This is a genomic window from Cupriavidus numazuensis (genome assembly GCF_905397435.1).
Lineage (GTDB): Bacteria > Pseudomonadota > Gammaproteobacteria > Burkholderiales > Burkholderiaceae > Cupriavidus > Cupriavidus numazuensis.
The window spans coordinates 1-57,487 of record NZ_CAJPVI010000023.1; the positions used below are offsets into that span (position 1 = coordinate 1).

The following is a 57,487-nucleotide window of genomic DNA, read 5'->3' on the forward strand; positions in this document are numbered from 1 at the left end:
CCAGATCTACAACTGAATTGCCGGTGCCTTCTGCTTAGTGGGCCGGGGCGCGTTCATTCCATCTTTTTGTCGCTCGGACAAAAAGTGACTCGCCGGCTACGCCGGCGAAACAGCCGCGCCAGCCAAGCACGCCACCCCCGCAATTGGTCGAAGAACCTTCTTGCTTGGTGGCCCACTGTCGTCCGGCGTTCTCGGCCCAGTGACTCGAAATTCAAATTAATTGAACAACTCATCCTAAGCGCATCCCGGAACGACCTCAATCTCCGCTCTATAGTTGCTTACAAGAACGCTACGCCTGAAACGGAAGATGTTCTGAAAAATTCAACCATACCGGAGACCATCATGTCGAGCACCACCACCGTCCGCATCGTCGCTTCCGCCCTGCTGCTGTCGCTTGCCGCGGCAGTCGGTGTCGCCCGTGCCGCTACGCCACCGAGCACCCACGCTGGCGACCGCTATGGCTATGAATACCGCGTGCGCAATGCCGACCCGTACAGCGACGGCGCCCGCTTCGTGGCCGACACGCACGCCGGTGACCGCTATGGTTACAAGTTCCGAAGCTTCGACCCGTACAACGATGGCGCGCACGCCTGAAGGGCGCTGCGTCAATCAAGACGAAACTGGAGCAGCCATGACGCTTCGCGACAATGCACTGATCCTGGCCGGCTGGGTCACACTTTGCCTGGCCAGTGGCCTGCTGATGAAGCTGGCGGCTCAGGCATTCTCGGCCTGAGCCGGGATCAAGCCGAACGCTTCTGCTGCACAGCGCGCCGCAGCGCGGGAATCACTGAGCCTTCCAGTGCTGCCACGCCGTCGCCCTGCGCCCACACTTCCGTATCGACGATGCCGGCAAAGAACGGCGTACCGCGGTTTTGAAGCACGGCGGCGCCATCGCGTTGTTCGGTGGCAATCCACTTGAGGTGATCGGGCAACTGCGACGCCGATACTGTGGCCTTGCCGCTACCCATGCTGAGCTTCAGGTAGTCGACCTCACCGAATTCGGGAAACGACGTCGCCATGCGATGCATGCGCCCGAAGTACTCGGCTTCGTAACCCCGGCACGGGACGCAAGTGGCCTGGCCGAGATAGAGCAGCGTTATGCGGGAGTCGCGAGCAGCGTGATAGCGCTCCCCAGATGCCGGCTGTGCTTTCACGCGACCGGCGAAACCGAGGGCCGTTGCCAGCAGCAAGAAGGTTCTTCGATCCATGTTCAGGGCTCCCGACAACCGGTACTTCATGCAGTATGTGCTACCGGGCCGCAAGCGACATCATCAAATCCGAGTACGTGCGCAATCGTTGCGATTTGATTTGCGGCAAGTGATGGAGAGAGCGGCAGCGCCATACTGACAAGCGTCAACCTTCAACACCTCGTCACATCGGCGCAAAGTACCGCCCGCGTCACCATGGCAAAGAAATTCCCCCTGCATCCCAGCCACCCTGAGCGCATCTGCTGGGGCTGCGACAAGTATTGCCCGAAGGAATCTATGGGCTGCGGCAACGGATCCAGCCGCACGCAACATCCTGCTGAACTGCTCGGCGACGACTGGATGGAGTTCGGCGACTGGGGCCTCGAGCCCGATCGCGAAACGAGCTCATCCACGCACTGATCTGGCGATCGGCGTGCCACACGACAGCGCTGCCACTTCAGCGTGCCAGCGCTTCCGCGAGGCGAGCCAATATTTGCCCCGCCAATACACTGCCTGGCGCCGCCACAGCCTGCACGGCGCGATAGCCGCCCTGCGGGTCGGCGACATAGCGTACGGGCGTGCTGGCGCTGCGAGCCACGGCGGCAATGTCCACTGTCAGCGATGACAGGATTGCGCCATCGGTCAGACGCAGCGCGGATACCTGGAACACGGCGTCTGCGGCTGTCGGCGTACCACGAATGCGCTGCACCGTGAGCAGGCATTGCGCGTGCTCGCGAAGCGCCTGCATTTCCAGTTGCTGCGCGGTCAGTGCGCCGGCCTGCGCAACATCGCGCATCGACGGTGTCGCCACATTGCGCAGAATGACTTCACTGTCGACCAGCCGCATGCCCGCGTCGGCGAGCGCCTTGAGGAAGTCGCCGCGTACCAATGCGTCTGCGCGGTCAGCCGGCATGGCGCGCGAAGCCGGCGGTTGCAGGGATTCGGTCGTGACACGTGTCGCGCCAGCGTTGCCCTGGCGATGCGTGGAGTCGGCAGTTTCGATCGTTGTGCGCGTCGCACGTCCGCTGCTCAGTGTGTCGCCCAGCTCCTGATCCCACAGGACGACAAAGCGAGGGGATCCGGCGCGTGCATAGACATTGCGAAAGGCCGCCGCGCCACTATCGCGTTGTGCGCTCGGCGGCGTCGCTGGCTGCAGCACTGTCGTGCCGTCATTGCGGAATGCGCTTTCCGGAACCATCGTTTGCGCGCCCAGCGGAGCGGCGCTCGCGATCAGGCATCCACTCAGGACGCCGAACAAGACACCGTGCATGGCACTCACCGGTAGACGATGTCGTCGGTCGCCGCGCGGCTGAACTCGTACAGCCCGCTCCATACGAGTTCGCCGGATTCGAGGTCCGTGAGTTCAAAAGCGATCTGCGTGTAGCGCTGCATCATGCCGGTTTGCGCGCTGCGGCTGTCCAGGGAACCGATACGCCCCGATAGGCGGTAATCGGCCCCGAGGGTGGCCTTGGTCATGCCTGTGGTGCCGGTATCCGTGACGCCGGCGCGCTTGAGCGCACGTTCTTGTTCCACCATTGCGCTCTGCGCACGGTTGACGAATTGCATACGCGAGCGTGCAGCGCGATTCAGGTTGACGAGCAGCCGCTGCGTGATCAGGTTGCGGTTGATGGGCTGCGAACTCTCATTGACGAAGTACGCGCTGTCGATGATGACGCGTGGACGTTTCGCGCTATTGGCAAACGCCGGATCGGCGAGAATATCGCGCATCATCTGGTCAGTTACCGCCACGATATCCTGGCCCTCGATGCCCACGCCCGATACCGGCCCCTTGCGCGTGAGATCCACATCGATGGCCGGTACACCGGCACCTTGCATCGCACATCCGGCGACGAGAAGGGGCAGCGCAGCGGCGGCAAAAGCATGGCGAAGGCGTGGGCTCATGGTCTGTTTTTGTCTTGATATCAGAACGACGAGCGGATCTGCTCGCGGAACACGGTGTTGGCTTGGGCCCGGCCAGATTCGACCGGCTCGGCAGGCCATGGCGATGGATTGGCGACTCCGCCCTCCTCGGCTGCCAGTGCGGACAATTCGCGGCTCCACGCAAACGAGCACTTGCCCTGCTTGCCGCTGAGCATCGGCGCCCGCGCGGTGGCATTGCCCACCGTGGCAAAGCGGATATTGCCGTCCGGTACTGACTGCGCAAGTCCCTGCACGTAGATCTTCTTCGGCAGCGATGCCCAATAGCGCGTGTCGGCCTCGGCATTGGTGGCACGCGACAGCGAATCCGCGAACAGCCCGACCATGGATCCGGCGAGGCCGAGCGAGCCGAGGCTGCGTGCCACCGACGCGTTGTCCTTGCCCACATTGGACAAGGCAGCATAGACCGCGCCCTGCGAGAGCGCGCCGGCCACATCGGCGACTGCCGCGGTGTTCTGCTTGAACAGCGCCTTGCCGTCGAGAATGCCCTGGATGGGCCTGCCGCCGCGCGTCATGGCCACCCAGTCGATGTTGGCCGCCACGTCCGCGGCGACGGGTGCCGGCGAGGTGCCCTGATAGCTCACGCGCGGCTGCCCGCTGACATCGGGTTCCGGCAGAAAGCCCAGCACGCTCTTGGTCTCGCCCAGCGTGACCTTCTCGGGCCCGAGTCCGATCTCGTAGATGGTCAGGTGCGCTGGGAACTGCGTGCCGATGGTGCGGAAGAACGGATCCGGCGCGCCCTTCATGGCGCCTGCGGCCAGTTCCGTGGCCCTGCGGCTGTCGCCGTCGCAGTGAGATGCCCAGGCCGCCAGCCAGCGCATCAGCGCAAAACTGTTGGCGTCGTACTTCTCGTACTGCCCGAAGGCATTCTGTATATCCGCCTGCAGGAAGGCCGCACGGGCATTCTGGTAGTCTCCCGCGCGCAGGTACAGCAGCCCGCGGTAGTAGAAGCTCATCGCGCGTTCATAGGGCTCGCCCTTCCAGTCCTTCACGCTTTCGGAGGACCACAGCGACCGTGCCTTCTCTGCATTGGGGTCGTCGGCATAGATGCGCAGGATGCGTTCGTTCGCCATGTCCAGCGCGCGTTCGGCCAGGTCATAGCGCTTCACCTCGATGGCGGCCAGCGACAGCAGGTCGAGGTTCAGCACCGCATTCCACTCGCCTTCCATGTAAAGCGTATGCAGGAAGCGCCGGAGCGCTTCGGGCTTGTCCTGCACGAACTTGTCGGCTTCAGGCACCAGCCGCTTTTCGTCGTTGTCGAACCAGGCCGAGCCCGCGTTCGTCGACCAGGCCAGCGCTACACCCGCCACCAGCGGCAGCAGTCGTGCCAGCCTGCCCTTGCGGGAAGGATTGCATGGACGCATAACGGGCTCAGCGCTGACGGTATTGCAGCGGCGTGGCGGTCTCGCGCAGCTCGGCCAGTTCTTCGGCGGTCGGCGGAATGTACTTGACCTTCATCTCGAAGCCGACGGCCTGGCCCGGCTCCAGTACCAGGCGCTGCATCGTGTACTTGTGCAACTGGTCGAGCATGGCGTGGGTCATCGGCACCTTCTCGTCCGACTTGGCATAGTCGTCCATGGCGAACGTCACGTACTGCACGATGGGCACCACGGACAGGAAGGCCTTCACGCCCTTCTGGCTGACCAGTTTGGTCGCGTCGCTGGCGGACACGAACTGCAGCTCGGGCGGCATCAGGTCGTAGATGGTCAGGTCGCCTCGGAATGGCTTCTCGCCCCGGTTGATGGCGATCATGCGGATGGTTCGGTCGAACTTGTTCGGATCCGGGTCGTCCTGCTTGATGTAGATATTTGTACGGATCATGCCCTTCGACATCTCTGCCTTCAGCAGTTCAAGGTTGGGCATGTCCTTGCGGTTGACCGACAAGGTCTTCTCGCGCTTCTCCAGTTCGGCCGTGGTGGTGAAGGAGTCCTCGAACAGCGTGTAAGTCAGCGGCGTCGATGCGAACACTGCCTTCATATTGCCCGGCGACACCGCAACCGTGTCGCCGTAGCCGACCGCCTTGAGGTCTGGCTTGCCCGTAATGTCGGTGCGTACGGCCGGCGAAGCGTCGCCGCCGGTGCGGGTCTCGCGCAGCGCCATCGGCGTGCCGCAGCCCGCGAGCGTGCTGGCAACGAGCGTTGCCAGAAGCATGCGTTGGATCATGTAACCCTCTACCCGTTTTTTGTTGTGGTCTGATATCGGCGCACTAGCGCACTAGCGCACTAGACTGGCGTGTTCCGTGCTTGAACCATGCACGGGAACATTTTTCGGCGGGATTCTAGCGACCGCACCGGCTCGCCGCATCATCAGAATTGATAACGTCCTGCGGCGATCAACCAGGCATCGCCCGTGCATGCGCCGGGCATGTCACATCCGGCTCCCGTCGGGTTATTCGGTGGCGATTACAATGCTTTGATCGCGCCATCCCCTTTCCGGCAGTTTTTTCAATGGACGAACGACCATGCTGAAGCTCGAAGACTCCTCCCTGCTGCGCCAGCAGTGCTATATCGACGGACGCTGGATCGACGGCGAACGCCGCATCGACGTGACCAACCCGGCCACGGGCGAAGTTGTGGCCCAGGTGCCGCAGTTCGGCGCCGAGGAAACCCGCCACGCGATCGAGGCCGCCAACCGCGCGCTGCCGGCGTGGCGCGCACGGCTGGCCAAGGAACGCTCGGCGCTGCTGCGCAAGTGGTTCGATCTGATCCTGGCCAACCAGGACGACCTGGCCCGCATCATGACCGCCGAGCAGGGCAAGCCGTTTGCCGAGGCCAAGGGCGAGATTGCTTACGCGGCCTCATTCATCGAGTGGTTTGCCGAGGAAGGCAAGCGCGTCTACGGCGAAACGATCCCTGCGCCGGTCAGCAACCAGCGCATCGTCGTCACCAAGGAACCGGTAGGCGTTTGCGCAGCCATTACGCCGTGGAACTTCCCGGCGGCGATGATTACCCGCAAGGCCGGTCCGGCGCTGGCGGCGGGATGCACCATGGTGGTCAAGCCCGCCTCGCAAACGCCGCTGACGGCATTGGCATTGGCGGTTCTCGCGGAGCGCGCAGGTATCCCTGCCGGTGTGTTGTCGGTGGTGACGGGTTCGGCGGGTGCTATCGGTGGCGAACTCAGCAGCAATCCGCTGGTGCGCAAGCTGACGTTCACGGGCTCCACCGAAGTCGGCCGCGTGCTGATGGCCCAGACCGCATCGACGATCAAGAAGGTGTCGATGGAACTCGGCGGCAACGCGCCGTTCATCGTGTTCGACGATGCCGACCTTGACGCCGCGGTGGAAGGCGCGATCATCTCCAAGTACCGCAACGCGGGCCAGACCTGTGTCTGCGCGAACCGGATCTATGTGCAGGACAAGGTCTACGACGCGTTTGCGGAAAAGCTCGTGGCCGCCGTATCGCAGCTCAAAGTCGGCAACGGCATGGATGACGGCGTGCGCATTGGCCCGCTGATCGACGAGAAGGCCGTGGCCAAGGTCGAAGAGCATATTGCCGATGCGCTGGGCAAGGGAGCGCGCGTGCTCGAAGGCGGGCATAGGCACGGGCTTGGGCACACCTTCTTCCAGCCGACGGTGCTGGCCGATGTCGCGCCCGGCATGCTGGTCGCACGCGAGGAGACCTTCGGGCCTCTCGCGCCGCTGTTCCGTTTCAAGACCGAGGACGATGTCGTGGCCATGGCCAATGACACCGAATTCGGCCTGGCGAGCTACTTCTATGCGCGCGATCTCGGCCGTGTCTGGCGCGTGTCGGAACGGCTCGAGTACGGCATGGTGGGCGTGAACACCGGGCTGATCTCGAACGAGGTCGCGCCGTTCGGCGGCGTAAAGCAATCGGGCGTCGGCCGCGAAGGCTCGCACTACGGCATCGAGGACTACCTGGTGATCAAGTACACCTGCATGGCGGGCATCTGAGCGCAGCCCGCCTGCCGGTGTTCAGCGTTTGCCGTTTGCGTAGGCCGCGCGGCTGGTGAGGTCAGACCAGTCGCCGGCGTCGGTCCGGCAGGCCTTGCGGAATTGCTCGAGCTGGTCGTGGAAGCGGCGCATCAGCTCGAACTGGTAGCTCGCATTCGCAAAGCTGAAATGGGTACTGAACTCATAGAGCGCTCCCTCCGCCGCATGGGACAGCCGCTCCAGCCGCTGCGCGAGCGCCCGCCCTTCTACACTGCGGTGCCGCCGCAGCCGCCAGCTCAGCGCCTCCTGGCCGTCTTCGAGCAGGCTCTGGTCGAGATAGCCCAGGCGGCCGACTGCCGCGCGCGCCGCGTACATGGCGGACAGGTAAGCACAGACCGCCGACAAGCGCTGGTTCATCTCGCCGCCACGGTGCAGCATGTCCCGCGCGTACGCCCGGAAGCGGTCGGCAATGCCAGGGTCGGCCTCTGCCGTGGCCGGTTGCACATACTCGGCCAGCGGGCGGATGCCCAGCGACAGCCCCGGCGGCAACACGCTGGTGATGCGCTCGGCCAAGCCGTCCTGCAACGTGCCGTCCAGCTCGCAGCAGGTGCGGCAGTCCGCATCGATGTAGAAATCAAGGCTCGCCCAGCGTCCCGGCCCAATGGTCACCACTGCGCGCGCGGGCGGCTGCCCTGCGCCTTCGAGCACCTGCAGGCCGACACGCACGCAGCGCCCGCGTTCTTCGTCGCCGCCGAGCGCGTTGATGATGTCGCGCGGCTTCATGGCGCCAGTGAACTCGGTGCGCGCCAGGGGCCGCATCATCGGTCCGAGCCTGTCCCATGCACCGGCTCGCGTGGGCGAGAGCAGTGCGTCGGCGCAAGGGGTCGGGATTGGGGTTCCATTGACTGTCATAGAGCCTCCGGGGTCAGTTGTGCGGCCCGGGCTGCCGGGCGTGTATCGAGTGACTGCCTGGCACGCGGGAATCGCGATGGCACGACGGCCCTCATAGCGCAGGCACCATCCCGAACCCCGGCATGGCGACTGGCGCCCGGTTGGGGAGGATGGCCGCAGGCGTGTTGGCGGCGGCGTCCGGCGTCTCCCGGCGAACGCTGCGGCGCACCCGCGACGGTGGCTGGCATAGCGTGCAGATGAAGGAAGCCAGCGGCTCATGGGCATGCGTCACGAACCGTCCGCCACAGCAAGGGCATGTGGACAGCTGCAGCAGCCCGCCTTCACAGAAACGCACCAGGGTCCAGAAGCGCGTGAAGCTGATCAGGCATTCCTCGTTGTTGGTCTTCATGTGCTCGGCATAGACGCGGTAACTGTTCAGCACGGCGCGGATGCCCGGTAACCCGGCGCGTTGCTGCATGTATTCGTGCACGCTGAGCAGGTAGGACGCGTGCGCATTGGGCCGCCACGTCACGAACCAGTCGGCGGAGAACGGCAGCATGCCCTTGGGTGGGGACCCGCCCGTCAGTTCCCGGTACAGCCGGTACACGCGGCTGCGCGACAGCGCCACCTCGGCTTCCACGACCTGTGGGCGCGCGCCGAGGCCGATCAGCTCGATGGCAAGCTGGGTATCGCTGGCATCCTGCAGCGCGCTGCGTGCGGTCTGCGCGGTGGTTTTCATCGTCCTTCCTCCAGGGCTTGCGCGGCCAACACGATGGCCGTATGCATATTGCACAGCTCGTGCTGGGGCCGAATGCCCGCGAGCGCTTCGAGCAACGCACCGTTGTCGAGCCGGAACCGGCACAGCACCATGCTCGAGCGCGACAGCGCCAGCATCTGCGCCGGCGTGAGCGCCCGCAGCGCATGGCCGACTTCCTTGCCGATGCCGAGCCGGAACAGCGCCTCGGCCTCGTTCTGGCGCATCAGGCGCTGCACCAGCAGCAGATAGGCCAGATTCACGTCCTTGATCTCACGTACCAGGTCATTGCTGTCCATTGCCAGCCTCCCATGCAAACGGGTTTATCTTCGGGTTGTCTGCCTGCATTGCGACGGTTGCGGACTCGGGCTGGATCCGCGTCGCCCATGCCGGTGCCGACGCGCGCGCTGCCTGTGCCGGCCCGCGTGGCTCGCCACCTCGCCGGCGGTTGGTACCGGGCGGTATCGGGGAAATGGCGGGACGGTCGGCAATGGCGCGCAGCCCTGCCTTGTCGACCAGTGCCACGCTGCGGTGCTTCACACGGATCAGCCCGTATTCCGCCAGCCGCGAGAATTGCCGGCTGACCGTTTCCAGCGTCAGGCCGATATAGCTGCCGATTTCCTCGCGGCTCATGCGCAGGATGAACTCGCTGGACGAAAAGCCGCGCGCCGACAATCCCTCCGAGATCCATAGCAGGAAGGTGACCAGGCGTTCTTCCGCGGTCATCAGCGCCAGCAAGGTCTGCAGCGCCCGCGTGCGCTGCGCGTAGCCGTCCAGCGCCCGGAACACGCGGCTTGCGAGCGCCGGTGTGCTGGCCGCCAGCGGCCGCAGCACGTCCATCGGGATCATGCAGACCTTGGTGTCCTCAAGCGCCGTGGCATACGACGCGTATTGGCGCCGGCCGATGCTGTCCAGGCCCACCACCTCCCCCGGAAAATGAAAGCCGACCACCTGGGTGCGCCCGTCTTCGGTGGCGACGTGGGTCTTGACGGTACCCACGCGGATGGCGAACAGCGCCGCGAGCGGATCGCCCAGCAGGTAGAGCGGTTCGCCCTTGCGCAGGCGGATCACGCGATGGGCCAGCCCGTCGGCCGGTCCCGCGCCGTCGGCTTCGCACTCGCCCGCCAGGCAGAAACGCGCCATGGAGCATTCGGAGCAGCATGGGAACGAATCGGGCGATGGCGGGCGGGTTGTCAGCAACATGATGGGGAGCTCGGCAGAGAGTTTCACATGGGAAGGTTTATTCATTGGTTTCTCCAGATAATCAAATTAATCGCGGAAACCAAATCACAAAAACCTTGAATACGATTTTATTGACGTACGTCCACGGAACAAGCTGTAGTTTCCGAATCGACACTCGGAGTTTTCCGATGGCGGTGCAGCTATGCCTGCAAACCGTTGTCGGAAAAGGCCGGCCGGCTCGTTCGGTCAGGTTTATTGGCGCGGATCAAGGAAGTCCACAGGCGCCATTTCTATCATCGCGGCGCTTTCTTAATGGTTCCTGTTGCGCAAGATTGGATTCTTGATTTTGCGGCGCTGGCAGGAAATCGCCATCAGACGATTTCTGCGCATTTACTGCCTTAATCCGCATCAGGAACTTGCCGGACTTTTCCTGGAATTTTCCCATGCAGCACCCGATACATTCCCCGTCAGCCATACCCATGCCCGGCCTTCGCGATGTCGAAATGCTGCACTTCGGCCGCCAGCCCATTGTCGATGCCGCCGGCGCGCCGCAGGCCTACGAACTGCTGTACCGGGAAGCCGGGGGAAACTGGGCAAACCTCATCGACGACAGCGCCGCCACGGCCCATGTCATCGCGCGCACGCTTGGCGGCACGGGGCTGGACTGGGCGCTGCGCAAGCACGCAGGCTTCATCAATCTTGGCCGCCAGCTGCTGCTCGACGACCTGCTGCTGCTCGTACCGCCGGGGCACTTTGTGCTCGAAGTGCTGGAAAGCGTGCCGATGGATGCATGCGTGCTGCGCCGGCTGGCATGGCTGAGGATGGCCGGCTACCGCCTGGCACTCGATGATGTGGCCGCGCTGACCTCCGACGTCCGCAAGGCGTTGCCCGCGGTCGACTTCGTCAAGGTGGATTTCCGGCTGGCCAGCCGCGCCGAATTGCCACGCCTGGCCGATGCGGTACTGCGCGCGGACCGCCTGCTGATTGCAGAGAAGATCGAAGGCCCGGACGAGTTCGCGCTGGCCCAGCGGCTCGGCTTCCACCTGTTCCAGGGCTATCACTTTGCACGCCCGGAGCCGCTGACGGCTCCGCTGCCGCATCTCGACCGCGGCGCGCTCGCGCGGCTGCAGGCGCTGCTGCAGCATGGCGCGCCCACCGACGCGCTGCTGGCCGAACTTCATGCCAACCCGGGAATCATCGCCCAGCTGCTCCGGCTGTCCGTGGCGACTGGCGTGCAACCCTGCGGCGGCATTGCCAGCGTGCGCGCGCTGCTGCAGGCACTTGGGCCCGACAGCGTACAGCGCTGGGTGCGCTTGCTGCAGATGTCCGACGGTTTCCGCCTGCCGGGTGAGCCCAGCCTGCGCAGCCAGGCCGCGCAACGGCGCGCGTGCTTCATGGCGCAGGCCGCGCGCCACGTCCGGCCGCACGATGCTGCGCTGGCCGACGCGGCTTTCCTGACCGGCGTGCTATCGCTGGCGCCATTGCAGCCTGACGGCACGCGGCGCGATATCCAGGACACGTTTCCGGTCACCCAGGCCATCCGCGATGCGGTGCTTCATGGCCACGGCGAGCTTGGCGCGCTGCTGCAAGCGGCCGAAGTCTACGAACGCGGCGGCAATCCATTGACAATGCTCGGCATGCCCGCCGCCTGATGGCATCGCGCCGCAAAGACGGCCTTTGCCAAATCGAAACCCACGCGTTCACGCGCTGCGACACACTGCCGCTTTGCATCGCAAAACACGACAGAGGAGACAGCGATGACGGGTTGGATCAGGCGTGCGGCCGCAGGGCTGCTGATTTCGCTGGCCGCGGCCGGCAGTGCCCTTGCGGCGTATCCCGACAAGCCGGTGCGGCTTGTCGTGCCCTTCCCTCCGGGCGGCGCGACCGACCTGCTCGCGCGCGAGGTCGGCAATGCATTGTCGGTGCGACTCGGACAACCCGTGGTGATCGATAACCGCCCGGGCGCGGGCGGGAATATCGCTGCGATCGCCGTGGCCCGTGCCCCGGCCGATGGCTACACCCTGCTATTCGGCACATTCGGCTCGCTGGCGGTCAACAAGAGCCTCTATGACAAGCCTGGCTACGATCCGCTCAAGGATTTCGCGCCGGTAGCCTCCGTCGCCTACTTGCCCAATGTGCTGGTCGTGCATCCGTCCGTGCCTGCGCGCACCGTACCGGAACTGCTCGCACTCGCGCGCAAGGAGCCCGGCAAGCTGACCTACGGCTCGTTCGGTAACGGTTCGTCGTCGCATCTGGCCGGTGAACTGTTCACGCATATGGCGGGCGTCAACATCACGCATATCCCGTACAAGGGCAGCGCCGCATCCATGACCGACCTGATCGGCGGCCGGCTGACGATGATGTTCGACAGCGTCTCGACCGCGCTGCCGTACATCCGCGACGGCCGCGTGCGCGCGCTGGCGGTCACCACGCAGAAGCCTTCCGACCAACTGCCCGGTGTGCCCACGCTGGCGGCTGCCGGCGTTCCCGGCTATGAACTGACCGCGTGGTTCGGTGTCGTGGCGCCAACCGGCACCCCGAAGGCTGTGGTCGACCGGCTCAACAGCGAGATCGTCGCGTCGCTGAAGCAGCCCGAAATGGCCAGCAAGCTCGCCAGCCAGGGCACGGTGCCGTTCCCGTCCACGCCTGCGCAGTTCGGCAGCTATATCCGCGCGCAGTACGAGAAGTGGGATGGGCTGATCAAGTCAGCGAATATCCGCGTGGAACAGTAAGCGCCCCAACGAAAGAGAAGTTCAGCCCGGCGCCTGCATGGCGCCGAAGCGCCACGACAGCCGGTGCGCCGCCTGGCGCACCAGATCAGCGGTAGCCCCTTGCGTGCCGCTGTCGAAACTGCCCGTGGACCCCATCACCGCCACCACCAGTGCGAGGCTGCCCGTGTGATCAAACACGGGCGCCGCCAGCGTGTCGATGCCGGGCACGGGCCGGCTCAGCGCATTGTCGACCTGTCCGGCCCGAACGCGCGCTAGCCGGTCGGCGTAGTCGGGCACAAGGCCCCCGCTATCCAGCAGCACGTCGGCGCGCGGCACCCCGGCCATGCGCAGGTCGTCACGCTCCAGCAAGCCAGCCAGCACGTTCTCCGGCAAATAGGCCGCCATGGTGCGGCCGATCGCGGTATTGACCAGCGACAGCACCGTGCCAACGCGCAGGCTCACATGCTGTGGCCGTGCCGACTCCTCGAGCCGTACCACCGTCGGCCCCAGCGGCCCGAGCACCGCCATGGCCACACTCAGGCCCGTGGCCTCCGCCAGTTCGATGATCTCGGGCTCCGCCTCGCGCGTGGGTGACAGGCGCTGCAACGCGATCAGGCCGAGCTCCAGGCTGAGCGGCCCGCACAGGAAGTTGCCGGCGGCATCGCGCGCCAGCAGCCCCGTCTTCTGCAGGCTGACCAGATGCGGAAACGCCTTGGCCGGCGCCATGCCGGCGGCCTGCGCAAGGTCGCGCAACGGCAGCGGCCGGCCTGCCGCCACCAGCGCCGCCAGCAACTGGCCGGTACTGTCGAGCGACTGGATGCCGCGCTGGGGCTTGCCGCCGTCGGCGGCCTTGTCATCATCGTTCGGGGCGGCTTGCGTCGTCATGCTTGTCCAAGGTCTGCGCTGATGGCCCTGGCAGTGGCCTGCAGCGCCTTTGCCACCGGTCCCTGCCAGTCCACGTCGATGGTGCCCGTCGATCCCACCACGGTCAGCACCAGCCGCAACGTCCCATCCGTATCGAGCACCGGCACGCTGAGGCTGCTCACGGCCGGGCTTGGCGTGTCGATGCTGCGCTCCATGCCACGTGCGCGGATCGCCTGCAGCGTGTCGTCGAACCCTGCCGCAGCTGCCGCTGTGACGTGCGGCTGCTGCTGCCGCCAAATCGCGTCCCAGCGTGTACGCGGCTCGAATGCGCAATACACGCGACCGGTCGCCGTCGCGGCCAGCGCCATCACGGTGCCCACGTGCAGGTTGACATGGAGCGGCGCCGCGGCCGGCACATAGCGCACGATGGCGGGCCCGTGCGGGCCGGCGATGCTGATGGCCACGCTGAAGCCGGTCGCCTCCGCCAGTTCGTCCACGCGCGGCACAGCGGCGCGGTAGGCAGGGTCGGAATCAAGATGCAGCATGCCAAGCTGCAACGACAGCGGACCCGGCTCGTAGCGGCCGGAAAGGTGGTCACGCTTGATCAGCCCGAGCCGCGTCAGGCTGACCAGGTAGGCATGGGCCTGCGCGGGCGCCAGTTGCGCGGCGTCCGCGAGTTCGGCCAGCGTCATCGGTGCGCGCCCGGCTGCCAGCGCGCAAAGGAAACGGCCGGCTACCTCCACGCTCTGGATGCCGCGCTGCACCTTCTCCTCGCCCTCCGCCTGCGCCGTCTTGCGCCCCGCTGCCGCCATTGTCCTCTCCGGAAAGCCCAGATATTAATCGAACGTCACCGCCACTGGCTCCCGGCATCGGTGTTTACCCGCGCATTTCCCGTCTGCCCCATAAATTAACCATAGGCTAAGCGATTAGCTATTGATTAATTTCACTCGGTTTCCTAAGATGACAGTACCCCGTCGCACAGCGCGCCGACCGGCGCTGCGACAGAACCAAGATCCATGAAAACGGGGCGAGACAGCCGCAGTACCGCATACGGCTTATGCGGCTGCCTCGCCTGCCCCCACCAAAAGGACCGACAGCATGAGCAAGGCATTCGCATCCCAGGCTGACCTGGAAGCCAAGCAGATCACCTTCACCCAGTTGTCCGAGAACGCCTATGCCTACACGGCAGAGGGCGACCCCAACTCCGGCGTGATCATCGGCGACGACGGCGTGATGATCATCGACACCACCGCCACCCCGGCCATGGCGCAGGACCTGATCGCCAGGATCCGCGCGATCACCGACAAGCCGATCAAGTACGTGGTGCTGTCGCACTACCACGCGGTGCGCGTACTTGGCGCATCGGCGTACTTCGCCGAAGGCGCGCAGCAGGTCATTGCCAGCCGCGGCACCTACGAAATGATCGTCGAGCGTGGCGAGGCCGACATGAAGTCGGAAATCGAACGCTTCCCGCGCCTGTTCGCCGGCGTGGAGACCGTGCCGGGCCTGACCTGGCCGACGCTGGTGTTCGAGAAGGAAATCACGCTGTACCTCGGCAAGCTGGAAGTCCGCATCGCCCACCTGGGCTCCGGCCACACCAAGGGCGACACCGTGGTGTGGCTGCCGTCGCAGAAGGTGCTGTTCTCGGGCGACCTGGTCGAATACGACGCGGCTTGCTACTGCGGCGACGCCCAGCTCGCCGAGTGGCCCGCCACGCTCGATGCGCTGGCCGCGCTGCAGCCCGAAAAACTCGTGCCCGGCCGCGGCCCGGCGCTGACCACGCCCGAAGAGGTCAGCAAGGGCATCGCCTACACCAAGGACTTCGTCACCACGCTGTTCCAGGCCGGCAAGGAAGCCGTGGCCGACAAGCTCGACCTGAAGGCCGCCATGGCACATACGCGCCTGGCGATGGACCCGAAGTTCGGCCAGGTCTTCATCTACGAGCATTGCCTGCCGTTCGACGTCTCGCGCGCCTTTGACGAGGCCAGCGGCATCGGCCACCCGCGCATCTGGACGGCCCAGCGCGACAAGGACATGTGGGCCGCGCTGCAGGACTGACGCGCAGACGGCACCGTACAAAAGACTGAACGAGAGTGGACGGAGACATAGGCATGACCATCGATTACCAGCGCCTGTCATTTGAGTACCAGCCCTGCGCGGACCAGCGCGACGGGCAAGCGGGCGGCACGGTCCATCCTGTCGTCGTGGTCGGTGCCGGGCCCATCGGCCTGGCCACGGCCATCGACCTGGCGCAACGCGGCGTGCGCGTGGTGCTGGTCGACGACGACTGCACGCTGTCAACGGGATCGCGCGCGATCTGCTTCGCCAAGCGGACGCTGGATATCTTCGATCGCCTCGGCTGCGGCCAGCGCATGGTGGATACGGGCGTGAGCTGGAACGTCGGCCGGGTCTTCCTGCGCGACCAGCAGGTCTACAGCTTCGACCTGTTGCCCGAGGCGGGCCATCACCGCCCTGCTTTCATCAACCTGCAGCAGTATTACGTGGAAGGCTACCTGCTCGAACGCGCGCAGGAACTGCCCAATATCGAGATCCGCTGGCGCAGCAAGGTCGTCGGGCTCGAACAGCGCCAGCCCGGCACGCCCGAAGAGACGGTTGCCCTGACCATCGAAACGCCGGACGGCTGCTACACACTGGCTGCCCGCTACGTCGTGGCGGCCGATGGCTCGCGCAGCCCGGTACGCAAGCTGCTGGGCCTGGACAGCAAGGGCCGGACCTTCAAGGACCGCTTCCTGATTGCCGATGTGAAGATGGAAGCGGACTTCCCCACCGAACGCTGGTTCTGGTTCGACCCGCCGTTCCACCCGCATCAGTCGGTGCTGCTGCACCGCCAGCCCGACAACGTCTGGCGCATCGACTTCCAGCTTGGCTGGGACGCCGATCCTGTACTTGAAAAAGCGCCGGAACGCGTGATTCCGCGTGTGCAGGCCCTGCTCGGCCCGGACGCGAAATTCACGCTCGAGTGGGTCAGCGTCTACACGTTCTCGTGCCTGCGTATGGACAGCTTCCGGCATGGCAACGTGCTGTTTGCCGGCGATTCCGCGCACGGTGTCTCGCCGTTCGGTGCGCGCGGCGCCAACAGCGGCGTGCAGGATGCCGAGAACCTCGCGTGGAAGCTCGCTTACGTGCTCGAAGGCCGCGCCGCGGATAGCCTGCTCGATACCTACGCGAGCGAACGCGAGTACGCGGCCGACGAGAACATCCTGAACTCCACCCGCGCGACCGACTTCATCACGCCCAAGAGCGCGGTCAGCCGCGTGTTCCGCGATGCGGTGCTGGGCCTGGCGCGGCGCCATGCGTTTGCGCGCAAGCTCGTCAACAGCGGCCGCCTGTCAGTGCCCGCGGTGCTGCATGGTTCGCCGCTCAATACGCCAGATGTCGATGGCTTCGGCGGCACGATGGTGCCGGGCACTGCCTGCGTGGATGCGCCCGTTTCCGACGCGCATGGTGCGGGCTGGCTGCTCCAGCATCTCGGCGGCGAATTCACGGGGCTGGTGTTCGGCTCGACCGACAGCCTCGACGGCGATAGCCGCCTTGCGCTCGAACAGATCGAACAGTCTGGCCTGCCGCTGCGCATCGTGTACCTCGGCACATCGACGCAAGCCGTGTCCGGTACCACGATTCTGCGTGACGACGAAGGTCTTGCGGCTCAGCGTTACAACGCCGCGCCGGGCACCTTCTACCTGATCCGGCCGGACCAGCATGTCTGCGCACGCTGGCGCCGCATCGATGCGCAGCGTATCCGCGACGCACTGGCGCGCGCAAGCGGTGCGCAATTGCCCGCGAGCAAGGCCCATGAATCGGCCGCGATGGCGGCATAAGCCAACCCGCCGCCCTACAGATTTCGGAGACATCGCCATGCCGGCCCACGCCCAAGACACCCAGGCGCACACGCTCAATACCGAGCCCAACCTCGCACGTCCTGACGACTTCTATGAAGCGCTGATCGACATGCACCGCGATCTCGACGACGCGCAGAGCCAGGCGGCCAACGCGCAGCTCATCCTGTTGCTGGCCAACCATATCGGCGACCACGACGTATTGCTCGCCGCGATGCACGCCGCACGCGAAGGCATCGCGGGCGATATCACCACCGCGAGCTGACCCTGCGGGCACGCCGCGCGCGTGCCCCATCCCTTCCCGCACCGACCCGTTGCGAAGGCGTAGAAAACGCCGGCGCGGGCGGCGCTCACACCGGAGACAAAGCAAATGAGCAATCTGGCCTCAGGGGCGATTGCGGCCCCCGCTTACGCCGCGCACGAAGAAGACGCGCTGTACCGCAAGATCTGGCTGCGCCTGATCCCGTTCCTGTTCGTGTGTTACGTAGTGTCATTCCTGGACCGCATCAACATCGGCTTTGCGCAGTTGCAGATGAAGCAGGACCTTGGCTTCAGCGATGCCATGTACGGCCTCGGTGCGGCGGTCTTCTACATTGGCTACGTATTGTGCGAGGTGCCCAGCAACATGCTGCTCGCGCGTTTCGGCGCACGCCGGACCTTCACGCGCATCATGGTGCTGTGGGGCGCGGCATCGGTCGCCATGATGGCGGTGTCATCGCCGACGCAGTTCTATACGCTGCGCTTCCTACTTGGCGTATTCGAGGCCGGCTTCTTTCCCGGCATCGTGCTCTACCTGACGTACTGGTTTCCCGCAAAGCGCCGCGCCGCTGTGATGGCGATCTTCTTCGCGGGCGTGGCGATCGCCGGTGTATTGGGCGGACTGGTGTCAGGCTGGATCATGCGCGACATGGCCGGCGTCCTCGGCATGCAGGGCTGGAAATGGATGTTCGCGATCGAAGGCGCACCGGCCATCGTGCTCGGCTTGATCGCGGCGTTCTTCCTGGTCGACGAGCCGCACCAGGCAAGCTGGCTCAGCGACGGCGAAAAGGCGTTCCTGGAGCGTGCCCGCGCGCAGGATCACGGCATCAAGGCGCATTCGCTGCAAGCGTTGCTCCAGGTGCTGCGCAACCCGCGCGTCTACCTGTTCGCGTTCATCTATTTTTCGCTGACCTGTGGCTCGCTGGCGCTGAGCTTCTGGATGCCGCTGATGATCCGGGACTTCGGCATTACCGATGTCGTTTCCATCAGCCTCTATTCGGTCGTGCCCAATGCGGTCGGCGCGGTTGGCCTGATCCTGATCGCGCGGCACTCGGACCGCAGCGGTGAACGCCACCGGCATTTCCTGCTGTGCACGGTTGGCGGCGCACTGGCGCTGGCTGCGCTCACGCTGCATCTGCAAAGCCTGGCGGCGATGCTGGCGATCCTGTCCATGGCCGCGGTGCTGATCTTTGCCGCGCTGCCGGTGTTCTGGTCGCTGCCGCCATCGCATCTGCCCGCAAGCGGCGCCGCAGCCGGCATCGCCTTTATCAGCAGCGTCGGCATTACGAGCGGCATTGTCAGCCCATGGGTGATCGGCCAGATCAAGGTGCAGACCGGAAGCCTCGACAATGCGCTGTACCTGCTGGCCGCCCTGCTGGTGGCGAGCGGACTGTCGATGTGGCTTGGCGTGCCGCGCCAGGCCGAGCACGCCTGACGGCCGGCCCGCTGCATTGAACTGCGCCCGACGGGAAGCCGTCGGGCGCTTGCCATCTCAGTGCGGATGGCTGCACGGAATCACTGCGGCGATCTCCTCGCGCATGACTTCCACCACATCGTCGATCTCGAGCCCTTCCGCGGTGACGAGCACTTCGTGGCCACGGCTGATCGCATAGACCACACCGCGCCAGCGCCCGGCGTCCACCACTTCGCTCAGGCGGATATCGAACTCGGTGTCCTGGTCCTGGCTGTAGACCGTCACGAGATCTCCAAGCTGGGGCATCCAGCCGACATCGCCATCAAAAGCGCGGGCCACCACAGTCACTGGAGACTGCGTCAGTCCCCGCGCAAATCTTGCACGCATGGCTTGCTCCTTTGCAGGCGATCCTCGTCCAGCTTATAAGAGCAAGCACAAATGACCAGAAATTTCCGCCCGATGTCGGCTTTGCTGCTCCCGCCTTGTCAGATGGTGACCGATAGACATCCCTGCCACAGGCGCCACAATAGATTTACCGACTCAAGCATCGGCGCTTCAGGAGACAGAGATGGGCAGCAACCTACACGTTGTCCCGTACGGAAACGGCTGGGATGTGATTCACGAAGGCGCGCGCTACGCCGAATCCCACCATGCCACGCAGGAAGCCGCGATCAGCGCCGCCACTGCGCTGGCACGGCGGAAGAAGGTGGACCTGCTGGTCCACGCACCCGATGGCAGTGTGCGGACGTTAGGCTGCAACGTGGGTCCGGATCTGAGCGCGATCGCGGGTTGAAGATTGCCGGTTGAACAGCTGCGTTGCCCGGTGAGGGAAGCCACGGCGACCCGCACCGCGCGCGAGGCAGGACGCCGCGCCGGCTACCGGCTTACGCGCAGTCGATTGAACAGGTCGCGCACGCCGAAGACGTCGTCGACGATATCCTCCACACGGTACTTCTGCAGGCGGTCCGGCACGCTGCCTTCCAGCGTGACCACGCCGCTGTCCACGCGGACCTCCACATCCTTCACATCGAGACGGCCGCTGCGCGTCAGCCGGTCGCAGATGTCCTCCAGGATCCGTTCGTCGCTGCGCTGGTAGCCACGCGGTCCCTGGGGCCGGTACCGCTCGCCAGCGTATTGTCCGCTGCGCGATGCGCGCTCGTTGACCCCCGTGAATTGATCGTAGGCGTCCGCCTGCGAAGGCGCGTCGTGCCGGAACTGGCCATGGCCCGCCGGGCTTTGCGCCCATTCGCCACGACTGCGCGGCGCCGCCAGTTCGGCCGGGTCTACCGGCTGGTCGTAGTCGAAAATGCCATACGCGCCCACGTAATGGCTGCGCATGTCGGCATCCGCAAGCGGCGGTTCGCGCCATGGCATCTCCGGTGCTGGTGGTCTGTGGCTTCGATCCATTGTCTGTCTCCGTCGATTTGCGCTTCCGGCCGTCAGGCGCGCCGGGATCACAGCGCCGCCACGCAAGATGGAAGCCACGTCGCCGCCGGCACGGAGGTGCGCGCGGCGGCCACCGGTGGCGGGCAGGAATTACAAGATGCGCTGGGTCCGGATGTACTTTCTGCTGCCCGCAAGGGTCTTCAGCCCCGCGAAACGACAGCAAGGTGACTTGGCGAGCTGGCACGAAACCTGCCGCCGCGTCAGTCATCGCGAACTCACACACAGAGCGCCATGGATTCATTGAACGGCTTCATGCACGCCGTGCTCGGCGAAGGCGACCAGCTCGCGTGGTGGCAGGGGGCTGTGCGTGCCGTCATTGTCTTTATCGCGACCTGGCTGCTCCTGCGCGTAGCTTGCCGCAGATCGTTTGCGCAGAAGACCGCGTTCGACCTGTGCGTTGTGTTGCTGCTTGGCGCGGTGCTGTCACGCGCCGTCGTCGGCGCCACGTCGTTCCCGACCGCGTTTGCCGCCGCGCTTGTGCTGGTGCTGATGCACCGTGGGGTGGCCTGGCTGTCGTCGCGCTATCCCACGTTCGACCGCTTCACGGGCGGACAGGCGATCGACCTGCTCAAGGACGGCAACGTCGACCATGCCCGCGTCGCACAGGCCATGGTCAGCGAGGAGGACCTGAAGGCCAATCTGCGGTCGTCACTGCAGGCCGAAACGCTGGAGGGTATCAGCCGTGTCGTGCTCGAGCGCAATGGCGTCCTGACGTTCGTGCGGGAAAAGAACAAGCGAGGCCCTGAAACTGGCCACCCCGCGAAGGCCCATGCGCCGGGGAAGATCAACGGCGCGTCGGTCACCCGCTTGCCCGGACGATGAGCAGCCTGCCATTCGCTGCCATCGCCCACCTGAATCCGCGCCGCACCGCGCGCCCGGCCCGAATCGCGGGCCGCGGCGGCATGCAGCGAACCACCGTGCGCGAGGCCGCCGCCATTTGGGCGCTGGGGCGGCTGTGCCACTACTGAGAACTGGCCCGACGTGGCAACACCAGCCGTGGCAGCCAGAACACCAGCGCCGTCCGCTCGTCCCATGACGACAACTGGAGAAGACCGCTATGAAACGCACCCTCGCCACCAGCGCGCTGGTCATTGGTACCGCGCTTTGCCTGCCGGCGTTCGGCCAGCAGGCCCCCGCATCGCCCAATGTGCCGAACCCGAGCCAGCCCCCGACCTCCATGGAAGGCGCACCTGGCGGGCGCAATGCACCTGCTGCGACGGATATGAACTCGGGCACCGGCACCAGCACAGCGACCGACCAGAAGATGCACAAGTCGCCAAGCAAGCAATCCGGCACCACCGCTCGCCACAAGAAGCCACGTGAACAAGGGACACCGCCCGCCCCGACCGCGGAAGCACCGAGCGGCCCGAAGGGGGATTCTCCGAATCCGTTGCCGAAGCCGTAAGCTGGCCGGCGCCATCGGCAACAGGCGCCTGTCGTGGCTGACGGCGGCAAACATCTCCGCCGTCAGCCCGTTCGTCCGGAACCCGCCCGCCCTCTCTCGCGCCCTGTCTCGCGCCCTGTGTCGCGCCAGGTCTTGTCCGCCTTGCGCATGCCGCGCACATTCATCGCCACCAGTGCCACCTGCAGCAGCATCAGCGCGTACGCGTCGCCCTGCCAGCCCCACGCGATCCACAGGATGTTGCTGACGAGAAATATCCAGAACCCGGCGCGCCGCCGCGCGACCGAACGCGATCCCACGAACCAGGTCGCGATGATGGTGGCCACCATGGCCGGCCACTGCATGGCTTCCAGCCAGTCTTGCATGTCTGCTCCCCGCTGCATGGCTGGCCTGTCAGCGAGCATGAAGCGTACCTGCCCGCTGCGCGCGCACATCACGGGCGCTGTCTGCATCAGCGCAATTTTTTCAAGCGGGGCGGTGGGGGCTGCACCTTTTACACGGACGAACGTCCACGCCGGTTGCACACCGCCCCGCCGCGCGCCGTTGCCGGCGTTAGGGGCGCGGGGTTGGGCCGGTACGGAATCGGCCTTGGCACGCACTTCGCATGGCTTCAGTCCAATTGTGTACTGCCTGGGGATACGGGGATGCAGGCCCAACCAGCCAAGGGAATACTACGTGCGCATCTGCCAGCTCACCATCGACCGGACTTCCGACCAGCCCGACTCGCAGCACGAAGCACTGCGGCGCGTCGCCGCGCTGGGCTTTGACCACGTCCTGCTTTCCGGCCGGCCCGCCGTTGTGCCGGCCAACCGGGACGCGCTGCCTGAGTTGTCAGCGCTGTGCGCGCTCTGCGCCCGGCACGGCCTGACGCCACTGCTCGACGTTTCGCTGGACCGCTATCAGGACAACGGCGCCGCCGTGATGGACCCCGCGTGGATCGATCACGCCGCGCCGGCTTTTGCCCCGCACGATACCGACAATCACCTGCCCGGCGCGCGGCTGCGCTGGCATGGGTCGGACGTGGCTACCGCTCTCGTCGATTGGTGGGCCACGCAGTTGCGTGCGGCCATGGCAGCGGGCGTTGCCGGCTTCTGCCTGCGCGCGCCAGCGCGCGTGCCCGGACGCCACTGGGCCGCACTGACCGGGGCGTTGCGTGGCGACGCCGGGGCACAGCAGGCCAGGCGGCCTCTCTTCCTGGCCTGGACACCAGGGCTGACTCCGGCGCAACTGGAAGGCCTTTTGCCCGGGCAGTTCGATGGCGCGTTCTGTTCCCTGCCGTGGTGGGACTATCGCAGCGCGTGGCTGACCGAGGAAATCGCGCGCCTGCGGCCTTTCGGGCGCGTGCTGGCGGCACCAGCACAGTCTCCGGCAAGGCAGGATGCCCTGTCCGCACGCCGTGCGCTGTGGACGGCGGCCGCCATTGGCGACGGCCTGCTGGTGCCGGCCGGCTTCGAAACCGGCGGCACGCAGGCGCACGATCCGCTGGCGGACGACGGTGGCGCGCAGGACGGTGCGCCGTATGACATCACCCATGAAGTGCTGCAGGCCAATGCGTGGCTTTCCGCGCGCGCGCTGGCGCCTGCGGTGTCGGTACGGCTGCTGAGCGGCCCAGACGCGCCGCTCACCGTGCTCGCCCGCCTGCAGGCACAGGATGGCCATGATGGCGCGGCACTGCCCGAATCGGCGCTGACCGTGGTCGTCAACCCCGACACGCAGGAGCCGGGCACGCTTGGCGTCGATCGCGTGCTGTCCACGCTGCCGCGCGCTGCGGCGAGCCTCGAAGCATCCGACGGCGGCCCGGGTGGCAGCGTCGACGCCGATACCACGCTCGACGCGCTGGCCGACATTACGCTGGCCCCTGCCGATATCCGCCTGTATCGGGCTATACCCTCGCCGTTGCGGCCCGCCGCGCGCGCGCCGCAGCCCGGCGAAACGATCACCGCCAGCGGGCTCGGCAGCGTGGTGGCCGCGCTGGCGTCGCCGCGCATTGCGATCGAAGCCGTCGAGCCCGCCTGCGATGCAGGGCGTTTTGCAGTGCGCCGCGTGGTCGGCGAACGGGTCGAGGTCAGCGCCGATATCTGGATGGACGGCCACGACAAGCTGGCAGCCGCCGTCCTGTGGCGTGCGCCCGGTGAGGAAACGTGGCAGGAAGCGCCAATGCGGCTGGGGGTCAACGACCGCTGGACCGGCAGCTTCCCGCTTGTCGCGCTGGGCCGCCACGAGTTCACGGTCGAGGCCTGGCGCGATGCCTTTGCGAGCTGGCTCGACGAGATCGGCAAGAAGCGCGCGGCCGGCGTAGACATTTCGCTGGAGACCGAGGAAGGTGCCAGGCTCGTGGCGGATGCGCTGATGCCCGCGAAGGGCGAGGCCCCGCCGCCGGATAGCGACCTGGCGGCGCTGGTCGATGAGCTGACTGCGAGTGCCGGCGACGATGCCGCACGCCTCGAGATCCTGCTGTCGCCGCGCACTGCCGCGGTCATGCAGGCCGCCATGCAGAAGCCGGAGGGACGCCCGTTCGCGAGCCGGCATCCGGTGCCGCTGCCGGTGGAGGCGGAACGGCTCGCCAGCCGCTTCGCGAGCTGGTACGAACTGTTCCCGCGCTCGGCAAGCAATGACGAGCGCCGCCACGGCACCTTCGACGACGTGATCGCGCGCTTGCCCGCCATCCGCGCGATGGGCTTCGACGTGCTGTACTTCCCGCCGATCCACCCGATCGGCAAGGCCCACCGCAAGGGCCGCAACAACAGCCTGCGCGCGGGCCCCGACGAGCCCGGCAGCCCCTATGCCATCGGAGCCGAAGACGGTGGCCACGATGCGTTGCATGCGCAGCTCGGCACCTTCGAGGATTTCCAGCGCCTGGGCCGCGCCGCTTCAGCGGCCGGGCTGGAACTGGCGCTGGATTTCGCGATCCAGTGCTCACCCGACCATCCGTGGCTCAGGCAGCATCCCGAGTGGTTCACGCGCCGGCCCGATGGCTCGCTGCGCTACGCCGAAAACCCGCCCAAGAAGTACGAGGACATCGTCAATGTCGACTTCTACGCGGCCGCGCCAGCCGCGGCGGCACTGTGGCAGGCACTGCGCGACGTGGTGATGTTCTGGGTAGAGCATGGCGTTCGCATCTTCCGCGTGGACAACCCGCACACCAAGCCCCTGCCGTTTTGGGAATGGATGATTGCCGACGTGCGCGCGCGGCATCCCGACACCATCTTCCTGGCCGAGGCGTTTACGCGCCCGAAGATGATGGCGCGGCTGGCCAAGCTCGGCTTCAGCCAGTCATACACCTACTTCACGTGGCGCAATACGCGCGCCGAGTTGACCGAGTACATGACCGAACTCACGCAGGGGCCGCTGCGCGAATTCTTCCGCCCGCATTTCTTTGTCAACACGCCCGACATCAACCCGTACTTCCTGCATCGCGGCGGACGTCCGGCGTTCCTGATCCGCGCGGCGCTGGCCACGCTGCTGTCCGGCCTGTGGGGCATGTACAGCGGGTTCGAGCTGTGCGAGTCCGAGCCGCTGGTGCTCGACGGCAAGGTGCGCGAGGAATACCTCGACTCCGAGAAGTACCAGATCCGCGCCCGCAATTGGCAGCAGCCCGGCAACATCGTGGCCGAGATCACGCGGCTGAACCAGATCCGGCTCGGCCATCCGGCACTCCAAAGCCACCTGGGCCTGCGCATCTACTCCGCCGGCAATGACGCGGTGCTGTACTTCGCGCGCTTCGTGCCCGGCACGGACTCAACCTTCGGCGACGACGTGCTGCTCGCGGCGATCAGCATGGACCCGCACGCGCCGCAGGAAGCCACGGTGGAAATTCCACTATGGGAATGGGGCCTGCCCGATCACGGCAGCGTGGCCGTGCAGGACCTGATGGACGAACACCGCTTCGCATGGCACGGCAAGCGCCAGCGCATCCGCATCGATCCGGCGCGGCTGCCGTTTGCGCTGTGGCACATCACCCCCATCGGCAAGCCGGTGCAGCGCGATACCGCGCCACCGGCCAGCGCTGATCCCCACGGCGCATGAAGGCGCGGCAATCCAAGGCATACGGAGACACGGATGAAACGCCTGACCGAACCCGCCAACGCCCTGCTGCTCAATGCGGATCCGCTCTGGTACAAGGACGCGGTCGTCTACCAGCTGCATATCAAATCGTTCTACGACGCGAATGGCGACGGCGTGGGGGACTTCGCCGGTCTGCTGGCCAAGCTGGACTATCTGGTTGACCTCGGCATCGATACTATCTGGCTGCTGCCGTTCTACCCGTCGCCGCGCCGCGACGACGGCTACGACATTGCGGACTACCGCAACGTGCACCCCGACTACGGCACGCTTGCCGAAGCGCGCCGTTTCGTCGCGGCGGCGCATGCGCGCGGCATCCGCGTCATTACGGAACTGGTCATCAACCACACCTCGGACCAGCACCCGTGGTTCCAGCGCGCGCGCAAGGCCAAGCCGGGCTCCGCCGCGCGCCGCTACTACGTGTGGGCCGACAATGACCAGGCCTATGCCGGCACGCGCATCATCTTCTGCGACACCGAGAAATCGAACTGGAGCTGGGACCCTGTCGCCGGCGCGTATTTCTGGCACCGCTTCTATTCGCACCAGCCCGACCTGAACTTCGACAACCCGCAGGTCATGAACGAGGTGCTGTCGGTCATGCGCTTTTGGCTGGACATCGGCGTGGACGGCCTGCGGCTGGACGCGGTGCCCTACCTCGTCGAACGCGAAGGCACCACGAACGAAAACCTGCCCGAGACGCATGCCGCGATCCGGCATATCCGCGCGCATCTCGATTCCCATTACCAGGGCCGCGTGCTGCTGGCCGAAGCCAACATGTGGCCGGAAGATGCGCAGCAGTACTTCGGGCGCAGCAGCACCGGCGACAAGGGCGACGAATGCCATATGGCCTTCCACTTCCCGCTGATGCCGCGCATGTACATGGCCATCGCGCGCGAGGACCGCTTCCCGATCACCGACATCATGCGCCAGACGCCGGAGCTGCCGACCGACTGCCAGTGGGCAATCTTCCTGCGCAACCATGACGAGCTGACGCTCGAAATGGTCACCAGCAGCGAGCGCGACTACCTGTGGGAAGTCTATGCGTCGGACCGCCGTGCGCGCATCAACCTGGGCATCCGGCGCAGGCTGGCGCCGCTAATGGAACGCGACCGCCGCCGCATCGAACTGATGAACAGCCTGCTGTTCTCCATGCCGGGCACGCCCGTGATCTACTACGGCGACGAGATCGGCATGGGCGACAACATCCACCTGGGCGACCGCGACGGCGTGCGCACGCCCATGCAGTGGTCGCCGGACCGCAACGGCGGCTTCTCGCATGCGGACCCCGAGCGCCTGGTGCTGCCGCCGCTGCAGGGCCCGCTGTACGGCTACGAGGCCGTCAACGTCGAAGCGCAGGCGCGCGACCCGCATTCGCTGCTCAACTGGATGCGCCGCATGCTGGCGCTGCGGCGCAAGCATCGCGCGTTCGGGCGCGGCACGCTGCGCTTCCTGTTTCCGGGAAACCGCAAGATCCTGGCCTATCTGCGCGAGTACGAAGACGAGCACATCCTGTGCGTGGCGAACCTGTCGCGGGCGCCGCAGGCGGTCGAACTCGATCTTGCCGCGTTCAATGGCCGCGTGCCGGTGGAAATGATGGGCGCTACGCCGTTCCCCGCGATCGGTACGCTGACCTACCTGCTTACGCTGCCGCCCTACGGTTTCTACTGGTTCGTGCTCAGCGAGGAGGCGCATCCCCCTGCCTGGCACGTCTCGGCCCCCGAACAGATGCCCGACCAGATCACGCTCGTGCTGCAGAACAAGGGACGCCCCGAACTGACCGAGGCCGCGCGCCGCATGCTCAACGATGAAGTGCTGCCGCCCTATATCCGCCGCCGGCGCTGGTTCGGTGCGAAGGACGACAGCATCCAGCGCGCCTCACTCGCTTACATGGCGCCTTTTACGCAAGGCGCCACGGGCGAGGAAATCTACCTCGGCGAAGTCGAGGTCAGGCTCTCCGGCGGCCGTACCGAGCGCTACCAGCTTCCGCTTGGGGTGCTGTGGGACCGCGAGAGCGCCGATAGCGTGTCTCAGCTGGCGCATGGACTGTCGATGGCGCGCGTGCGCCAGGGCAGCCGCGTGGGACTGGCCACGGATGGCTTCGTGCTGGAGCCATTCGCACGCGAAGTCATCCGCGCGCTGCGCGCCGACGCCGAGCTGCAGGGACCACAGGAGACGATCCGCTTCCGTTCCGAGCCCGGGCTGTCCGCGGTACAGCCCGAGCAGGAGGAAATCCAATGGATGTCGGCGGAGCAGTCCAACAGCTCGCTGGCCTACAACAACACGGCCGTGCTCAAGCTGGTGCGGCGCCTTTCCGGCGGCACGCATCCGGAAGTGGAGATGACGCGCTACCTGACGGCGCAGGGTTATCCGCATTCGCCGCCGCTGCTGGGCGAGGTGGTCCGCACCGGCGCTGACGGCGTGCCACATACGCTGATGATGGTGCAGGGCTACATCCTGAACCAGGGGAACGGCTGGGACTGGACGCTCGACTATCTCAGCCGCGTGATCGACGACGCGCTGCCTGCGCCAGAGAGCGAGGACGAGTTCGCCGAAGCCATGAACGGGTACGCCACCATGGCCGGCACGCTCGGACGACGCCTGGCCGAACTGCATGCCGTACTCGCGCGGCCGACCGACGATCCGGCCTTCGCCCCGCAGCCGGCTACCGAAGCCGAAACGCGGCAGTGGACCGACCAGGCCATGGCAGCCATCACGCATGCACTGGCATTGCTGCAAAAGCGTACGCAGAACGACGCGAAATCCGCGAGCAAGCGCTTCCTGGCCGACATCGATACCCTGCTGAAGGCCCGCGACGCCCTGCCCGCTCTGGTCGCCCGACTTGCCGCGGCGGCGCCGGGCAGCCTGCAGACGCGCTTCCACGGCGACTTCCACCTGGGCCAGGTGCTGATCGCGCAGAACGACACCTACCTGGTCGATTTCGAAGGCGAGCCGGGCCAGCCGCTCGACTGGCGCCGGCGCAAGACCTCACCGCTGCGCGACGTCGCGGGGCTGCTGCGTTCGATCGACTACGCCGCTGCGACCGTTGGCACGGACCGGCAGGAGCGCACCCACGCGGAGCTGCCGCCCGCGCTGGCGGAGCGCCGCGGCGGCCTGCTCGAACGCTTCCGCGAAACCGCCAGCGACGCCTTCCTGGGCTGCTACCGGCGGCACATGGAGGCTTCCGGCACGCCGTGGGCGGACGCCGCGCAGTTCCAGCCGCTGCTCGACCTGTTCCTGCTGGAGCGCGCTGCGTACGAAGTGGAGTATGAAGCCGCCAATCGCGTCGCCTGGATCGACCTTCCCGCCAGCGGGCTCGCGCGCATGGTGCGCAAGCTCATGGCCGGAAACCTGGAGGCGCAATGAACCGAGTCGACACCAGGCCGCCCGAGCGCCGCACGCAAACCCTCTCCGACGGCGAGCTGAGCGCGCTGGTTGAAGGCCGGCATCGCGATCCGTTTGCGATCCTGGGGCCACATCGGGACGGCGATACGCTGATCGTGCGCGCCTGCGTGCCCGGCGCGCACTCCGTGATGCTGACCGATTCGCGGGGCGAACCGCTGACCCCCATGACGCCGCAGCATGCCGGCGGCGTGTTCACCGGCCGCCTGCCCGCCGGGGTCTCGGTCTACCAGCTTCTGGTGCGCTGGCACAACGGCACCCAGCAGTTGAGCCACGACCCTTATGCGTTGGGGCTGCTGCTGGGCGAACTGGACCTGCACCTCATTGCCGAAGGCCGGCACTTCGAGCTTGGGGCCTGTCTTGGCGCGCAGTGGCGCAACGTGGACGGCATCCAGGGCGTGCGCTATGCGGTGTGGGCCCCCAACGCCCGGCGCGTGTCGGTCGTCGGCGATTTCAACGGCTGGCAGCCCGCGCGGCATCCGATGCGGCTGCGCCACCCGAGCGGTGTCTGGGAACTCTTCATCCCCGAGGCCATGGGCGCGCGGCCCGGCTGCCGCTACAAGTTCGACTTGCTGGACCCGCAGGGCGAAGAATTACCCGACAAGGCCGACCCGCTCGCGCTGGCGACCGAGGCGCCGCCAGCGACGGCATCGGTCGTGACGCAGCCGCAGGTTTCCGCGCCGCCGTTCGCGTGGCAGGACGACGAGTGGATGCGACTGCGCAATGCCGTCGACCCGTATGCGGCGCCGCTGTCGATCTACGAGATCCACGTCGGCTCGTGGCTGCGCGCGGCCAACGACCCGGCACGCGGCTGGGAGGTGCTGGCCGACCGGCTGATCCCCTATGTCCACGAGCTGGGCTTCACGCACATCGAACTGCTGCCCGTGACCGAGCATCCGTTCGGCGGATCATGGGGCTACCAGCCGCTGTCGCTCTACGCGCCCACTGCCCGTCTGGGTCCGCCACAGGCGTTCGCGGCGTTTATCGATCGCTGCCACCGCGACGGTATCGGGGTCATCCTCGACTGGGTGCCCGCGCATTTCCCGACCGACCCGCACGGGCTCGCGCGCTTCGACGGCACCGCGCTCTACGAGCACGAAGACCCGCGCGAGGGCTTCCACCAGGACTGGAATACGCTGATCTACAACCTCGGGCGCAACGAGGTGCGCGGCTTCCTTCTGGCGGGGGCGCTGCACTGGCTCGAACACTTCCACGTCGACGGCCTGCGCGTGGATGCGGTGGCCTCCATGCTCTACCGCGACTACAGCCGCGCCCCCGACCAGTGGGTGCCGAACCGCTTCGGCGGACGCGAGAACCTGGAGGCGGTCGACTTCCTGCGTGAACTCAACACCGTCGTGCACGAACGCTGCCCCGGCGCGCTGACCATTGCCGAGGAATCCACGGCGTGGTCCGGCGTGACCGCCAGCGCGGCCAGCGGCGGGCTTGGCTTCGATTTCAAGTGGAACATGGGCTGGATGCACGACACGCTGCGCTACCTGTCGCTCGATCCGATCCACCGTGCATGGCACCACCAGGACATGACGTTCGGCACCGTCTACGCGTGGTCGGAGGCGTTCGTGCTGCCGCTGTCGCACGACGAAGTCGTGCACGGCAAAGGCTCGATGCTGCGCAAGTGCCCGGGCGACGACTGGCAGCGCTTCGCCGGCCTGCGCGCCTACTACGGCTTCATGTGGGCCCACCCGGGCAAGAAGCTGCTGTTCATGGGCGGCGAACTGGCCCAGTGGCAGGAATGGAACCACGACGCCGAGCTCGACTGGGCGCTGCTCGATCACCCGATGCACCGCGGCGTCCACACGCTGGTGCGCGACCTCAACGCGCTGTACCGGGAACTGCCCGCCTTGCACGAACTTGACCATTCGCCTGCCGGCTTCGAGTGGGTGGTCGGCGACGATCACCAGAACAGCGTGTTCGCGTGGCTGCGCCGGCCGGCACCCGGCGGCGGAGATGTCGTGCTGGCCGTGACCAACATGACGCCGGTGCCGCGGTACGGCTACCGGATCGGCGTGCCGTCCGAAGGCTGCTGGCATGAGCGGCTCAATACCGACGCGGCCTGCTACGGTGGCAGCAACCTGGGCAATGGCGGTGGCGTGATGGCCGAGCCCGTGGCGTCGCATGGACAGGAAGCCTCGCTCTTGCTGACGCTGCCGCCGCTGGCCACGGTGATCCTGCAGCACGCCGGAACACAGGCATGATCATGGCGCTCCAGGTCCCGGACCGCCTGCTCCCCGGCAAGCCCTATCCGCTTGGTGCGCAATGGGACGGTCTCGGCGTGAACTTCGCCGTGTTCTCGGCCAATGCCTCGCGCATCGACCTGTGCCTGTTCTCGGCAAACGGGCGCAAGGAACTCGCGCGCATGCCGCTGCCCGAATGCACGGACGAGATCTGGCATGGCTATCTGCCCAATGCCGCGCTCGGCACCTTGTACGGGTTCCGCGCGTTCGGGCCCTACGACCCCGCGCGCGGGCACCGCTTCAACCCGCACAAGTTGCTGCTGGATCCGTACGCACGCCAACTCAGCGGGCCCGTGCGCTGGTCCGATGCGCTGTTCGGCTACCGCCTGCAGAGTGCGCGCGCCGACCTCACGCCAGACCGCCGTGACAGCGCGCCGACCATGCCGAAGGCCGTCGTCGTCGACGAAAGCTTCCACTGGGGCGACGACCGCCCGCCTGGCGTGCCCTGGCAGGACACGGTCATCTACGAAGCCCACCTGCGCGGCGTGTCGATGCTGCGCGACGATGTGCTGCCGCACCAGCGCGGCACGTTTGCTGCGCTGTGCGATCCGCGCTTTCTCGACCATCTGCTGCGCATGGGCATCACCACCGTCGAGCTGCTGCCGATCCACGCGATCCTGCAGGACCGCTTCCTGCTGGAACGCGGCCTGCGCAATTACTGGGGCTACAACACGCTGTCGTACTTCGCGCCGGAACCGTCGTACCTGGCCACGGACCAGCTTCACGAGCTCAAGGTCGCCGTGCGGCGGCTGCATGCCGCGGGCATCGAAGTGATCCTCGACGTGGTCTACAACCACACCTGCGAAGGCAACGAACTCGGGCCGACGGTGTCGTGGCGCGGGCTGGACAATGCCAGCTACTACCAGCTTGTGCCCGGCGACGAACGCCACTACCTCAACGACACCGGCTGCGGCAACATGCTCAACCTGCCCCATCCGCGCGTGCTGCAGATGGTGCTCGATTCGCTGCGCTACTGGGTGCAATGCTTCCACGTCGACGGCTTCCGTTTCGACCTGGGTGCGACGCTGGGCCGCGACCAGAACGGTTTCGACCCTGGCGCCTCGTTCTTCGACGCGATCCTGCAAGACCCGGTGCTGAGCCGTGTCAAGCTGATCTCCGAACCATGGGACCTGGGACCGGGCGGATACCAGCTCGGCAACCATCCGCCGGGCTTTGCCGAGTGGAACGACAAGTTCCGCGACACGGTGCGCCGCTTCTGGCGCGGCGACGCCGGACAGCGCGGCGAACTCGCGGCGCGGCTGTCGGGCTCGGCCGACCTGTTCGACCGGCGCCACCGGCGGCCCTGGGCCAGCGTCAATTTCATCACCGCGCATGACGGCTTCACGCTGGCGGACCTGGTCAGCTACAACGGCAAGCACAACGAGGACAACGGCGAAGAGAACCGCGACGGTACCGACAACAACTACAGCGCCAACTGGAGCCCCGACGGCAGTGTCGAAGGCCCCACGGACGACCCCGCCATCCTGGCGCTGCGCGCACGTGCCGCGCAAGCAATGCTGGCCACGCTGCTGCTGGCCCAGGGCACGCCCATGCTGACCGCCGGCGACGAATGGGGCCGCAGCCAGCATGGCAACAACAATGCGTACTGCCAGGACACCGCGCTGTCGTGGCTGGACTGGAAGCAGGCCCAGACGCCGCGCGGCCAGGTGCTGCTGCAGATGGTGCGCCGCCTGCTGGCGCTGCGCCTGCGGCTGCCTTCGCTCGGCGCCAACCGTTTTTCCCACGGCAATCAGGAACCCGCACCGGGGATCGGCGACATTGCGTGGTTCGATACCGAGGGGCAGCCACCCAGCCCGGAGGCGTGGGCCGATCCGGAGATCCGCACGCTGGCGCTGCGCCGCGCGGCAGCGCCGCCGCGCTCGGAACGCCTCGAGCTGGCCCACCGCGCGACGCGAGACGGACACCCGGGTCCGGTCAACGTGACCCTGCTGCTGCTCAACGCGGGCGATACCGACGTCGTGTTCCGGCTACCCGAACCGGCGCTCCCATGGCAACTGGTACTGGACAGCAGCCAGCCACAGGCGGAAGCCGGGCGGCCGTCGAATGCCGTCACGGAGCAGGCCGTGCCTGCCCATTCGCTGGTGCTGCTGGCCGCGCAGGCCGCGCCACAACGCTTCGATCATCCGGCAGAGCCCGCACGCGCCGCGCCGCAGGAGGCCGTCTCATGAGCGCCAAGACCACCTCTGATTCAGACGCATTGCATGCACTCGCGGTACACGCCGGCGTGCAACCACGCTGGCTCGATGCCTGGGGCCGGCCGCAACAGGTCCCGGACGACGCGCTGCGGCGCATGCTGCAAGGCCTGGCGCTGGCTTGCGACACGCCGGCGCAATGCCGGGCCTCCGGCGCACGGCTCGATGCCGAGGATGCCGCGCTGGGACTGCCTCCGCTGATCACGGCGGACCTGGGCGAGCCCATTGATATTCCCTGGCCCAATGGCGCCGAAGCCAGGCCGTACCAGATCCAACTCGAGGACGGCAGCCACCTCGACGGCACCGCACAGCCTGCCGGAAACGGGACGCTGCGCCTGTCGCCCGTAGCCGTCTGTGGCTACCACTGCCTGCACATCGGCGAGGCGGAGACCGTCCTGGCCGTGGCTCCGCCCCGCTGCTTCGGCGTGGAGGACGCGCTGCGGGAAGCCGGCCGCCACACGGCGGGCGAACGCGCATGGGGCCTGGCCGTGCAACTCTATGCGCTGCGCCGCGGTGCACCGACTGGCATGGGCGACCTGACCGCGCTCGCGCAGTGCTGCGAAGCCGCTGCCCGCGAGCACGCGGATGCGGTGGCAATCAATCCGCTCCATGCGGGCTTTGCCGCGCTGCCGGATCGCTACAGCCCTTATTCGCCGTCCAGCCGGCTGTTCCACAACCCGCTCTACGCCGACCCAGCGGCGGTATTCGGCCAGGATGCCGTCGATAGCGCGATGGCGGCGCTGAACGCCGGTACGGCATTCGCGCAACATGAAGCACGCAGCGAGATCGACTGGGTGGACATCTCGCGCCTGCGCCTGTCGGTGTTGCGCTGGCTATGGCAGCACCGTGCGCAGCTCTTGCCGCAAGCGGCGCTGGATGCGTGCGCCGCGTTCCGTGCACGCGGCGGCACGGCACTGCACGACCACGCGTGCTACGAGGCGATCCAGGCGAGCCGACTTGGCGAGGCAGCCAATTCCATGAACGCCAACGGCTCCGCGGACTGGCGTTGCTGGCCCGTGACGCTGCGGTCCCCGGCCAACGCAGCCGTGACCGCGTTCACGGTCGCGCATCCGCAGGAGATCGATTACCACATCTTCCTGCAATGGCTCGCGGACGACGGCCTGGCGCGCGCGCAGCGCGCGGCGCGGGACGCGGGCATGGCCATTGGCGTGATCGGCGACCTCGCAGTCGGCGCCGATCCCGGCGGCAGCCAGGCGTGGTCGCGCCAGCAGGACATGCTGCCGGGCTTCCACGCCGGCGCGCCGCCCGATGTCTACAACCCGTTCGGACAGGACTGGGGCGTGACCGTGTTTTCGCCGCGAAGGCTGCGCCAGCGCGGCTACGGGGCGTTCATCGAGATGCTGCGTGCCAACCTGGCACACGCGGGCGGCTTGCGCATCGACCACGTGCTGGGGTTGGCGCGCATGTGGCTGGTGCCCGCAGGCGCCTCCGCGCGCGACGGCGCCTATCTCGCCTTCCCGCTGCAGGAGTTGTTGCGGCTGGTGGCGCTGGAATCGTGGCGGCACCACGCGATCATCATCGGCGAGAACCTTGGCACGGTGCCCGCGCATCTGGACAGCGCACTCGCCGGGCGCGGCGTGCTCGGCATCGACGTGCTGTGGTTTGCACGCGAAACACTGAGTCCGGACGACAACGACGGCCCGGCGTTTCCAGCCACGGACACGCCGCCGTTCCTGCCCGCCGAAGCGTGGCCGCGACACGCCGTGGCCACCACGTCGACGCACGACCTGCCAACGGTCGCAGGCTGGTGGCAAGGCCGGGACCTGGCATGGCGCGAGCAATTGGGCCTGCTGGCGCAGGACGAAACGCCGCAAGGCGTACACGCCGCCCGTGTGCGCGAGCGCACCGCGCTGTGGCAGGCGCTGTGCGATGCTGGCCTGGCCAGCGGGACGGCGCCCGAGCCGGAGCATCCGCCACTGGACAGCGTGCTGGCCTGGCTGGGCCGCACGCGCACGCCGCTGCGCCTGCTGCCGGTGGAAGACCTGCTCGGCGTGTCCGAGCAAGCCAACCTGCCGGGGACCACGGCGGGCCACCCCAACTGGCAGCGCAGGCTTGACGCGGACGTGCGCCGGCTCTTTGATGCTCCGGCCCTGCGCGCCCGGGCACAGGCGGTGCGTCAGGGCCGGCTTCCCGGCCCGCCGCGCCAGCGCTGAACCATCACGCTACGGAGGTCGTTCATGACGGAAGCCAACCGGCCCGAGCATGCCGACGATACCCGCACCGCGCTTTCCAGCGCCACGATCCGGCGCGCGTTTCTGGATCATCTGTTCCACACCCAGGGCAAGCCACCCGAGCATGCGAGCCAGAACGACCTGTACCAGGCACTTGCGCATACCGTGCGTGACCGCCTGGTGCAGCGCTGGATCAGCACGTCGGAGGCTTACCTGGACCAGCCGTCGCGCACGGTCGCCTACCTGTCGGCGGAATTCCTGATGGGCCCGCACCTGGGCAACAACCTGATCAACCTCGGCATCTACAGCGAGGTGCAGGCCGCCATGCAGGCGCTCGGGCTGGATCTCGATCAGATCCTGGCGCAGGAGATCGAACCGGGGCTCGGCAACGGCGGCCTTGGCCGGCTCGCGGCATGCTTCATGGATTCGCTGGCGACGCTGGAGATCCCGGCACTCGGCTACGGCATCCGCTACGAATACGGCATCTTCCAGCAGGCCATCATCGACGGCATGCAGGTCGAAAAGACCGATAGCTGGCTGCGCAACGGCAACCCGTGGGAGATCCAGCGTTCGGAATGGGCGGTACAGGTGCGCCTGGGCGGCCATACCGAGCACTATGCCGACGGCCGCGGGCACTATTGCGTGCGCTGGGTGCCGGCCAAGACGGTGATCGGCGTGCCATTCGACTCGCCGATCCTGGGCTACCGCGTCAATACCGTCAACACGCTGCGCCTGTGGCGCGCCGACGCGACTGAGGCCTTCGATTTCCCGACCTTCAACCGCGGCGACTATCTCGGCGCGGTCAGCAAGAAGATCACGTCGGAGAACCTGACCAAGGTGCTGTACCCGAACGACGAGACCCAGCAGGGGAAGGAATTGCGCCTGGAGCAGCAGTATTTCTTCGTCGCGTGTTCGCTGCAGGACATGCTGCGGCTGCTCGCGGCCGATGGCATGCCGGTTTCACGCTTCCATGAGAAGTTCGCGGTACAGCTCAACGACACGCACCCCGCTGTCGGCATTGCCGAGCTGATGCGGCTGCTGGTGGACGAGCACGACCTGCCATGGGACCAGGCCTGGGACATCACGTGCCAGGCGTTCGCGTACACGAACCATACGCTGTTGCCCGAGGCGCTGGAACAATGGCCGCTGCCGTTGTTCGGCCGCGTGCTGCCGCGCCATCTCGAGATCATCTTCGAAATCAACGCGCGCTTTCTCGAAGAAGCGCGCATCCGCTTCTATGGCGACGATTCGCGCCTGGCCAGGCTGTCGCTGATCAACGAGCACGGCGAACGGCACGTGCGCATGGCGCACCTGGCCTGCGTGGGCAGCCACGCCATCAACGGCGTGGCGGAGCTGCATTCACGGCTGATGCGCGAAGACGTGCTCAAGGACTTCCACGAGATGTGGCCCGAGAAGTTCACGAGCATCACCAATGGCGTCACGCCGCGGCGCTGGCTGGCACTGTCGAACCCGCGCCTGTCGCGGTTGGTGACCGATGCCATCGGTGATGAGTGGGTTACCGACCTGGAGCAGTTGCGTGCCCTGGAGCCGTTTGCCGACGATGCCGGCTTCCGCGAGCAGTGGCAGGCCGTGCGGCGCGACAACAAGGTGGCGCTCGCGGAACTGGTGCGCGATTGCACGGGCGTGGTCATCGACCCGTCGTCGATGTTCGATGTCATGGTCAAGCGCATCCACGAGTACAAGCGCCAGCACCTGGCGGTGCTGCACATCATTGCGCTGTACCACCGCATCAAGTCCGACCCGGACCTGGACCTCGCACCGCGTACCTTCCTGTTCGGCGGCAAGGCGGCGCCGGGCTACGAATACGCCAAGCTGATGATCCGCTTCATCACCAGCGTGGCCGATGTGGTCAACCGCGACCCGCAGGTGCGCGACCGGCTCAAGGTGGTGTTCCTGCCCAACTTCAATGTCACCTACGGGCAACGCATCTACCCGGCGGCGGACCTGTCGGAGCAGATCTCGCTGGCCGGCAAGGAGGCATCTGGCACGGGCAACATGAAGTTCGCAATGAATGGCGCGCTGACCATCGGCACCATGGACGGCGCCAATATCGAGCTGTGCGAGGCGATCGGCCCGGACAACTTCTTCGCCTTCGGATTGACCGCGCCCGAGGTTTACGCCCTGCGTGCCGCCGGCTACGATCCGGCCGCCTACTACCACCGCAACGATGAACTGCGCGCGGTCATCGACCTCGTCCAGCAGGGATTCTTCTCGCATGGTGATGCCGGCGTCTTCCGCGGCCTGTTCGATGCGCAGCTGCGGCATGACCCCTACCTGCTGCTGGCCGATTTCGGCGCCTATGTCGAATGCCAGCAGCGCGTGTGCGAGACCTATGTGCAACCGCGACGCTGGCAGCGCATGTCGGTGCTGTCATGCGCGCGCTCCGGCCGCTTCTCGTCGGACCGTGCCATCCGCGAATACTGCGACCGGATCTGGAAGGTCGAGCCCGTGCCGGTCCACCTGCTGCACCGCGCCGGCGGCACGCCGCGCCAGGCGGACAGCCGGATACGTGCAGTGGGCAAAGGCCGCTAGGCGTATGCATTTTCTACAACCCCGTACTGGAACCCGCCATGCCGGGCCGCACGCAGCCGGTCCCGGCGCCAGACAGCGCCGTGGCGGCTTCCTGGCATGGAGTTCGCTATACCCCAGCGGTTCCCGGCTCTTTTCTCCCGACGGAATCGACCTTTCAGGCCCAGGAGCTGATCTTGAACCTCACTTCATTTTTCCTCGGCACCGGAGCAACGTCGGCCACGCCCCGCCTGGCGCCACTGGACAGCTTTTCGGCCAGCGCGCCACAGGTGCCCGCCGCCAACGACGACCCGCACAGCTATGCCTTCGGACCGGTGTGGCTGCCCGAAGGCCGCATCGGCTTTCGGCTGTGGGCGCCGGACGCCGCCCGGCGTGGGGAGTCGGTCAGGCTGGAAATCGCCGGCATGGGCCCGGTGCGGATGACCGCTTGCGAGAACGGCTGGTACCGCGCCGCGGTGCCGTGCGCCGACGGTACGCGCTACTGGTTCCGGCTCGATGATGGCACTACCTTTCCCGACCCGGCTTCGCGGTGGCAGCCCAACGATGTGCATGGCCCCAGCGTCGCGTGCCAGCCCAAGGCCCGGACCTATCCGTGGAAGTGTCCCGACTGGCGCGGGCGCCCGTGGCACGAGGCCGTCATCTGCGAACTGCACGTCGGCCTGTGCCGCGGCTTTGCGGGCGCCATGGCGCAGTTGCAGCGCCTTTCCGCGCTGGGCTTCACCGCGGTGGAGCTGATGCCGCTGGCCGAGTTTCCCGGCACACGCAACTGGGGCTACGACGGCGTGCTGCCGTTCGCCCCCGAGTCCGGCTATGGCACGCCCGACGACCTGCGCGCACTGGTCGACCATGCCCACAGCCTTGGCATGATGGTGTTGCTCGACGTGGTGTACAACCATTTCGGGCCGGAGGGCAACTACCTGCATCACTATGCGAGCGCATTCTTCCGTCAGGACCGGCAGACGCCGTGGGGCCCGGCCCTCGACTTCCGCCGCAGCGAAGTGCGCCGCTTCTTTGCCGAGAACGCGCGCTACTGGCTGGAAGAGTTCCGCTTCGACGGCCTGCGGCTGGACGCCGTCCATGCGATCGACGACGAAGGCTGGCTCACCACGCTGCCGTCGGACCTGCGGGCGTTGCCCGGCTTGCAAGGGCGCCATGTCCACCTGGTGCTCGAAAACGACCACAACGACGCCTCGCTGCTGTCCGCGGGCTTCGATGCGCAATGGAACGATGACGCGCACCACGCGCTGCATGTGCTGCTAACCGGCGAACAGGACGGCTACTATCGCGACTACGGCGCAACCCCGGACCGCCCGGCAAACACCAGCCAGAATGCGGGCCATAACACACCGCTGAGGCACCTGGCCCGCGTCCTGCGCGAAGGCTTCGCCTACCAGGGCGAGGTGTCGCCGTACCGCTCGGAAGGCGATCCTGCGCACGCGCCGGTTCGTCGCGGCAAGCCCAGTGGCCACCTGCCGCCCACGGCCTTTGTGAGCTTCCTGCAGAACCATGACCAGATCGGCAACCGGGCCTTCGGCGACAGGCTGACGACCCTGGCTGACCCTGGTGCGCTGCGTGTCGCTGTCGCCCTCCAACTGCTTTGCCCGCAGGTGCCGCTGGTGTTCATGGGCGAGGAATGCGGCGCGCAGACGCCCTTCTACTACTTCACCAGCCATCCACCGGAACTGGCCGAGGCGGTCCGCCAGGGGCGCAGGCAGGAATTCGCGGGCATGGCCGCATTTCGCGACGAATCGCAGGCGCAAGAGATTCCGGACCCGAACGACCCGGCCACGTTCGAGGCCTCGCGCCCGCCGATGGAGGTGGAGAACGACTGGACACGCTACTACCGCAGGCTGCTCGCCATCCGGCGCGAATGGCTCATGGACCGGCTGCCGCGTGCGCGCATCTCGGGCGTCGATGTGCTTGGACAAGCGGCGCTGCGCGCACGCTGGCGCCTGGGTGACGGCACGTGCCTGTCGATCTGGGTTAACCTGGGCGAGGACGTCGCGGCTTGTCAGCCCCCTGCGCCCGGCTACACGGTGCTCCACGAAACGGCCAGCGGCCAGGCGGATGCCGTCGCCGGTGGTTCGCTGCCGGCAATGAGTTGCATCGCCATCCTGTCCGGCCATGGCGAGCACGTCCATGGTGCCGGTAGCGGTACGCGCTGACACGCCGGTGCAACCGGCCACGCGTGACGCGCATCTGCCGCCGCGTGCCACGGCGCGCCTGCAGCTTCACCCCGGCTTCACGCTGGGCGACGCAGCCGGGATCGTCGGCTACTACGCCACGCTCGGTGTGAGCCACCTGTATCTATCGCCGGTGACCGAGGCACGGCCCGGCTCCACGCACGGTTACGACGTGACCGACTTCACGCGTGTGCGCGAGGCGCTGGGCGGCGAGGCCGCGCTGCACGCGCTGGCCCAGCGGGCACACCAGGCGGGCCTCGGCCTGATCCTCGACATCGTGCCCAACCACATGGCTGCCGATGCCACGCACAACGCCTGGTGGCGTGACGTCCTGGCGCACGGACAGGACAGCCAGCACGCCACGTACTTTGATATCGACTGGCAGCCTCCCGATGCGACGCTGCACGGCAAGGTGCTGGTCCCCATACTCGGCCATCCCTACTGGGAAACGCTCGCGCGCGGCGATCTGCGAGTGGTGTGGACTGCGGCGAGCGGCGCGGCATCGCTGCGCTATTTCGAACACGACTTCCCGCTTGCGCCGGAGAGCCTGCCCCGGCACGCCATGATGGATGCCGCGTGGTTCGATGCCACGCACGAGACCGGCCGGGAACACCTGCATGCCTTGCTCGAACGCCAGCACTATCGGCTGGCGTGGTGGCGCACCGCTGCCGCAGCGCTCAATCGGCGGCGCTTTTTCGAGATCAGCGACCTGGTCGGCATCAGGCAGGAAGATCCGGCCGTCTTCGCCGCCACGCATGCGCTGGTGTTCCGGTTGCTGCGGGAACGCATCATTGACGGCGTACGTGTCGACCACGTGGACGGTCTTGCGGATCCGGCGGGCTATTGCCGGCAACTGCGCGATTGCCTGGATCAGCATGCTCCCCCTTGCCCCTGGCTCGTGGTCGAAAAAATCCTGGCGCCTGGAGAGATACTGCCTGCGGACTGGCAGGTGGACGGCACCACCGGCTACGACTTCATGGACGAGGTTGCCGCCGTGCTGCACAGCGACGCAGGCGCCGCCGCGCTCAATGCCTTGTGGCGTCAGGCCGGCAGACGCCCCGACAGCTATCCCGTCGCCGTGGCGGACGCACGCCGCCAGATCCTGCGGCACCATCTGGTTATCGAGTTTGAAACCGCCTGCGCGCGGCTGCACGCGTGCGCATCGGCCGATCCCGCCACGCGGGACCTGACGCGTGCGGCGCTGGCGCAGGCGCTGACCGGCTGGCTCGAAGCCATCCCGGTCTATCGCAGCTACCTGAACGGCGATCCAGCCCGGCGCGACGCGGCTGCGCTGCGTGCCGAGCAGGCCATGCTCGACGAAGCGGCCAGCACCGCCCGCGCAACGCTGGCGCCGGAACAGGCCGCCGCGCTCGATTTCATCCTGGCCTGCCTGCGCACGCGCGAGCCCGATGCCAGCGCGCTGGCGCAGATCCGGCGCCGTTTGCAGCAACTGATGCCGGCGCTGGCGGCCAAGGCCGGCGAAGACACCGCGTTCTACCGCTACGGCCCGCTGCTGTCGCGCAACGAGGTAGGCAGCCATCCGGCGACCATGGCACTGCCCGTGGCGGACTTCCATGCAGCCATGGCCCGGCGGCAGCAATCCTTTCCCCATGCGATGCTCGCCACCGCCACGCACGACCACAAGCGTGGTGAAGATGCGCGCATGCGGCTCGCCGTACTGAGCGAGGTGCCGCAGGAATGGGCGGCGGCCGTGCGGGCCTGGGAAGTCGAAGGTGCCGCGCTGCTGGCATCGCTGCCGCAGGTGCCGGATGCGGCGGACCGCCTGATGCTGTATCAGTCCCTGGTCGGTGCATGGCCCATGTCGAGCGATACGCTCGAACGCGATGGCGCACGGGAAGCGTTTCTCGATCGCATCGCCCAATGGCAGCGCAAGGCCATTCGCGAAGCCAAGCTGCATGGCAACTGGACCATGCCGAACGCCGCCTACGAAGCCGCCTGCGACGCCTTCCTGCACAGGCTGGCAGTCGATGGGCCGCATGGCGGCCTGCTCGCGCGGATCGGGCAGTTCGTCCAGCGCGTGGCCCCGGCCGGTGCCATGAACGGACTGGCCCAGGTCATGATCCAGTTGACGGCACCGGGTGTACCGGACCGCTACCAGGGATGCGAAGACTGGGACCTGAGCCTGGTCGATCCGGATAACCGGCGCCCGGTCGACTACGCTCGGCTGCAGGCGCAACTGGAAAGCCCCGCGGGCTGTCCAGAATGGCTGGCGGACTGGCGTGACGGGCGCATCAAGCAGCAGATCGTGCGCCATGTACTCATGGCACGCCGTACGCACGAAGCGCTGTTCCGGGACGGGGACTACCAGCCGCTCGCCGCGAAAGGTCCGCTGGCGGACCATGTGCTGGCGTTCGCGCGCACGCTGGGAGAGCAGCAGGCAGTGACAGTCGTCTCTCGCCTGGGCGCGACGCTGGTTGCTGACGTTCCTCTTGTGCCGCCGGCTCGCTGGCACGGCACCATGATCGAGACCGGCCCGGGTCAGGCCCGCTGCTGGGTCGACGCCCTCACGGGGCAAGTATTCACGCCGGACGGCTTACGGATGCAGCACGTGCTCGCCGCGCTCCCCGTCGCGCTGCTGCTGCGGCAGGACTAGCACAATCGTCCCCGTTCACATCGCCCGCGCCATGCCCGATACTCCCCGCGCCGCGATCGGCGTCAGCGGCTTGCCGTTCTCCGCCTGGCTTGGCGATGCACCCTGGTCCTGTGGCACGTACGGCCGGATCACCAGCGCCACGTAGTTGTCTTCCTTCGGCGTCACCACGATGTACGCCAGGCCCGACATCACCAGGCCGACTTCGCCCAGTTCCGTGGAAATGCGCGCGACGATGAAGCGCTGCAGCAGCCGGGGATCCATCGATTCGTCGATCGCCAGCGCGGCGGTACAGATGGTCAGGAAGCAGCGTTCCACCTCCTGGCAGACCACCACGACCTCGTCGAGCGCGTAGCCGGAACGGCTCGCGCGTACCAGCACCGACACGCCCGTGCTGGGCGCTGCCTTGTGCCAGCCGGCCTTGGTGTGGAAGGCGGGCAGCGTCAGGCCGGAGCCCGTGTCGTGGGCCACTGTGTTGAATCGCTGGGAAAAGTCCGCTGGCGTGATGGCGAGCAACTGGCGCTCGACAGGTGTGGAAGACACCGCCACGGACGAGGCGAGAACAAGGGAAGACAGGACGCCGGCCAGATTCATAGCTTCCTCCCGATCGATGAGCCGTCCCCCCGGCCGGCTGCCTGGACGCCACCCCGCATGCGGTCCAAGGCCAGCATCTCTCCTCACTATAGACGTGGCTGCACGCAAGTGCCGCGCCACCGGCACGGCGGAATCGCGCCCGGGCGATGGCACCGGCCCGCCCCGGTGCGCGCTCACGCGGCGTACGTTGCCCATGCAGTTTCTGCAGCCGCTGTAAAAAGTACTGCAGCGTTGTTCGGTCCGCGCCACACCGCCCCCCGCATGCCGGCATCGCCACGCGGGAACGGAGCTTGCAGAGACATGACGGGGCGGCCCTCGATCAGCCTGCGCAATGACTGTGCCATTTGTCATATGCGTGCGTGTAAGCGGGGACTGCCGGATTCCGGAGGACTTCGCCATGAACATTCGCCTGCGTGCCAATTCACGTCTCGTTGCCCCGGCCGTGGCAGCCGCGCTGCTGTTCGCTGGCACGGTCGCCAACGCGGCACCCACCGACCCGCCGGCCGTCCCGTCGTCGCCAGGGCGCACGGTTGCACCGCGCGATACGGAGGCCACTACCGACCGCGCCATTACCACGGAAGTCAGATCGCGGCTGTCCACGACACGGGGCCTGGAACCCGCCAACATCCGCGTCAGCACCACTGACGGCGTGGTGCGGCTCGAGGGCACGGTACGCGACGACGCGCAGCGCGCACGCGCGATGGAAACGGCCCGAGGCGTGCGCGGCGTCACGGCCGTGTCTGACGAATTGAAGGCCCACACGGACTAGGGTCGATGAATTGAGAGATTGAGGGATTCGGATGGACCGGCCCAAGCCGGTATCAAGGGAGCGATAGCGATGAACACGCACCGTCAGCACGAGCATGACAACCAGCAGGATTCCAGGCGCACGACCCACAAGGGGCCAGACGTCGAACATGAACGCGGCAAGCCCGGCAGGGATCGCCGCCGCGACGTGGAACGCGAACACGATATCCCGGACGAGAACGGCGAGCCGCCATCCGTACGCCATGGTGGCGGAAATCCGGATGCGAAAGAGCCGCCGGTCGAAAACACCTGACGGCACAAGGACAAGGAGCACCAATGAGCAAGACCGTACGAACCGGCGGGCGCGCCGACAGCCGGGCCTCAGCGGCGTCCTCGCCGGACGCGGCGGCAAGGCGACGCAAGCGTACCACCACCACCCGGGCCAGTAGCGACGCACGCAGCGCCGTGGAAGCCACTGGCGGCAATGTGCGCAGTACCCTGGACCCGGACCTGACCGAACCGGCCGAGGCCATCGACGCCGAACTCGAACAGCTCGACCGCGACCGCCATGGCTCGCCTGACGAGGCGCTGCCCGAAGAGGAAATCAGCGAGGAGATCGAGCGCGCGGCAGAGCGGCTGCCTGCGGACGTCCCCGTTGACAAGGCGGATCGCACGGATGAGCGGGAAGAACGGCCGCCTTCCTCGCCAAAAATTGAATGAAGTCAGCGTTGGGGGAGCACTCGGGCAATCGTTCTTCGCCCGAGAGATGTCGTGCCTGGCAGCGCCAGGCACGACATCTATCTACATCCAAAGCTCCCTACTCCGAAGCCAATACCCCAAAGCGCCTGACATGGATGTGGTTGACGACGTCGCGCACCCCGAACACCGACTCCGCGATCTCTTCGATCTCGTACTTGCTGCGACGGTCATTCACGGTGCCTTCCATCGTCACCACGCCTTCGCGGACGTGTACCGTCACCTCGCTCACGTCGAGCCCGTCTTCATGCGCGAGGCGCGTACAGACAGCGTCGTGGACGCGGTCGTCGGCACGGCGGTAGTTGCGCGGGCCTTCGCTGCGGCGATACCCGGCATCGCCACCACGACCGTATCCGTATTCCTGATGCGCTTGCGCGGGCTGGTCGCCAAGACCGTACATCGGATAGCGGCGCGGTGTGCCTCGCTCGTCCTCATAGCGCCTGCGAGCGGATTCCGCACCGGATGGCCAGCGCCACTCCTCCACATAGACGCCGACCCACTCCTCATTATCGCGTCTGCGTTCATCGCCCCACGAGCCGCGATCGGACTCGCGTGGCAGCCGCCGTTCCGGATTGCCATGGCGTGACGAAAGATGGCGCAGGCGCTCGTTGCGCGCATGCGCCGGCAGATCGCTGTAGCCCTGGTCGTTGCTGCCGTACTGGCGGCTCGGCGTGCGACGCAGATAGTCTTCATCGCCGCGCGGTTCGTCGTCCTCGCGGTCGCGGCAGGGGTAGCCAGGGGAGTCGCGGTAGTCGGGGTCTCGGGGATAGTCGGGGTAGTCGCTTCGTCTCATCAGGTGCTCCTTGGCGGGCTGTGACAAGCCACGTCCACACGGTGCGCAGCGAACGCAACTGCGCGCCCGCTGCCAGAGTGCCGGCGCTTCCCGCCATCACGCAGGAATTTCAACCGGCGGTAAGAACGACCGGGGATGCCGGCGGGCGCTGTTACCGGTCAGGATCCGTCCAGGAAAGCGCTACGCGGACCCAGCCGCTGGCCCAGGTTTGGGCTGTCCCAACCGCCGCCCTGCATATACGGATTGGGGCTGCGCTGCATGGACATGGTTCCAGGCTGGCTGTAGGTGCTGGACTGGCTGTATGACTGGCTGTAGGTGCCCGGCTGCGCCGGCACGGTGGATGGCTGGGGGGCCAGATCCTGGCGTGTTGACGCGTTGGCGCCCTGCGTATACGGGTCGAACTTGTCACCCGTGCGTGCGCCCTGCGAATACGGGTCGCGCGGCGTCGTCGGGGTCTGCGCCATCACCGGAATCGTCGCCGCCGCGAGCGCTGCGGCCAGCAGCAGGCGGCTGGGTCGTAAATGCTTCATGGTTACCTCCGTGTAGCGCGCGAAGTGCGCGCCTGTCGCCACTGTCTAGCGAAAGGCATGCCCAGCGCAGAAGGGGCGCATGAAACATGCGCCCCTTCTGTCTGCAACGGAAGAACCTGCTGCCTGTCTGTCCCTGTTATCGGGAGGGACGGCTATCCGACACTGAGACGGGCCGGCTCCACGGTGCGCGCGAGCACGGGCACCAGCGCGGCGCCCGTATGGCTGGCCGGCGTGCGCGACAGCACCTCCGGATTGGCCGCGCCGACGATGGTGCCGCCGCCCGCGCCGCCTTCAGGGCCCAGATCAATGATCCAGTCGGCCTCGGCGATCACATCGAGGTCATGCTCGATCACCACCACGCTGTGGCCGCCATCGGTCAGACGGTGCAGCACGCGAATCAGGCGTGCGACGTCTGCCATGTGCAGGCCCACGGTCGGCTCGTCCAGCACGTACAGCGTGTGCGGCGCCTTCTGGCCGCGCCGCGTGATGTCGTCGCGCACCTTGCTCAGCTCAGTCACCAGCTTGATGCGCTGCGCCTCGCCACCTGACAGCGTCGGTGACGGCTGGCCCAGCGTCAGGTAGCCAAGACCGACGTCCTTCATCAGCTGCAGCGGATGGGCGATGTTCGACATCGCGGAGAAGAACTCCACCGCTTCGTCGATCTCCATCGTCAGCACTTCGCCGATGTTCTTGCCGCGCCATGTGACGGCCAGCGTTTCGGGGTTGAAGCGCTGGCCATGGCACACGTCGCAAGGCACTTTCACATCCGGCAGGAAGCTCATGCCGATGGTGCGCACGCCCTGCCCTTCGCAGGCCGGGCAGCGGCCGTCGCCGGTGTTGAACGAGAAGCGCGACGCGGTATAGCCACGCGCGCGCGCCTCCAGTGTGTCGGCGAACAGCCGGCGGATGGTGTCCCATACGCCGATATAGGTCGCCGGGCATGAGCGCGGAGTCTTGCCGATCGGGGTCTGGTCTACTTCGAGCACGCGGTCGATCGACTCCCAGCCGGTGATCGACTCGCAGCCGTACCAGTCATGATCGACCTTGAGCGCCTTGCGCTCGGCCTTGACGCCCTTGGTGGCAGCTTCCTGCTGCGCCGCGTTGCGCGCACGGCGCGTGGCCGGCGACGACAACACCGAACGGCCCACCGCATCGAGCAGGTTGGTCATCAGCACGTCCCGCGCCAGCGTGGACTTGCCGGACCCGCTGACACCGGTAATCGCGACCAGTCGCGACAGCGGGATGCGCGCCGTGACTTTGCGCAGGTTGTGCAGCGACGCGCCATGCACGGTCAGCCATTCGGGCGGGTCGGCGGGCTTGCCGGCGGCACCGGGCTTCACCGTACGCCGCGCCTGCAGCGGATGGACGATGGGCCGTGCCAGGAACTGCCCGGTGGTCGAATCCGGCGCCGAGGCGAGATCCGCCACGCCGCCCTGCGCCACCAGCGTGCCGCCGCGCTTGCCTGCGCCTGGGCCGATATCGATGATGTGGTCGGCGCGGCGGATGGTGTCTTCATCATGCTCGACCACTACCAGCGTATTGCCCTTGTCGCCAAGCTTGCGCAGCGCGTCGAGCAGGATCTGGTTGTCGCGCGGATGCAGGCCGATGGTCGGCTCGTCCAGTACGTAGCACACGCCCTGCAGGTTGCTGCCGAGCTGCGCGGCCAGCCGGATGCGCTGCGCCTCACCACCGGACAGGCTCGGCGCGGCGCGATCCAGGCTCAGGTAGCCAAGGCCGACTTCCTCCAGGAACTGCAGGCGGCTGCCGATCTCGCTGATCACGTCGCGGGCGATGTCGGCATCGCGGCCGGTCAGGTGCAATCCGTCGACCCATTGACGCGTTTCCGACACTGTCCACTGCGCCACGTCGACGATGGCCTGCTCGTCGAACGTCACGGCGCGTGCAACCAGGTTAAGGCGCGTGCCATGGCAATCCGCGCATGGCGTGTCGCCTACGCCTTCCGGCTCCTGCTCTTCGGACGGCAGGCTCTGCTCGCGGCCGCGGTCATCGCCGGCCAGCACCGTGTCATCGAATGCCGCGCGTTGCTCGCGTGTCAGCGTCAAGCCAGTACCCACGCAAGTCGTACACCAGCCGTGCTTGCTGTTGTACGAGAACATGCGCGGATCGAGTTCCGGATAGCTGGTGCCGCAGACCGGACAGGCGCGCTTCGTCGAAAATACCTTCACGTCGCCAACGTGCGCGGTGCCGTCGCCGTTATGCATGGCATCGTGCAGGCCGTCCAGCGGCGCCAGCAGGTGCATCACGCCCTTGCCGGCTTCGAGCGCCTGCGCCAGCAGCGCGCGCAACTGGCCCTCGTTCTCGGGCGAGATCACGAGGTCGCCCACCGGCAGTTCGATCGTGTGTTCGCGGAAGCGGTCCAGGCGCGGCCACGGATCGACCGGAAGGAATTCACCATCCACGCGCAGGTGTGTGTTGCCGCGCGCCTTGGCCCACTTGGCCAGGTCCGTGTAAACGCCCTTGCGGTTCACGACCAGCGGGGCGAGAAAACCGACATGCTCGCCGCGATGGTCGCGCAGCAACTGCGCGGCGATGGAGTCCGGGCTTTGCGAAGTCACCGGCGCGCCGTCATGCACGCAGTGCTGGATGCCGAGCTTCACGTACAGCAGCCGCAGAAAGTGCCAGACCTCCGATGTGGTTGCCACCGTACTCTTGCGGCCACCACGCGAGAGGCGCTGCTCGATCGCGACGGTCGGCGGAATGCCATAGACCGCATCGACCTCGGGCCGGCCCGCCGGCTGCACGATGGATCGTGCATAGGCGTTGAGGGATTCCAGGTAGCGGCGCTGCCCTTCATGGAACAGGATGTCGAACGCCAGCGTCGACTTGCCCGAACCGGACACGCCCGTCACCACATTGAACTTGCCATGCGGGATATCGACGTTGAGCGACTTCAGGTTGTGTTCGTGCGCGTTGACGATGCGCACAACGTCCTCGCCTTCGATGGCGCGGCGCGCGCGCCGGGCCTGCAGCGCGGCCTGTAGCGGCACACCTTCGCTGTCGGCGCGCTCTGCGGCCAATGTGCCCGCTTCGCCAAGCGCGGCGTCATAGTGAATCAGCGCCTGACCGGTATGGGACTCGGCGCAACGCTTCACATCTTCGGGCGTGCCGGTGCAGACCACGCGGCCGCCGGCGTCGCCGCCTTCAGGGCCAAGGTCGATCAGCCAGTCCGCCGCACGGACCACGTCAAGGTTGTGCTCGATCACCACCAGCGAATGGCCGCCGTCGAGCAGCTTGCCGAACGCGCGCATCAGCTTGGCGATGTCGTCGAAATGCAGGCCCGTGGTCGGCTCGTCGAACATGAACAGGCGCTTGGGCGAGGTATCGGGCCGGATCACGCGGCCCTTGGGCTGCGCTGCCTGCGCGGCTTCGGCGAGGAAGCCCGCGAGCTTGAGGCGCTGCGCTTCGCCACCGGAAAGCGTTGGCACGGGCTGGCCGAGCTTCACGTATTCCAGGCCCACGTCGACGATGGGTTGCAGCACGCGCAGCACGGCGGCATCGCCAGCGAAGTACGCGGCAGCCTCCGATACCGTCAGTTCGAGCACATCGGCCACGCTCAGTGCGCGCGCCGGCTGGCCGGGCAAGCTGCGCTCGATCTTGACCTCGAGTACCTCGGGGCGGTAGCGGCTGCCGTCGCAGTCCGGGCAACGCAGATAGACGTCGCTGAGGAACTGCATCTCGACGTGCTCGAAACCCGAGCCGCCGCAGGTCGGGCAGCGCCCGTCGCCCGAATTGAAGCTGAACGTGCCAGCGGTATAGCTGCGCTGGATCGCCATCGGCGCCTTGGCGAAGATCTTGCGGATCTCGTCGAACGCGCCCACGTAGCTGGCCGGGTTGGAGCGCGCGGTCTTGCCGATCGGCGACTGGTCGACGAACACCACGTCATCGACGAGATCCGCGCCACGCAATGCACGGTGCGCGCCCGGCGATTCGGTCGCCTTGCCGAAATGGCGTGCCATGGCGGGGTACAGCACGTCCTGCAGCAGCGTGGACTTGCCGGAGCCGGAGACGCCGGTCACGCACACCAGCCGCTGCAGCGGGATTTCGACCGTCACGTCCTGCAGGTTGTGCTCGGTCGCGCCCTCCAGCACGATGCGCGGCACCGTGTCGTCGACCGGACGGAGTTGCCAGTGCGAGGCATCGGCCACGCGCTTGCGTCCACCCAGGTAGTCGCCGGTCAGCGTGCCGGCGCCACGGATATCCTTCGGCGTGCCGTCGAAGATGATATTGCCCCCGCGTTCGCCCGGGCCAGGGCCCATGTCGATCAGGCGGTCGGCAGCCAGCATCACGGACGGGTCGTGCTCGACGACCACGAGCGTGTTGCCGGCGTCGCGCAGACGGTGCATGGCCTCGACGATGCGGTTCAGGTCGCGCGGATGCAGGCCGATGCTGGGCTCGTCCAGCACGAACAGCGTGTTGACCAGCGAGGTGCCCAGCGCGGTAGTCAGGTTGATGCGCTGCACCTCGCCGCCGGACAGCGTGCGGCTCTGGCGATCCAGCGTCAGGTAGCCCAACCCCACATCGCACAGGTACTTGAGCCGCGTGCGGACTTCAGCGAGCAGCAGCTTGAGCGCGTCGTCGAGCATGCTGCTCGACAGCGTCAGGTCGTCGAAGAAGCGCCGGATGCGTGCGATCGGCATCAGCATCAGGTCGTGCACGGTCAGGCCGGGCAGCGATTCGAGCTTCGTGCGGTCCCAGTCCACGCCGCGCGGCAGGAAGCGCTGCTGCGGCGCCAGCACCGCATCGGCATTGTCCTTCGAACCCAGGCGCCACAGCAGCGATTCGGTCTTGAGACGCGCGCCGCCACAGGTCTCGCACGGCGTGTAGCTGCGGTACTTCGACAGCAGCACGCGGATGTGCATCTTGTAGGCCTTGGACTCCAGGTAGCTGAAGAACCGCATCACGCCGTACCACTGCTTGTTCCACTGGCCGTTCCAGTCGGGCGAGCCGTGAATGACCCAGTGCCGCTGGGCTTCGGTCATCTCGGACCAGGGCGTGTCGCGTGGAATGTCGGCCTTGACCGCGTAGCGCATCAGGTCGTCCTGGCACTCCTTCCAGGCTGGCGTCTGCATCGGCTTGATCGCGCCCTGCCGCAGCGACTTTCGCACGTCGGGAATCACCAGCCCGAGGTCCACGCCGATCACGCGGCCAAACCCGCGGCAGGTCTCGCAGGCGCCGTAGGCGGAGTTGAACGAGAACAGCGCGGGCTGAGGATCCGCGTAGCGCAGGTCGCTGTCAGGACTGTGCAGGCCAGTGGAAAAACGCCAGATCGGGCCCTCGCCCTCTTCGGCCAGCGCATAGACGTTCACGCGCCCGCCGCCGCGCCGCAGCGACGCTTCGATGGCCTCCACCGCGCGCGCTTTCTCCACCGAGCCAACGCGGAAACGGTCCGCAACCACATCTAGCACCTTGCGCGCACCGGTGGACGATTCCACCACGCGCTGGGCCTGCACGCGGGTATAGCCGCTGACCGACAGCCATTGCTGGACTTCATCCTCGGTGGTCGATTCAGGCAGTTCGACGGGGAATGTCACGACCAGCCGTGCGTCGTGATGGGGCTGGCGTTCGGCCGTGCGCGCGAGCAGTTCCGCGTAGATCGTTTCTGGCGAGTCGTGCCGCACCGGCTGCGCGGTCTGCCGGTCGAACAGTTCCGCCGCGCGTGCGTAGAGCAGCTTCAGGTGGTCATTCAGCTCGGTCATCGTACCGACCGTCGAACGCGAACTGCGCACCGGGTTGGTCTGGTCGATGGCAATGGCCGGCGGCACACCGTCCACGCGCTCAACCTGCGGCCGGTCCATGCGGTCGAGGAACTGGCGCGCGTAGGCGCTGAAGGTCTCTACGTAGCGACGCTGGCCCTCGGCATAAAGCGTGTCGAACACCAGGCTCGATTTGCCCGACCCGGACGGGCCGGTCACCACCGTCATCTCGCCGGGACGGAGGTCAAGGTCAACGTCCTTGAGGTTGTGCTGGCGGGCGCCCCGAATACGGATCAGCTGCTTGCTCGACACGGTTTTCTCTTTTGAATCAGATGGTTATGTCACCCGACAAGAATCATGGCTGCGCAAGAAAACAACCTTAGCACAGGCTGCGATGACGCTTGGTAAGGGCCGGGTTCCTGGGAGACTGCCCCGGCCGTGCACGGCGACGATGACTGTATATCCGTACAGTGTATCAGCACGGACACAAATTCGTTGAAGTGACAAAACGAAAGTACGCGTCGCCCGACCTAGCTGCTTCGATAGTTGGCGCCATGCGCAGGCGTCATAACAAGGGTTGAATGCATTGTGCCTGGAGCCAGCGCGCTGTCTCCGTCAATTCCGCGCGTCGGATTCGCTCGATCAACTCATTTACATCCCAAGGCGGATTCTTCTTCCGCCGTCGCAATGCCCTGAAGGCATCCACTACGCGGCGCTCATTTAGATCGATAAGATCAAGAATGAACTGATCGGGATGAAGCACTTCGATTCCAAGTTGAGAACGAAGGTGGTCTGCGGCAAAGTCCTTGAGGTTGAACGTGACGACGGCGTCGGCACGTGCGGCGATGGCTGTCATAACAACGTGTCGATCCTTCGGGTCCACGGGACGCAATGCCTCGGTTTCAGGCAGTACGTTGCCGACGAGAGCATCGGGAAAAGCACGGTCCATTGCCGCCATCAATGCTCGAATCCGAGCGTGGATATCCTCGACCGTCCCCGCCGCCTGCAATCTCGAATGCAGGTTTGTTGACCATTCGTCGTGGAGGCGCGCTGACCATTTGGGTTCGAAGAATCCGTGTCCCGCGAGGGTCAGCATGACATCGCGCACGATCATCGGAAACAGCACGCATGCATCCAGCACCACGCTGAATCGATCGAAGCCAAGTCTCACAGATCGTATCCGCCCATGGCTTGCGACAGGGCGACAAGCTCCTGCATGGCAGCCTCACTGGCCTCCCGCATGCGCGCCTTGTAGTGCAGCACATCGTCCATGCGAACCCGGCGGTGACGCCCCACTTTGCGAAATGGCAGTTCTCCCGCTTCCAGGCGCGCAACCAGATAGGGACGAGATACGCCCAGCATGTCGGCTGCCTGGCTGGTGGTCAGTTCCGTGTGGGCGGGATAAAGAAGGAAAACCTGCTCGCTTGCCATCAGACCCAGTAGCCGGGAGAGCACGCGAAGCGTCGCGGGGGGAACTTCGATACGGGCAAGGTCGTGCCCTTCGCCTTCTTCGACAAGCGCCACGCGTGCTGCGCGCGAGCGGTCCAGAGCTTCGGCCATCAGCCGACTTGCATCGGCGAGGATGGCGGCCTGGTCATCCGTCAGTTCGATTCGCTCAGGTACCGAGATTGTCATGGTGCGCATCCTGAACGGCGAGTAGGAATGCTCTCGTTGTACCCCACAAACGAATCAAACGCAATAAACGAAATAAACGAAAGGACTACAGCGAATCCATGCGCCATGAAAGACCACGCCCCTAGCATAGCCAGGGGCGTGTGGTCCATCAGGCACTAAGGGTAAGGGCGGGTGGCCGCACAAACTCAATCCAGCAAATGTCCCATCCGCGACCGCTTGGTCGCCAGATATTTTTCGTTCTCGGCATTCGACGGCACGATGTGCCGCAGCTGCTCCTTCACGATGATGCCGGCCTTCTCCAGCGCCGCAGCCTTGAGCGGGTTGTTGCTCATCAGGCGCACGGACTTCACGCCCCACTGGTGCAGCAGGTCGGCGGCAAACGCGTAGTTGCGGGCGTCGATGGCCTGGCCGAGGGCGAGGTTGGCGTCGACCGTGTCGAGGCCGGTGTCCTGCAGCGCATAGGCACGGATCTTCTCCGCCAGCCCGATGCCGCGGCCTTCGTGGCCGCGCAGGTACAGCAGGATGCCGCGGCCTTCGGCTGCGATCTTCTCCATCGCCAGTTCGAGCTGGGGACCGCAGTCGCAGCGGCACGAGCCGAACACATCGCCGGTCAGGCACTCCGAGTGCATGCGAATCAGCACATCTTCGCCCGTGATGTCCCCCACGCTCAGGGCAAGGTGCTCGATGCCCGAGTCCACACCCTTGAAGGCGTGAGCGGTAAATTCGCCGAATCGGGTCGGCAGGCGCGCTGAATCGATCAGCGCAATCTCTGTGTCGTTCATACCGGTATTCAAGAAAATCGGGCGCCGGCCGGGCCGGCACCGCTCGACATTATGAGCGGAATTGTATCTTCGCGCTTGCCGACCCCGCAGACAGGCACCTCAACCGTGCATTCACCGGGCGGTAACCGGCTTGCCAAAGCGCCAGCGCAGTACTGTAGAGCCCCGGTTCACGTGACTTAAGGCGCCACCGAGAGCTCGCGCTTCAAAGTGCGCAGCACAAAGGTGGAATGGCTGTGGCGCAGGCCCGGCAGCTTGTACAGCTTGTGCCGCAGGAATTCCTCGTAGCCCTCGGTGCCCGCCACCGCGACCTTGATCAGGTAGTCGTACTCGCCCGTCAGCAAATGGGCCTCGAGGACTTCCGGCAATTCGGCCAGTGCCTGCCCGAACCGGTGGAGCATGTCATCATCGTGTCGATCGAGCGTCACTTCGATCAGCACGGTATCAGGCAAGCCGAGCGCCTTCTGGTTGAGCAACGCCGCATAGCCTTCAATCACGCCGCTCTCTTCCAGTGCGCGCACCCGGTTCCAGCACGGTGTCGCGGACAGGCCGACCTGTTCCGCGAGCTTTGCGTTCGACAGGCGGCCATCCCGCCGCAGTTCACGCAAGATGCGGCGGTCAATGTCGTCGAGCTTCGGGATGGTTGCCATGAGGAATCTCGCCGAGAGGGATGAATTATCCAAAAATTATACTCTAAGTAGATATTTCATCTCCACATACGGCGGTCAGGAAGGAAATTCAGAAGCCCATTTTGCGAGTCCGCTGGTAAATTTACCTGACCGACATTCTTGCCTCAGACGCCACATGCCAGCCACTGCGACCCCTACCCTGCAACTCGATCTGCGCCTTGCGGCCTCCGATCTCTTCGGCGCGATGGAATGGGTACTCGCCAACGCGCGCCGCACCGGCCTGGCGCTCCAGCAACTGCGCTTCGATGCCAATGCCCGGCATCGCGTCAGCGCCACGCTGACCGCCGCGGACACCGACCTGCTGCACCTCTTCGTGCGGCGCCTCGGCAACGGCGCGGACGTGGAAGTGCTGATGGCGGATTTCGGGGACGACGATCTCGACGAGGCCGTCGACAGAAGCCCTGCCGCACTGCCCGCCTTCATGCCCGCCGTAGCCCTGCACGCCTGACCGATCCGCTCAGGCAGCTCCAAGCAGTTCGATGCCGTCGAGCTGCGCCGCGCAGATATCCCGCACGATCGCCACGAAATCCGCCACATACGGCCGCTGCGAGATGGCCGCGGGAACCGTGGCATACAGCTCGCTCCACAGGCCCTTGGCCCCGATCCGCTTGGCCAGCACGTAGTCGTGGTCGACGTAGTTCTTTACGCCCCAGTTGGGCAACGCCGCCACGCCGCGACGGCTCGCCACGAGTTGCAGCACGGCAACGGTCAGTTCGGCGGTGCGGCGCTGCAGGCGGATGCCGGCGGGCTCCAGCACTTCGCGGATCAGGTCGATGCGCTGCTCGGGCACGGGATAGGTGATCAGGGTCTCGCCTTCCAGGTCCGCGGCTTCGATGCGACGCTTGTTGCGCAGCCGATGTTCGTTCGCCATGACCGCGAGGATCTCGAAGCGGAACAGCGGCGCCACTTCCAGCCCGCGGCGCGTGGCCGGCAATGAACCGATCACCATGTCCGCACGCCCTTCCCCGATCAAGGCGATCGGGTCGGCATGGAAGCCGGCCACAAGGTCCACCTCCACTTCGGGCCAGCGGCGGCGGAACTCGTCCATCACCGGCATCAGCCAGTCAAAGCAGGTGTGGCACTCCAGCACCACGCGCAATTCGCCGCGCGTGTCACCCTTGAGCCGTTCGATATCCCGATCCGCCTCGCTCACCGCGGCCAGCACCTCGCGCGCCAAGGCCAGCAGACGCTCGCCAGCCGGCGTAAAGCGCAACCCCTGCCGTGTGCGGTCGAACAGCGGCAGGCCGTAATGCGCCTCGATCGCCTTGATCTGGTGGGACAGCGCCGACTGGCTCACGTGCACGCGCTCGGCGGCGGTAGCCAGCTTGCCGGATTCGGCGATGGCCACCAGCGAGCGTAAATGCCGGACCTCGATCATGACGTGACCCCGTCGGTTTCACCGTGGCCTCGGGTGATATGAAACAGATTCATACTTTGTTTAAAACTTGTCGCTTGATTCATTCTACGTCGAAACCGACACTGTGCGCCAGACAAGACCTTTTGGAGCCTCTTCGTGGCACGCACACACATCCTCGGCTTTCCGCGCATCGGCGCTCGTCGTGAACTGAAATTCGCGCAGGAATCCTTCTGGCGCGGCGAAAGCACGGAAGCAGACCTGCGCGCCGTGGCCGCCACCCTGCGCAGCCGCCACTGGCAACTGCAGGCCAACAGCGGCGTGGACACTGTTGCCACCGGCGACTTCGCGTACTACGACCAGGTGCTGAGCCTGACGGCGCTGCTCGGTGCGCTGCCGCGCCGCTTCGGCTTCGACCCGGCCGCGCTGACGCTGGCCCAGTATTTCGAGCTCGCACGCGGCAATCGCGAACAGCCCGCCATGGAAATGACCAAGTGGTTCGACACGAACTACCACTACCTGGTGCCGGAGCTGGACTCGGCCACGCGCTTCGACGGCGGCCCCGACTGGTTCTTCGACGAACTCGAAGAAGCGCTGGCGCTCGGCCTGAAGGCGCGGCCGGTACTGATCGGGCCCGTGAC

50 protein-coding genes (1 of these 50 cut by a window edge) are annotated in these 57,487 nt (G+C 66.5%); 26 read left to right on the plus strand and 24 right to left on the minus strand.

Translation table 11 applies throughout. The annotated features are described in order from the left end of the window. Window positions 1-342: 342 nt before the first annotated feature. Window positions 343-594 (plus strand): hypothetical protein, encoded by a 252-nt coding sequence (locus tag KHO41_RS18755; protein WP_211954787.1) that lies wholly within the window; start codon window positions 343-345, stop codon window positions 592-594. A 146-nt stretch (window positions 595-740) separates the two neighbouring features. On the opposite strand, the gene KHO41_RS18760 is transcribed toward KHO41_RS18755, so the two are convergent. Next, window positions 741-1,208, minus strand: coding sequence for a hypothetical protein (locus tag KHO41_RS18760; RefSeq protein WP_211954788.1), 468 nt, complete (start codon window positions 1,206-1,208; stop codon window positions 741-743). Window positions 1,209-1,403: 195 nt separating this feature from the next. Between KHO41_RS18760 and KHO41_RS18765 the strand changes: the two genes are divergently transcribed. Next, window positions 1,404-1,607, plus strand: a complete 204-nt coding sequence (locus KHO41_RS18765; RefSeq protein WP_211954789.1) for a DUF3079 domain-containing protein — start codon at window positions 1,404-1,406, stop codon at window positions 1,605-1,607. Window positions 1,608-1,644: 37 nt separating this feature from the next. On the opposite strand, the gene KHO41_RS18770 is transcribed toward KHO41_RS18765, so the two are convergent. Genes KHO41_RS18770 through KHO41_RS18785 form a run of 4 tightly spaced genes read right to left on the minus strand, consistent with a single transcriptional unit; the run spans window position 1,645 to window position 5,288 of the window. Further along, window positions 1,645-2,457, minus strand: coding sequence for a hypothetical protein (locus tag KHO41_RS18770; protein WP_211954790.1), 813 nt, complete (start codon window positions 2,455-2,457; stop codon window positions 1,645-1,647). Window positions 2,458-2,462: 5 nt separating this feature from the next. Beyond that, entirely contained in the window at window positions 2,463-3,089 is a 627-nt protein-coding gene (locus KHO41_RS18775) for a penicillin-binding protein activator LpoB (protein ID WP_211954791.1), read from the minus strand. A gap of 20 nt (window positions 3,090-3,109) precedes the next feature. Next, window positions 3,110-4,489: a hypothetical protein gene (locus KHO41_RS18780; protein ID WP_211954792.1), complete on the minus strand. Its 1,380-nt coding sequence runs from the start codon at window positions 4,487-4,489 to the stop codon at window positions 3,110-3,112. Window positions 4,490-4,496: 7 nt separating this feature from the next. Then, on the minus strand, window positions 4,497-5,288 hold the full coding sequence (locus KHO41_RS18785) for a hypothetical protein (protein ID WP_211954793.1): 792 nt from the start codon (window positions 5,286-5,288) through the stop codon (window positions 4,497-4,499). Window positions 5,289-5,586: 298 nt separating this feature from the next. On the opposite strand from KHO41_RS18785, the gene gabD reads away from it, so the two are divergent. Beyond that, window positions 5,587-7,035, plus strand: coding sequence for an NADP-dependent succinate-semialdehyde dehydrogenase (gene gabD, locus KHO41_RS18790; protein WP_211954794.1), 1,449 nt, complete (start codon window positions 5,587-5,589; stop codon window positions 7,033-7,035). 21 nt (window positions 7,036-7,056) lie between these two features. On the opposite strand, the gene KHO41_RS18795 is transcribed toward gabD, so the two are convergent. From KHO41_RS18795 to KHO41_RS18815, 5 genes are all read right to left on the minus strand, one after another. Next, window positions 7,057-7,836, minus strand: coding sequence for a hypothetical protein (locus tag KHO41_RS18795; RefSeq protein ID WP_244873894.1), 780 nt, complete (start codon window positions 7,834-7,836; stop codon window positions 7,057-7,059). Between the two features lie 181 nt (window positions 7,837-8,017). Continuing rightward, the gene (flhC, locus tag KHO41_RS18800; protein ID WP_211954796.1) at window positions 8,018-8,644 is read right to left on the minus strand and encodes a flagellar transcriptional regulator FlhC; all 627 of its coding nucleotides are present in this window, start codon (window positions 8,642-8,644) and stop codon (window positions 8,018-8,020) included. After that, a complete protein-coding gene (gene flhD, locus KHO41_RS18805; protein ID WP_211954797.1) occupies window positions 8,641-8,958 on the minus strand; it encodes a flagellar transcriptional regulator FlhD in 318 nt (105 codons plus the stop codon). Before flhD ends, flhC begins: the two co-directional genes overlap by 4 nt. Next, a complete protein-coding gene (locus KHO41_RS18810; protein WP_244873895.1) occupies window positions 8,945-9,802 on the minus strand; it encodes a helix-turn-helix domain-containing protein in 858 nt (285 codons plus the stop codon). Before KHO41_RS18810 ends, flhD begins: the two co-directional genes overlap by 14 nt. Window positions 9,803-10,106: 304 nt before the next feature. Continuing rightward, the gene (locus tag KHO41_RS18815) at window positions 10,107-10,286 is read right to left on the minus strand and encodes a hypothetical protein (protein WP_211954798.1); all 180 of its coding nucleotides are present in this window, start codon (window positions 10,284-10,286) and stop codon (window positions 10,107-10,109) included. Between the two features lie 34 nt (window positions 10,287-10,320). Between KHO41_RS18815 and KHO41_RS18820 the strand changes: the two genes are divergently transcribed. Both KHO41_RS18820 and KHO41_RS18825 read left to right on the plus strand, forming a co-directional pair. Next, window positions 10,321-11,493 (plus strand): EAL and HDOD domain-containing protein, encoded by a 1,173-nt coding sequence (locus tag KHO41_RS18820; RefSeq protein ID WP_211954799.1) that lies wholly within the window; start codon window positions 10,321-10,323, stop codon window positions 11,491-11,493. A gap of 105 nt (window positions 11,494-11,598) precedes the next feature. Beyond that, the gene (locus KHO41_RS18825; protein ID WP_211954800.1) at window positions 11,599-12,573 is read left to right on the plus strand and encodes a tripartite tricarboxylate transporter substrate binding protein; all 975 of its coding nucleotides are present in this window, start codon (window positions 11,599-11,601) and stop codon (window positions 12,571-12,573) included. A gap of 21 nt (window positions 12,574-12,594) precedes the next feature. On the opposite strand, the gene KHO41_RS18830 is transcribed toward KHO41_RS18825, so the two are convergent. Both KHO41_RS18830 and KHO41_RS18835 read right to left on the minus strand, forming a co-directional pair. Further along, window positions 12,595-13,437 carry an IclR family transcriptional regulator gene (locus tag KHO41_RS18830; protein ID WP_211954801.1) on the minus strand — a complete coding sequence of 281 codons (843 nt, stop codon included), beginning with the start codon at window positions 13,435-13,437 and terminating at the stop codon, window positions 12,595-12,597. Continuing rightward, window positions 13,434-14,228 carry an IclR family transcriptional regulator gene (locus KHO41_RS18835; RefSeq protein WP_211954802.1) on the minus strand — a complete coding sequence of 265 codons (795 nt, stop codon included), beginning with the start codon at window positions 14,226-14,228 and terminating at the stop codon, window positions 13,434-13,436. The genes KHO41_RS18830 and KHO41_RS18835 overlap by 4 nt, the downstream gene beginning before the upstream one ends. Before the next feature lie 286 nt (window positions 14,229-14,514). Here KHO41_RS18835 and KHO41_RS18840 point away from each other — a divergent pair, with 286 nt between their 5' ends. The 4 genes from KHO41_RS18840 (at window position 14,515) to KHO41_RS18855 (ending at window position 18,966) form a co-directional block, all read left to right on the plus strand. Continuing rightward, window positions 14,515-15,474, plus strand: a complete 960-nt coding sequence (locus KHO41_RS18840) for an MBL fold metallo-hydrolase (RefSeq protein ID WP_211954803.1) — start codon at window positions 14,515-14,517, stop codon at window positions 15,472-15,474. 53 nt (window positions 15,475-15,527) lie between these two features. Beyond that, on the plus strand, window positions 15,528-17,255 hold the full coding sequence (locus KHO41_RS18845; RefSeq protein WP_211954804.1) for an FAD-dependent oxidoreductase: 1,728 nt from the start codon (window positions 15,528-15,530) through the stop codon (window positions 17,253-17,255). A gap of 37 nt (window positions 17,256-17,292) precedes the next feature. Next, window positions 17,293-17,538 (plus strand): DUF2783 domain-containing protein, encoded by a 246-nt coding sequence (locus KHO41_RS18850; protein WP_211954805.1) that lies wholly within the window; start codon window positions 17,293-17,295, stop codon window positions 17,536-17,538. A 105-nt stretch (window positions 17,539-17,643) separates the two neighbouring features. Next, window positions 17,644-18,966, plus strand: a complete 1,323-nt coding sequence (locus tag KHO41_RS18855) for an MFS transporter (protein WP_211954806.1) — start codon at window positions 17,644-17,646, stop codon at window positions 18,964-18,966. A gap of 57 nt (window positions 18,967-19,023) precedes the next feature. On the opposite strand, the gene KHO41_RS18860 is transcribed toward KHO41_RS18855, so the two are convergent. Beyond that, a complete protein-coding gene (locus KHO41_RS18860; RefSeq protein WP_211954807.1) occupies window positions 19,024-19,332 on the minus strand; it encodes a hypothetical protein in 309 nt (102 codons plus the stop codon). A gap of 181 nt (window positions 19,333-19,513) precedes the next feature. On the opposite strand from KHO41_RS18860, the gene KHO41_RS18865 reads away from it, so the two are divergent. Continuing rightward, entirely contained in the window at window positions 19,514-19,738 is a 225-nt protein-coding gene (locus tag KHO41_RS18865) for a DUF2188 domain-containing protein (RefSeq protein ID WP_211954808.1), read from the plus strand. A gap of 83 nt (window positions 19,739-19,821) precedes the next feature. Here the strand turns inward: KHO41_RS18865 and KHO41_RS18870 are convergent, their stop codons facing one another. Then, window positions 19,822-20,352, minus strand: a complete 531-nt coding sequence (locus tag KHO41_RS18870; protein WP_211954809.1) for a BON domain-containing protein — start codon at window positions 20,350-20,352, stop codon at window positions 19,822-19,824. Between the two features lie 270 nt (window positions 20,353-20,622). On the opposite strand from KHO41_RS18870, the gene KHO41_RS18875 reads away from it, so the two are divergent. From KHO41_RS18875 to KHO41_RS18885, 3 genes are all read left to right on the plus strand, one after another. After that, window positions 20,623-21,213: a DUF421 domain-containing protein gene (locus tag KHO41_RS18875; protein ID WP_211954810.1), complete on the plus strand. Its 591-nt coding sequence runs from the start codon at window positions 20,623-20,625 to the stop codon at window positions 21,211-21,213. After that, entirely contained in the window at window positions 21,210-21,359 is a 150-nt protein-coding gene (locus KHO41_RS18880; protein WP_211954811.1) for a hypothetical protein, read from the plus strand. The genes KHO41_RS18875 and KHO41_RS18880 overlap by 4 nt, the downstream gene beginning before the upstream one ends. A gap of 89 nt (window positions 21,360-21,448) precedes the next feature. Further along, window positions 21,449-21,796, plus strand: a complete 348-nt coding sequence (locus KHO41_RS18885; RefSeq protein ID WP_211954812.1) for a hypothetical protein — start codon at window positions 21,449-21,451, stop codon at window positions 21,794-21,796. 62 nt (window positions 21,797-21,858) lie between these two features. On the opposite strand, the gene KHO41_RS18890 is transcribed toward KHO41_RS18885, so the two are convergent. Next, window positions 21,859-22,158, minus strand: a complete 300-nt coding sequence (locus tag KHO41_RS18890; RefSeq protein ID WP_211954813.1) for a hypothetical protein — start codon at window positions 22,156-22,158, stop codon at window positions 21,859-21,861. Between the two features lie 310 nt (window positions 22,159-22,468). On the opposite strand from KHO41_RS18890, the gene KHO41_RS18895 reads away from it, so the two are divergent. The 8 genes from KHO41_RS18895 to treY all read left to right on the plus strand — a co-directional run bounded on the left by KHO41_RS18895 (window position 22,469) and on the right by treY (window position 43,258). Then, a complete protein-coding gene (locus tag KHO41_RS18895) occupies window positions 22,469-25,819 on the plus strand; it encodes an alpha-1,4-glucan--maltose-1-phosphate maltosyltransferase (protein WP_244873896.1) in 3,351 nt (1,116 codons plus the stop codon). 33 nt (window positions 25,820-25,852) lie between these two features. Then, on the plus strand, window positions 25,853-29,218 hold the full coding sequence (treS, locus tag KHO41_RS18900; RefSeq protein WP_211954814.1) for a maltose alpha-D-glucosyltransferase: 3,366 nt from the start codon (window positions 25,853-25,855) through the stop codon (window positions 29,216-29,218). Continuing rightward, window positions 29,215-31,467: a 1,4-alpha-glucan branching protein GlgB gene (gene glgB, locus KHO41_RS18905; RefSeq protein ID WP_211954815.1), complete on the plus strand. Its 2,253-nt coding sequence runs from the start codon at window positions 29,215-29,217 to the stop codon at window positions 31,465-31,467. Before treS ends, glgB begins: the two co-directional genes overlap by 4 nt. A 2-nt stretch (window positions 31,468-31,469) precedes the next feature. After that, window positions 31,470-33,695, plus strand: coding sequence for a glycogen debranching protein GlgX (gene glgX, locus KHO41_RS18910; RefSeq protein ID WP_211954891.1), 2,226 nt, complete (start codon window positions 31,470-31,472; stop codon window positions 33,693-33,695). Then, on the plus strand, window positions 33,692-35,893 hold the full coding sequence (gene malQ / locus KHO41_RS18915) for a 4-alpha-glucanotransferase (RefSeq protein ID WP_211954816.1): 2,202 nt from the start codon (window positions 33,692-33,694) through the stop codon (window positions 35,891-35,893). Before glgX ends, malQ begins: the two co-directional genes overlap by 4 nt. A 24-nt stretch (window positions 35,894-35,917) precedes the next feature. Further along, on the plus strand, window positions 35,918-38,464 hold the full coding sequence (locus KHO41_RS18920) for a glycogen/starch/alpha-glucan phosphorylase (protein ID WP_211954817.1): 2,547 nt from the start codon (window positions 35,918-35,920) through the stop codon (window positions 38,462-38,464). A 173-nt stretch (window positions 38,465-38,637) separates the two neighbouring features. Further along, entirely contained in the window at window positions 38,638-40,626 is a 1,989-nt protein-coding gene (gene treZ / locus KHO41_RS18925; protein WP_244873897.1) for a malto-oligosyltrehalose trehalohydrolase, read from the plus strand. After that, complete coding sequence (treY, locus tag KHO41_RS18930) at window positions 40,586-43,258, plus strand: malto-oligosyltrehalose synthase (protein ID WP_244873898.1); 2,673 nt, start codon at window positions 40,586-40,588, stop codon at window positions 43,256-43,258. The genes treZ and treY overlap by 41 nt, the downstream gene beginning before the upstream one ends. 15 nt (window positions 43,259-43,273) lie before the next feature. On the opposite strand, the gene KHO41_RS18935 is transcribed toward treY, so the two are convergent. Then, window positions 43,274-43,849: a malto-oligosyltrehalose synthase gene (locus KHO41_RS18935; protein ID WP_211954819.1), complete on the minus strand. Its 576-nt coding sequence runs from the start codon at window positions 43,847-43,849 to the stop codon at window positions 43,274-43,276. Window positions 43,850-44,246: 397 nt separating this feature from the next. Between KHO41_RS18935 and KHO41_RS18940 the strand changes: the two genes are divergently transcribed. The 3 genes from KHO41_RS18940 (at window position 44,247) to KHO41_RS18950 (ending at window position 45,316) form a co-directional block, all read left to right on the plus strand. Next, on the plus strand, window positions 44,247-44,618 hold the full coding sequence (locus tag KHO41_RS18940; RefSeq protein ID WP_211954820.1) for a BON domain-containing protein: 372 nt from the start codon (window positions 44,247-44,249) through the stop codon (window positions 44,616-44,618). Window positions 44,619-44,687: 69 nt separating this feature from the next. Beyond that, window positions 44,688-44,909 (plus strand): hypothetical protein, encoded by a 222-nt coding sequence (locus KHO41_RS18945; protein ID WP_211954821.1) that lies wholly within the window; start codon window positions 44,688-44,690, stop codon window positions 44,907-44,909. Window positions 44,910-44,932: 23 nt separating this feature from the next. Continuing rightward, window positions 44,933-45,316 carry a hypothetical protein gene (locus KHO41_RS18950; protein WP_211954822.1) on the plus strand — a complete coding sequence of 128 codons (384 nt, stop codon included), beginning with the start codon at window positions 44,933-44,935 and terminating at the stop codon, window positions 45,314-45,316. Between the two features lie 97 nt (window positions 45,317-45,413). Here the strand turns inward: KHO41_RS18950 and KHO41_RS18955 are convergent, their stop codons facing one another. The 7 genes from KHO41_RS18955 to KHO41_RS18985 form a co-directional block, all read right to left on the minus strand. Next, window positions 45,414-46,145 (minus strand): BON domain-containing protein, encoded by a 732-nt coding sequence (locus KHO41_RS18955; protein WP_211954823.1) that lies wholly within the window; start codon window positions 46,143-46,145, stop codon window positions 45,414-45,416. A gap of 158 nt (window positions 46,146-46,303) precedes the next feature. Beyond that, window positions 46,304-46,675, minus strand: coding sequence for an endonuclease (locus KHO41_RS18960; RefSeq protein ID WP_211954824.1), 372 nt, complete (start codon window positions 46,673-46,675; stop codon window positions 46,304-46,306). A 152-nt stretch (window positions 46,676-46,827) separates the two neighbouring features. Further along, a complete protein-coding gene (gene uvrA / locus KHO41_RS18965; protein WP_211954825.1) occupies window positions 46,828-52,701 on the minus strand; it encodes an excinuclease ABC subunit UvrA in 5,874 nt (1,957 codons plus the stop codon). Window positions 52,702-52,954: 253 nt separating this feature from the next. Continuing rightward, complete coding sequence (locus tag KHO41_RS18970) at window positions 52,955-53,560, minus strand: PIN domain-containing protein (protein WP_211954826.1); 606 nt, start codon at window positions 53,558-53,560, stop codon at window positions 52,955-52,957. After that, the gene (locus KHO41_RS18975; protein ID WP_211954827.1) at window positions 53,557-54,024 is read right to left on the minus strand and encodes a helix-turn-helix domain-containing protein; all 468 of its coding nucleotides are present in this window, start codon (window positions 54,022-54,024) and stop codon (window positions 53,557-53,559) included. The genes KHO41_RS18970 and KHO41_RS18975 overlap by 4 nt, the downstream gene beginning before the upstream one ends. A 185-nt stretch (window positions 54,025-54,209) precedes the next feature. Then, window positions 54,210-54,806, minus strand: coding sequence for a GTP cyclohydrolase II (gene ribA / locus KHO41_RS18980; protein ID WP_211954828.1), 597 nt, complete (start codon window positions 54,804-54,806; stop codon window positions 54,210-54,212). A gap of 176 nt (window positions 54,807-54,982) precedes the next feature. Beyond that, on the minus strand, window positions 54,983-55,453 hold the full coding sequence (locus tag KHO41_RS18985; protein ID WP_211954829.1) for an Lrp/AsnC family transcriptional regulator: 471 nt from the start codon (window positions 55,451-55,453) through the stop codon (window positions 54,983-54,985). 154 nt (window positions 55,454-55,607) lie between these two features. Between KHO41_RS18985 and KHO41_RS18990 the strand changes: the two genes are divergently transcribed. Next, window positions 55,608-55,940, plus strand: a complete 333-nt coding sequence (locus KHO41_RS18990; RefSeq protein WP_211954830.1) for an AsnC family transcriptional regulator — start codon at window positions 55,608-55,610, stop codon at window positions 55,938-55,940. Window positions 55,941-55,949: 9 nt separating this feature from the next. Here the strand turns inward: KHO41_RS18990 and KHO41_RS18995 are convergent, their stop codons facing one another. Beyond that, complete coding sequence (locus KHO41_RS18995; RefSeq protein WP_211954831.1) at window positions 55,950-56,870, minus strand: LysR family transcriptional regulator; 921 nt, start codon at window positions 56,868-56,870, stop codon at window positions 55,950-55,952. Between the two features lie 135 nt (window positions 56,871-57,005). Between KHO41_RS18995 and metE the strand changes: the two genes are divergently transcribed. Then, window positions 57,006-57,487, plus strand: the start of a protein-coding gene (gene metE / locus KHO41_RS19000) for a 5-methyltetrahydropteroyltriglutamate--homocysteine S-methyltransferase (RefSeq protein WP_211954832.1). Its footprint extends 1,888 nt past the window's final position; the window shows 482 of its 2,370 coding nt (coding positions 1-482); the start codon lies at window positions 57,006-57,008; its stop codon lies off the right edge, out of view.

Bases quoted from the DNA above. Each gene is read 5' to 3' on its own strand.
- KHO41_RS18755 (WP_211954787.1), top strand. From the start codon at position 343: ATGTCGAGCACCACCACCGTCCGCATCGTCGCTTCCGCCCTGCTGCTG.
- KHO41_RS18760 (WP_211954788.1), bottom strand. From the start codon at position 1,208: ATGGATCGAAGAACCTTCTTGCTGCTGGCAACGGCCCTCGGTTTCGCC.
- KHO41_RS18765 (WP_211954789.1), top strand. From the start codon at position 1,404: ATGGCAAAGAAATTCCCCCTGCATCCCAGCCACCCTGAGCGCATCTGC.
- KHO41_RS18770 (WP_211954790.1), bottom strand. From the start codon at position 2,457: ATGCACGGTGTCTTGTTCGGCGTCCTGAGTGGATGCCTGATCGCGAGC.
- KHO41_RS18775 (WP_211954791.1), bottom strand. From the start codon at position 3,089: ATGAGCCCACGCCTTCGCCATGCTTTTGCCGCCGCTGCGCTGCCCCTT.
- KHO41_RS18780 (WP_211954792.1), bottom strand. From the start codon at position 4,489: ATGCGTCCATGCAATCCTTCCCGCAAGGGCAGGCTGGCACGACTGCTG.
- KHO41_RS18785 (WP_211954793.1), bottom strand. From the start codon at position 5,288: ATGATCCAACGCATGCTTCTGGCAACGCTCGTTGCCAGCACGCTCGCG.
- gabD (WP_211954794.1), top strand. From the start codon at position 5,587: ATGCTGAAGCTCGAAGACTCCTCCCTGCTGCGCCAGCAGTGCTATATC.
- KHO41_RS18795 (WP_244873894.1), bottom strand. From the start codon at position 7,836: ATGATGCGGCCCCTGGCGCGCACCGAGTTCACTGGCGCCATGAAGCCG.
- flhC (WP_211954796.1), bottom strand. From the start codon at position 8,644: ATGAAAACCACCGCGCAGACCGCACGCAGCGCGCTGCAGGATGCCAGC.
- flhD (WP_211954797.1), bottom strand. From the start codon at position 8,958: ATGGACAGCAATGACCTGGTACGTGAGATCAAGGACGTGAATCTGGCC.
- KHO41_RS18810 (WP_244873895.1), bottom strand. From the start codon at position 9,802: ATGGCGCGTTTCTGCCTGGCGGGCGAGTGCGAAGCCGACGGCGCGGGA.
- KHO41_RS18815 (WP_211954798.1), bottom strand. From the start codon at position 10,286: ATGGGAAAATTCCAGGAAAAGTCCGGCAAGTTCCTGATGCGGATTAAG.
- KHO41_RS18820 (WP_211954799.1), top strand. From the start codon at position 10,321: ATGCCCGGCCTTCGCGATGTCGAAATGCTGCACTTCGGCCGCCAGCCC.
- KHO41_RS18825 (WP_211954800.1), top strand. From the start codon at position 11,599: ATGACGGGTTGGATCAGGCGTGCGGCCGCAGGGCTGCTGATTTCGCTG.
- KHO41_RS18830 (WP_211954801.1), bottom strand. From the start codon at position 13,437: ATGACGACGCAAGCCGCCCCGAACGATGATGACAAGGCCGCCGACGGC.
- KHO41_RS18835 (WP_211954802.1), bottom strand. From the start codon at position 14,228: ATGGCGGCAGCGGGGCGCAAGACGGCGCAGGCGGAGGGCGAGGAGAAG.
- KHO41_RS18840 (WP_211954803.1), top strand. From the start codon at position 14,515: ATGAGCAAGGCATTCGCATCCCAGGCTGACCTGGAAGCCAAGCAGATC.
- KHO41_RS18845 (WP_211954804.1), top strand. From the start codon at position 15,528: ATGACCATCGATTACCAGCGCCTGTCATTTGAGTACCAGCCCTGCGCG.
- KHO41_RS18850 (WP_211954805.1), top strand. From the start codon at position 17,293: ATGCCGGCCCACGCCCAAGACACCCAGGCGCACACGCTCAATACCGAG.
- KHO41_RS18855 (WP_211954806.1), top strand. From the start codon at position 17,644: ATGAGCAATCTGGCCTCAGGGGCGATTGCGGCCCCCGCTTACGCCGCG.
- KHO41_RS18860 (WP_211954807.1), bottom strand. From the start codon at position 19,332: ATGCGTGCAAGATTTGCGCGGGGACTGACGCAGTCTCCAGTGACTGTG.
- KHO41_RS18865 (WP_211954808.1), top strand. From the start codon at position 19,514: ATGGGCAGCAACCTACACGTTGTCCCGTACGGAAACGGCTGGGATGTG.
- KHO41_RS18870 (WP_211954809.1), bottom strand. From the start codon at position 20,352: ATGGATCGAAGCCACAGACCACCAGCACCGGAGATGCCATGGCGCGAA.
- KHO41_RS18875 (WP_211954810.1), top strand. From the start codon at position 20,623: ATGGATTCATTGAACGGCTTCATGCACGCCGTGCTCGGCGAAGGCGAC.
- KHO41_RS18880 (WP_211954811.1), top strand. From the start codon at position 21,210: ATGAGCAGCCTGCCATTCGCTGCCATCGCCCACCTGAATCCGCGCCGC.
- KHO41_RS18885 (WP_211954812.1), top strand. From the start codon at position 21,449: ATGAAACGCACCCTCGCCACCAGCGCGCTGGTCATTGGTACCGCGCTT.
- KHO41_RS18890 (WP_211954813.1), bottom strand. From the start codon at position 22,158: ATGCAAGACTGGCTGGAAGCCATGCAGTGGCCGGCCATGGTGGCCACC.
- treS (WP_211954814.1), top strand. From the start codon at position 25,853: ATGAAACGCCTGACCGAACCCGCCAACGCCCTGCTGCTCAATGCGGAT.
- glgB (WP_211954815.1), top strand. From the start codon at position 29,215: ATGAACCGAGTCGACACCAGGCCGCCCGAGCGCCGCACGCAAACCCTC.
- glgX (WP_211954891.1), top strand. From the start codon at position 31,470: ATGGCGCTCCAGGTCCCGGACCGCCTGCTCCCCGGCAAGCCCTATCCG.
- malQ (WP_211954816.1), top strand. From the start codon at position 33,692: ATGAGCGCCAAGACCACCTCTGATTCAGACGCATTGCATGCACTCGCG.
- KHO41_RS18920 (WP_211954817.1), top strand. From the start codon at position 35,918: ATGACGGAAGCCAACCGGCCCGAGCATGCCGACGATACCCGCACCGCG.
- treY (WP_244873898.1), top strand. From the start codon at position 40,586: ATGGCGAGCACGTCCATGGTGCCGGTAGCGGTACGCGCTGACACGCCG.
- KHO41_RS18935 (WP_211954819.1), bottom strand. From the start codon at position 43,849: ATGAATCTGGCCGGCGTCCTGTCTTCCCTTGTTCTCGCCTCGTCCGTG.
- KHO41_RS18940 (WP_211954820.1), top strand. From the start codon at position 44,247: ATGAACATTCGCCTGCGTGCCAATTCACGTCTCGTTGCCCCGGCCGTG.
- KHO41_RS18945 (WP_211954821.1), top strand. From the start codon at position 44,688: ATGAACACGCACCGTCAGCACGAGCATGACAACCAGCAGGATTCCAGG.
- KHO41_RS18950 (WP_211954822.1), top strand. From the start codon at position 44,933: ATGAGCAAGACCGTACGAACCGGCGGGCGCGCCGACAGCCGGGCCTCA.
- KHO41_RS18955 (WP_211954823.1), bottom strand. From the start codon at position 46,145: ATGAGACGAAGCGACTACCCCGACTATCCCCGAGACCCCGACTACCGC.
- KHO41_RS18960 (WP_211954824.1), bottom strand. From the start codon at position 46,675: ATGAAGCATTTACGACCCAGCCGCCTGCTGCTGGCCGCAGCGCTCGCG.
- KHO41_RS18975 (WP_211954827.1), bottom strand. From the start codon at position 54,024: ATGACAATCTCGGTACCTGAGCGAATCGAACTGACGGATGACCAGGCC.
- ribA (WP_211954828.1), bottom strand. From the start codon at position 54,806: ATGAACGACACAGAGATTGCGCTGATCGATTCAGCGCGCCTGCCGACC.
- KHO41_RS18985 (WP_211954829.1), bottom strand. From the start codon at position 55,453: ATGGCAACCATCCCGAAGCTCGACGACATTGACCGCCGCATCTTGCGT.
- KHO41_RS18990 (WP_211954830.1), top strand. From the start codon at position 55,608: ATGCCAGCCACTGCGACCCCTACCCTGCAACTCGATCTGCGCCTTGCG.
- KHO41_RS18995 (WP_211954831.1), bottom strand. From the start codon at position 56,870: ATGATCGAGGTCCGGCATTTACGCTCGCTGGTGGCCATCGCCGAATCC.